This is a genomic window from Spirillospora sp. NPDC048823 (assembly GCF_043198445.1).
Taxonomy (GTDB): domain Bacteria; phylum Actinomycetota; class Actinomycetes; order Streptosporangiales; family Streptosporangiaceae; genus Spirillospora.
Genome location: NZ_JBICUT010000016.1, coordinates 1 through 55,774 on the forward strand (window position 1 = coordinate 1; position 55,774 = coordinate 55,774).

Here is a 55,774-nt window from a genome sequence, read left to right on the forward strand (position 1 = left end):
GCGGTGTCGTAGGTCCAGGACGCTAGGAGGGGTCCGTCGGCCGCGCCTTCGCGGGTGGCGGTCTTGCGGCCCAGTCCGTCGTAGTCGGTGAAGACCTTCTTGCCGCGGGCGTCGGTGGTCGAGGTGAGGCGGTCCAGGTCGTCGTAGGTGAAGGTGATGGTGCCGGTGTCGGGGTCGGTGGTTGTGGTTTTGCGGCCGAGGAGGTCGTAGGTGCTGGTGAAGGTGTTGCCGGACGGGTCGGTGACCGTGGCGAGCAGCCCGGCGGGGCTGTAGGTGTAGTGGGTGGCGTCGTAGTCGCCGGTCGGGGTGGCGGCCTTGTACTGGCGGCGTTCGATCACCTGCCCTTGGGCGTTGGTGATCTGGGCGGTTGGGGTGGCGCCGGCGGGTGGGGTGACCGAGACGCGGTCGCCGCCGCCGTAGGTGTAGGTGGTGCGCCACAATTCCGCGTCGGGTTGGGAGCCGTTGCCGGTGGTGAGTTTCTCGAGGGTCTTGCGGCCCAGGCCGTCGTATTCGGTGCGGGTCTGGGTTTCGACCTGGCCGGGTGTGCCGACGCCGAACAGTTCGGTGCTGGGTGCTCCCTCGGCCGCGTAGGGGGCGTAGGTTTTGACGACTTGGCCGCGGTTGTCGTAGAAGGTGTCGCTGATCAACCGTCCTGTCTGGCCGGGCACCTGGGCTTGGCGGGGGCGTAGCCACCCGTCCAGCAGTTTGATCCCCGATAGCCGCTGTCCGCCGGTTGCGGTCAGCGTTGTGGTGGTGACGGCGACGATCTGGTTCTCGGTGACGCGGTATTCGTACTCGTAGTTGGGATTTTGGTCGTTGGCCTTGGACTGGTTGGGCAGCCATACCTTGGTCAGCCGGCCGAGCGGGTCGTAGGCGTAGTCCGTGCGCTGTCCCCAGTTGGACTGGTCGATGGTGGTGATCGGGACGCCCCATGCGGGGTCGAGGTGCTGCACCGCGGTCAGTGCGGTTGAGGAGTCGCCGGGTTTGGCGGGCGGGCTGGTGGTGGTGATTTGGGTGTTCAGGCCCTGGGTGTCGACGTAGGCGGTGGTGGCGGATTGACCGGCGGCGTCGATGACCTTGGTCGTCCTGCCGTAGTCGTCGTAGACCGTCGCGGTCTGTGCGACGTATCGAGGGGCGCCGCCGTCGTATTCGGCGAGCTTCTCGACCTTGGTGACACGGCCCTTGGACGGGCCGGCGCCGAAGGCACCGTTGTCGTAGTAGGTGCGCACGTCGGAGAGGATCTGAGCAGGCCGGTCGGGGGTGACGGTGCAGGCCACCGAGACGGTCTCCAGCCGGGAGGGGAACTTCGCCATCCAGGCGCCGGTGTTGTCGGCGTAGCTGGTGCGGGTGCATTTGTCATCGCTGGGCGTGCTGGTGTCGCCCAGGTCGTTGACCGCGATGGCTCTGCCGACGCCGGGGCCGGAGTCTTCGAAGGTGTTGTCGGTCTTGGTCTCGGTCCAGCCGCCGCCGTCCTTGACGGTCCAGGTCCGGGAGGTGTCGGTCGCGGTAACGTTCGCCGTCGTGGTTCCCCAGGAGCGGGTGCGTGACGCGGTCTGGATTCGCCACGGGGTGTTGACCGTCTTGGAATGGATGCTGCCGCCCGGCCCGGTGTACTGGACGGTCTTGAGGGTGAACCCGGCATGGGCGCTGTGGTCGGTGTGGGTGCCGCCCTCGCCGTCGGAGACGGTCACCGATTTGGTCCCACCGGCCTTGGTCTTACGGTCGCCGTCCATACCCCGCAAGTAGTAGGTGTCGGCCTGGGTGGAAGGGGTGTTATAGGAGCCTGTGAGGGTGCGGACGTGGCCGTAGCCGCGCCACTGCGACCATGTCTTGTTCTTCTCCTTGGTCAGCCCGTCATCGTCGTCGAAATGCCAGGCCGCGCCACCCAGGTACTCGTACTTGGTGGCCATGTCCGGGGACAGTCCGGTGCGGTCAGTCTGGATCACCGAGTTGACCACGTATTTGTGGAACCAGTCGGTGATCGGGTCCTCCCGACCCGGGGGTGTCCAGATCACCGGCATGCACCGGGTGGTGTTGGTCTCCGGCGTCGGGAGGTTGCTCAGCGAACAGTCAGGATCGGAGTAATCTATGTCGATCTGTCCACCGGACTCATCAGAGATCGTGCCGACCCGGTACCGGACGTAGGGCAGGATGTCGTCGCCGGTCTTGTCCAGCCGGTTGGCGAGTTGGACTTGTTGGAACTTCACCTTCGGCAGCATGGTCGTGGTGCCATCGGCAGCGTGGCCGGTGTGTTGGATTTCGTCCAGCAGCAGGTCACGTTCGACGTCAGCCAGCCCCCAGGAGTGGTTCATCGACCACGAATCCACGGGCCGGTACCCCGAACCGTCGCTCTTAATGATCTGGGTAGTGACCTGGGTGAGCCGTTTGCGGGACCAGAACGTTGGCGCTAGAGCGCCGTGGGTTTCCTTGCATTCCTGCCCGGCGTCGCAGTGCAGGTCCCAAGGAACGTCCCACCACTTGTCCGGGTTCGTTCCGATCTTGGACGGGTCGCAGTCGAAGGTCGCGTTGGGGATGCAGCGTTCGGAGGTGGTGAAGGTGACCTGTGCGGGTGCCTTGGCGAACAGGGCGTCCTTGCGCAGCCCGTAGGAGATCGTCTTCAAGTACCCGCCGCGCACGTACGGGGTCTCGTCGGCGGCCTTGAGGTTGCGGCCGTAGTGGTTGATCTCCTGGCCGTAGGTGTAGTTGATCGCGTTCCCGCCCGGGTCCACGACATAGTCCAAGTTCCAGCGGTAAGCCTGCTGACACCAGGACGCGGCAAACGACGACCCGTGACACGGTTCGCCGGAGTCGTCACCGAACACCGGGACGGTCCACGTCGATTTAGTCTCCGGTTTTCCGCTCACCCAGCCCGGAAGTCGGTTGAGGCCGAAGAAGTACTGGATCCCGTCGGTGGTGGTGACCTTCCAGTACTCCCCATTGTCGTCACCATTGCTGTTCGAGGAGCTGGTCAGCCTCTCGAATTTGGTGCCGTCGTCATTCTTCATCCGCCAGGTGCCGTCAGAAGCCTTGATCAGCTCCCCGCCCTTGCCGGCCCAGGTGACGGTGGCGTTGTCATAGCCCCAACACTGGTCCGCGGGATCGTTGCCCCATTCATCTGTGGGGGCCCCGTCTTCCTTACACGACTTGTAGCGCCGCTCGATATATCCCGGCCACAGATCGAATCCCTCACCTAGCCAGGACGGCTGCCCGTTGGAGTTGGCGGTCCGACCATCCACACTGCCCGAGGAGTAGGAGACTGCGACCTGGGGTGTCAGCTCGCCAGGCACAGGTGGCACCCGCATCGGATACGACCAGGTGAAATCCCCGCTGTTCCCGCCAGCCTGCCAGGTCGCCGACGCCTCCAGCGACGTCGCCCCGTAATCACCCTGCGAACTGTCAGATCCGGCTGCCGCGACCAGCAGTGTGGCGTTCTGCCCCGTGGCGGTCACCGCCGCCGATCCCGAGGGGGCGGCCGGGGCGGCCTCGACCTCGGCGGTCAAGGTTTTGGCCGCGCCGTCGTTGGTAGCCGTCACCGGCTTCGGGGTGCGGCACTGGGGCTTGTTCGGCGTCGTCAACGCGCACGCGGGCAATTCCATCAGCCGCAACCGGGCGCCGTACGCGCCACCGAACGCCTGCACGAACTCCGAGTAATCCAGCCGAAGCTTCACTCGCCCCGGCGCGGCGGCATCGGTGCGGGCCACCGTGAACGCCAGCCCGTCCACACCTGCTCCGCGGGCCGTTCGCCGGTCCAGGACCTGCACCTGTACCCGCTGCGCCGGCGGCACTGACCTGGCAGCACGCTTCCGCCCGCCAGGCGCCAGAATCTCGATCGGGAGCTCGCCCACTTCGCCTTCGTCGCCATCAGAGCCCCTGCTGCTGCGGGCCTGGCCCGAGGCGGACGGCACGTCCACCTCGGCCGCAGCGGGCTTGGGCCACGCCGCCCTGGCCGCCGGGCCAGGCTTGGCCGGGGCGGCTTTCCGTGGCCGCGCTTTCAGGGACCGGCCGTCTACCACCCGCTCGTGGTCTTCGACCTTGGGTCGCTCAGAGTTCGGCGGGTCGGCCAGCGCCGGCGGGACCGACACCAGCCCGGCCGCCAGCGCCACCGCCGTCACGATCGCGACGGCACGGGCCGACCGCCGCGGTTCGAGTACCAGCGTCCGACGACGGAACGTAACGCGGCCTGCCTTCACGACATCCTCCACAGAGCGGGTCCCTCAACGGGCACACTCGGCATGCATCAAGTCCAAGATGGGTTCGCCCGAAGGGCCGCCACCCGGAAATATGTGGCGGCCGGGTGCGGTCAGGGTCCGGTTTTGGTGGGGAGTTCCGTGTCGACGGCGAGACCGGCGACCTGCTGTGGGGTCAGCGCGGCCTGGTAGGCCCACACGTCGTCGACTGCATCCGGCCAGAACTCGGTGCCGTCAGGCGCACCGAACTTGTTGCGGCCTACCTGCAGGCCGCCGTTGTTCTGCGCTTTGAAGGGGAACACCTGGTCCTCCTGCGATACCCCGCCGGATGTTTCTTCGAGTTGCCCGTTGACATAAAGACTGACCCGATGCCGCAGCGCGTCATACACCACCGCGACATGAACCCAATTCCCCATGAGGAACCGGGAGTGAGAAGCGACCAGCGTAGTGGCGGCCGCATCATCGGAATTGCGCATCACGACCTGCCATCCGCCTTGCTCGACCGGATCCTCTCCAGGCACGTACCGCAACGCGAACACATTCGCCTGGGAACCGGGCTGGGAGAACACCGTGGCCGGCTGCTGCGGGCGCCCCATGTTGCGCACCCACCCTGCGATCGTGAAACTCTCGTCCGTCCAGACCGGCGGCGCCGGGGTCTCGGCGAACGCCTGGCCGGCGCCCAGCATCAGACCCGCCGGCGAGGTCCCCCACCCGAAGCCCGCATCCGGCGCAAGGACCGCACCGTTGTGGAACTGCAGGTCGGGGGCATCTTCAGGAAACGGGTCCGCCTGGCCGTTGGTGTTCAGCATCCACCGAGCCTTGAGCACGGGATGCTCGGCCACCATGTCCTCGGCTTCCTTGGCGCCCAGGATGCGGTCATAGACGTGCACGTCGTCGATCTTTCCGGGCCAGTAGTCGACCGGAACACCGGCGTACTTGGCCCGTCCGATCTGCAAACCGCCGGTGGCGTTCCAGGTCAATGTCACTTCAGGACTATCGATCCCCTTCTCGCCGTTCACATAGATGCGCAGCCGCTTGGCCACCGCGTCCCACACCCCGACCAGGTGCGTCCAGGCCCCGGCATGCGCCGGCCGCGCCGACGTGGCCTGGTACCAGCCGGACTGATTGGTGTCGTACGCGGTCTTGGCGAACACCCACTTCTGCGTACTCTTCACATACTTCAGATAGAACCCGCTGAAGTAGTTTCCCTCCGCGGACAGCACCGTGAAGTCGTTGTCCGGATCGGATGCGTCCACCCAGACCCACGCCGACACCGAGAAACTCTCGCTCGTATCCATGACCGGGCTGTCAGTAGCGGCGTATCCGGTGGAACCGTCCAATTGGACCGCCTGATCGACGTGGCCGACGGTGCCCGCCGTCACGCCCCCGTGTACGGCCGCCGAAACGGCCGGTTCACCAGACCGGGTCACCGCCTGCAACGTGGTCGCACCGGCCGGTTCGTCCAGCTTGAAACTGGCCAGCGGAGCCGAACCGGCGTTCGCACGGAACTCATAGGACACGGACGGACCCACCTGGCTGGAAGGCGCCAGCGCCTGCACCGTCAAGATGTTGGGGCCCAGGCGGGTCGGCGCGATCTGCACCTGCCGCGCCGCACCGGCGGTGGTGGTCACCGTCGTCAACGGCTCGCTGTTCAGGGTGATCTGGAAGCGGTCGGCGGCACCTTCAGGGTCGGAGATGGTGAACGTCCCGGCCTGGCCCACACCACCGTGCGCAGCGCCGTCCTGGGGGTAGTCGGCCGAGGAGATGGTCGGCTCCCCGGGCTTCGCGGGGTCGTAGTAGAAGTAGCAGCCGGTTTGGGCGCCGGCGTAGCTCCACGGGCCCCACTGCTCACCGTCCCAGGCCCGCACGCCCCAGCCGATCTTCGTGCCCTGCGGAATCGTCGAGGGCACCTCGACATCGAACTTGCTGTTCGTGGCCTTTGGCCCCGTCAACGCCGACGTCCATTTTTCGCCCCAGTCCGACCCGTCGGGGTTGTTCGCCCAGTGCAACGTGAACTGCCCCTGCACCTTGTTTTCGTCCTCGTCGTCAGGATCCCTCAGATAGGCGTACAGGGTGGAGAAGTCGTTGACCGTCTTGGCCTCGCCGCTGGGCAGGCACTTGGTGCCCGGGTCGGCGTACATCGTGTCGGTGTCGGGCTGCAAAGGCGGGTTGTTGTACTGCACCTTCAGATACGCGTCATCAGCGAACCGTTTCCACCACGCCATGCCCGACTCGCTATAGGCTTTCAACCCGAGCGTGATCGTGCTGTGACCTTTGTTGACCGCGTCCTGTACATGCGCGCGCAGCTTCGACCCGCCGAACTCCACCGGCGTCTTGGAGCAGTACGCCACATCCTGCGAGGTCAGATGCTCATCCCACACCGAGGAGCTGTTGGTGTTGTTCCACGTCGCATACGACTGCAACGTGTTCGTCCGCCACAACTGCACCGAAGTCGGATTGCTGCAGTTGTAGGCGTAGGTCTCGAACGCGGTGAACTCCACGTTCTGGATGTAGCGGCCCTTGATCGCCGGCAGCGACATTCGGAAGAACAGCCGCTTGGTCTGGTTCTTCACACAGTTGGGGTCATCGGCCACCTCGCAGCGGCCCATCCCCTCGGTCGACTTTCCGGCGAATTTGTAGTACGACTGGTCCGGCCAGCCCGAGGACACCATCCCCCAACTGGACGCCTTGTACGTCGCCCACACGGGATCGATGTACACCGGGAACCTGGTGTCCGGCGCCGTCAGCAGCCCCTGATCCGGAGTCAAAGTGAGATTGCCGTTCCCGACGGCCACATCGATCGGCGCGATCTTGGCACCCTCCGCCGGTTCCTCGGTCGGCTCTGCCTCCGCCTGGACGCGGGACTGCGACGTCGCCCCTGCCTGGGAGGAGTCCCACATCTTCGGGGACGGCGCCTCGAACACAGCTGCACCCGAACCCGGGTCGGTGGCCTTCAACACCCCGCTGCCCGGCTCCTCACTCACCGCAAGGCGGGTGGTCGACATCGCCATCACCAACTCGGCCACCATCGGATTCGTGGCCGCCGCGGCGGTCTTGACCACCAGCACATGCGCGAACCCGTCCGCCCGCGCCCGCAACCGCAAATCCACATCCGGGCCCGCCACACCCTCATAAACGGCGGTGTCACCGTCCAGGGTCGGCTCGGGCAATGCCTGCGACCACGACAGCGCCAACGTACGACCCGCCCGGGTCAACTGCACCATCGGGCCGTTCCCTCCACCGGAGAACTTCAGCCCGACCGTCGTCGCACCCGGAACCACCACGTCCCCCGAACGACGCAAAGTGGTATCAATATCGACCCATTCACCGCCTTGACGTGCACGAATAGGCTGCACACGCTGTTCGATCTCGATACGGCCGTTCGGCAGGGCCCGTACAGTCCGGGTCTCGCCACGCCGGGAGGCGATCTCCACCGCTTCACCGGTCTGTTTGGCCGTGGCAAGAGCCTCCTTCTCGCTCGCCTCGACTCTCGGCTCATCAGCGTGAGCTGCGGGCTCCCGCATCACTAACCCGGCCGGAACCTGCAGGAATCCGGCGACCAACACCAATGCCAGAACACGGGCCAACCAGGCGGGGCGCCGCCACAACAACGAACGAGAAACCGATGTAGACCGGCATGCCACACCGCGACCCATGTGAATCCCAAGGCGTGAAGGGTTGTTAACCGCTTAAAGGTAACTCGCCGGCCGGCTGCCGAGAAGACCAGCTGATGATCTACCTTTTGTGATCTACCTCACGGTTTTCGAAGGGATATACCAAAGCGCTTGATCGCCTGCCCTGGGCTCTTGATACCTCCGCTCAACACTCAGTGACCTTGCGCACGCGGAGCAGAATTGCGGTCCTGTATTTCGGAGGATACTGGGCATCCGGAAAGGGCGATCAGAGGTCGGACCACATAGGTTTTCCGCCGTCAACCGCAGAAGACGCCACGATTGACTGAGGGCATCTCATCGAAACCGATCCGGACAAGGAAGCTTTCCATGTCACAAACAAGCCTCTGAGTGCGTAAAGGCGATCAGGATGCTGACCTGTTTATGAGAGGCGGTGCTGGTGCTACGGCGGTTCAGGACCGGACCGACACGGCTCTGCTCGGCGGTGACGACCGGGTATCGAGGCAACCGCCCACCGCTGTTTCGTCGAGGCGATCGAGGTGCTCGCCGCCCAGACCGCTGGCATGCACGCCGCACTGCAGCCGGCCCCGACGTCGGGTGCCACACCTTGCCGCCGAGACGGCGGCCTACGCCGCTGTCCGCCGCCGTCCACAAGCCGGTCGGCTGACACCGCAACCTCGGGCGAGGCCCGCAGGATGAGTGCCGCAGCCAACCCGTCCTCACTTCGGGATCACTGAGCGGGTGAGTGGGCCGTTCTTGTCGGCGACCAGGCAGACGGCATACTTCTCCCCGCTCCCCCACTCCCGCAGGTTGGGCCCACCGATGCGCAGCAGCAGATGCGCCGGCGGGTTCCGACCGAAGATACGCCGTGCCCGCTCGGCACAACGGGCGTAGACCTTCACCTGGTCGGGAGCCTTCTTGCCCTTCAGTGTGAGCCTCGCGAAAACCTGGACCTCGTGCTTCTTCGTGCACTCGACGACGTCCACCACACCCGTATCCCTCCAAGTTCCAACACACTGGCCCGTGACCAGCAAGGACAGGGAATGCCAAACCCCCTGGAGCCGGAAGTTCTTCGGCCCTCCGGTGTAGCGCAGGAGACACGTCACGGCCCGCTCGCCGCTGTCCCACGCCTTCTTGTCCGGACGGGCGACGACCAAGGTGAACTCGTCGTCACGGCCGGCCGCGTACAGCGACGACGCCTGAACCCGGCACGCCTTCTCCCCCTCTGCGGCCAGCCGCCCATCACCGGGGTAGTCAAGGATGGGCAGGTCCGGCTTGGCGACGACCTCTCCCTGGTGAGAACTCGTGCACGGCACGGCTCGCGCGAAGAACTTCGTTCCCGCCTGCCGGAAGTCGGTGAAGCAGTCCTCGTCCGCCAGGGCCGAAGCCCGTGGCCCCTCCACTTCTCGAGCAGAGGCCTCCTCGTCGTCGTCTCCGCCGGCGGCGATCAGTAGAAACGTCGCCGCGACAAGCCAGACGCCGGACACCGCCAGGGCGGCGACGGCGAGCCCCCGCCCCTTCTCACCACGCCGGCCCGCTTGGACGAGCGCGGCGACGGCGAAGCCGACTGCGAACGCCACCAGGCCGGCGGCACCGGTGACCAGCGCGATGATCGCCAACCGGTTCGTCCGGGTGAGCTCGGTGGGCGGGGCGGGAATCGCGGGTTCAGAAACGTCGTCAGTGTCAGGTGGCATCGTCACACGGGGAGCTTATGACGGCAAGATCACAAACCGGGCGCGAACACGCGCCATAGAGCCTGGCGCACCAGCGGCTACACGCCCGACGCCGAGGCAACTGCGGCGTAGCAGCCCCGCCCAGACGTCAGGAGCTCCGCAGGTGGGGCATGGGCGCCGCCGTCCGGCGATCGTCGGATCCATGTGCGAGAGTGCCCCCGTGTCCGCCGGTCCAGTCGGATGGGCGGGGCGAGCGCATCGACTGGAACGACCCATTGGAGCACCTCTTGCCCGACAAGTCCGAGGGTTCACCGGCCGGATCCGGCGGACGCAGCACAGAACCCGGCACCGCGGAGAACGCGAGAAGTACGGCAGGCACGTTGCCCCTGGCACTTCGGGAGAAGCTGGACCGCTTCCGCAGCGCGGCGCTCGAATCCGGGATTCCGTCCGAGGACGTGGAGCGGTGGCTGGAATTGGCCCGCCGGCGCGTCAATCTGACGACAAAGGCGGAAGGGCCGCCTGTGGGCCGCCTCGGAGGTCCGGTGATGCTTCCGCCCGATCTCCGCGTTGCCGCGTTGGACGGGGACCTCCCCGAGCACCTCATCGCGACCATCGATCTCGCGGCCCTGCCCGAGGAGGCGACGAACCTCCCATTGCCCCGCGACGGCCACCTTCTGCTGTTCGCATTTCCCGACCTGGACGGTTGCGATGGGTCGGCGGTGTACATCCCCGCCGGTACAACCGTCCAGGTGCGCCATGTGCCCGACCACCACTTATATACATCGAATCACCCGCCCCCCCACGGACGGCACCGACCGCGTAGCCATCCGACACGGCCATCGTCCCCGCGCCGAAGTCATCCTCTACACCCGCGCCGAATGGGAAGCCTTCCTCGCCGGCGTCCGCAACGACGAGTTCGGCTTCTTCACCTGGGCGACTACCCCGGAACCACGCCGTGAATGCCCGAACAGTCCCGGCGCCGCGGGGACCAGGTCATGCGGCGGAGGTGCGGCCGTGTCTGGACGACGCTCCGGGGCCAGACTCTTGGTGGGGCGTGAAAACGAAGGTGGAGTCGCCGTTGTCGAGCCGGATGGTCAAGGAAGCGTCGAGTGCGCCGGCGAGTCGAGTGAGCAAGGCCAGGGTCGGTACGGAATCACCGCCTTCGATATTCGAGATCTGGGGCTGGGTCATGTGCGCGCGGTGAGCCAGGTCGGTCTGGGAGAGGCCGAGTGCGACGCGGCGGTCGTGGACGGCCTGGCCGAGCGCCAAGGCGTGTCCCGCCTCGACGTAGGCAGAGGATTCTTCGACCTCCTCGCCCAGGAGCCTCTTGGTCTGGCGGGTCTTCCACTGCGAGTGATTCACGACGCTTCCTCCTTGCTCCTGTCGTAGGTGTGCTCGGCAGGGTCGTGCTCGGTTTCACACACCTTCTGCGCATGTCGGGCCCGTTCGATCTCCGTTCCTTCGCGTTGCCGGGTCTTGCGGAACACCGTAAGCAACACGATTCGTTGCTGCGGGCCGAGCCAGTAGGTGATGCGGACACAGTCGCCGTCCAGGACGAAGCGTAACTCCCGCACCTTGCCGCCGAGGTGCCGCGAGTACGGCTCGCCGAGTGTGGTCGGCTGTGATGCGAGCATGTCGGCCGCCCGTTCAGCCTTGTCGTAGTGCCGGTCACTGAGGAGTTCCAACCACTGCCGAACCTCTGGTTCGATCTCGATACGCCATGGCATGCTCACGCTCTGATTATACAAAAATCTATATAAGCTGGCTGGTGGACAGCAGTGTTCAGGCTTCTCCTTCCGTGTGCTTCGGACAGGAGACACCGCCGGACGCAGAGGCCGGTCGCCCACGCCACGGGGCTACAGCGCCGGACCCTCCCGGGCGGGTCATGGACCAATGCCTCGACACAAACGTGGCAGCTGCGGTGGGACGACCTGCCCAGCGAGCACCCCGGCGAGTTCACCCAGGCGGCAGAACAATGCGTTTGAACAAAGGTCTTCTAGGGGGACTGGGCCTCAAGGGGTGCGGCCGATGAACGCCGGCGATCGTCCCTGTCGATGCGGTAGATGACGTGGGCGGGGTCGTCGATGGGGTTGTCCGGGGTGAGGTCGCCTTCGGCCACGCGTCGCAGTCCGGCCTTCTCCAGGGCCCGCCAGGACGCGCGGTTGGCCGCCACGACCGGCACGATCACGCAGGTCGCGTCCGGGTAGTCGTGCCAGGTCCGCTCGATCATCGCCCGGATCATCCGCGTCCCGTGGCCGCGTCCGACGAGGTCCGGTTCGCCGATCAGGTAGTCGATGCTCGCCGCTCCCTCCGGGACGGTCACCACCGGAGCCAGTTCGTCCAGGTATTCGGGGTAGTCGGCCAGGCGGCAGCGTTGGACCAGGCCGAACGGGCGTCCGTCCACAAGTGCCAGCCAGTCTTCGGAGGGTTCCTCTCCCCGGGCCGAGGCGCCGAAGTCGCGTGCGACGCCTTCGGGTGAGGTGTCGTGGTTCCACCAGCGCGCCACGTACGGTTGCCGCAGCCAGCGGCCGAGCAGCGGGAAGTCGTCCTCGGTGACGCGCCGCCATGTGATCACCAGTCGATGGTAATCCGCGGCGCGTGTCGGTGGCGGGGTCCGCGGGCGCCCGCTCAGTCGCGGGCGTTCGCTCAGTCGCGGGCGGGCGGGGTGTAGGTGAGACCGAGCGACGGGACTATCTCGGCGAGCATCAGCTCGAACATGGGCTCGGCGTCGTCGAGGGCGAACTCCAGGTGGCCGAAGACGTCGAGGCTGACGCCGCCCTGCAACCTGATCCAGCACTTGAGGAACTGCTGGATCACCCCGAGCGGCAGGTCGACGCCGGCGACCTCGTCGCGGTAGCGGGCGAGTTGCGGGCGCAGGGCGGGGTCGATCTCGTCGTCGGACGCGATGGGGAACGGCTTCTTGTTCCACAGCTCCAGGAACAGGGCCATGAACGTCCAGCCGAATCTGCGGGCGCACTCCTCGGCGAAGTCGCTCTCCTCCCGGTGGCCGGCGCCGCGCACGGGGGCGCCGAACAGCAGCGCGTACTCGCGGGGGTGCGCCAGCGCCCAGCGGCGGAACCTGCGTGACACCTCCAGGAGCTTGCGGCTCAGGTCGCCGGGCGGGACGGCCTCCATCGAGGCGTGCAGTTCGCCCGTCAGCTCGGTGAAGAGGTCGCCGACGAGGTGCCGCAGCAGCTCGCCGTGGCTGCCGAAGTAGCGGTAGAGCGCCGGCGCGGTCATCCCCATGTCCCGGGCGATCGCCCGGAGCGTCACCGCCTCGGGGCCCTCCTTGACGAGGATCCGCCGGGCGGTCTCGGAGATCTCCTTGACCGTCGCAGCGCGCAGCCGATCACGCCGTGTTCCCACTACGCCGCCCTCTTTCTGGTCCCTGCCGGCCTCGTCGGCCCGCGTCCGGCCGTCCCCGCATGATTCCCCAGAAACGGCCTTGACTAAAGCGAACATCGTATGCAATGTTAACGCCGTTCGCAGTAAACGGCATTCACTGAAGCTCACGGATGTCACTGGACAGGGGAGAGCACGATGTTCGATCGATGGGGCCGATGGGTCCACAGGCGCCGCCGGTGGGTCCTCGCGGTGGCGGGCGCGGCACTGGTCTTCGCCGGCGTGTGGGGGACGGGCGTCTTCGGCGCGCTGACCTCGTCCGGCGGATTCGACACACCGGGCAGTGAGAGCGCGAAGGCGGCACAGATCGCCGAACGCGACCTCGGACGGGACGCGGCGGACGTCGTGATCCTCTACCAGGGCGGGACGACCGTGGACGACCCGGCGTTCCGGGCTTCGGTCGAGCAGGCGCTGGCCGGGTTGCCGGCGGACAAGGTCGCCGCCACCGCCACGTACTGGACGACCGGGTCGCCGCAGTTCGTCAGCCGCGACCACACCGCCACCTACGCCGTCCTGGAACTCGCCGGCGCCGACCAGGAGGCGAGGGACGGCGCCTACGAGTCGATCCGGGACGACCTCACCGAGGTCGGCGGCGGCCTCACCGCCAAGGCCGGCGGGGACGTCGCCACCGAGACCGCGATCAACGAGCGCGTCTCGTCCGACATCGGGCGCGCCGAGGCCATGGCCATCCCCGTGCTGCTGGTGCTGCTCGTGCTGATCTTCGGCGGGCTGGTGTCGGCGAGCCTGCCGCTGCTGGTCGGCGGCCTCGCCATCCTCGGCTCGTTCACCGCGCTGCACGTCCTCACCTACGTCACCGACGTGTCGATCTTCGCGGTGAACATCACCACGTTCCTCGGGCTCGGCCTCGCCATCGACTACGGGCTGTTCATGGTGAGCCGGTTCCGGGAGGAGATCCGGCGCGACGGCCACACGGCCGAGGACGCCCTCGCCGCGACGATGGCCACCGCCGGACGCACCGTCGCGGTCTCCGGCGTGACCGTCGCGGTGTCGCTGTCCGGGCTGCTGCTGTTCGACCAGAAGTTCCTCGTGTCGATGGGCTACGGCGGGATCGCGACCGTGGTCGTCTGCATGGTCGGGGCGCTGACCGTGCTGCCCGCGCTGCTGGCCGCGCTCGGCCCGAAGGTGAACGCGCTGTCGGTCCGGCGGCGCGGAAAGAACGGCGGGGAGAGGACTTCCGAGAGCCGCGTCGACGGCTGGTGGGGGCGGGTGGCGCACAGCGTCATGCGCCGGCCGCTGATCTACATCGTCGCGACCGTGGCGCTTCTCCTCTCGCTCGGCGGCCCGTTCCTGCGCATCGACTGGGGCGGCGTGGACGCGAGGGTCATGCCGGACGGCGCCGACGCCCGCGTCGTCGCCGAGACGCTGGAGACGCGGTTCCCGCGCAACGCCACGAGCCCGATCGAGGCCGTGGTGACGGGGACGTCCGACCGGGCCGCGGTCCAGGCGTACGGGGACCGCCTGGCCGCGCTGCCCGGGGTCACGGACGCGACGGTGACCGGCGCCGAGGGCACCACGACGCGGATCGCGCTGCGCTACGACGCCGACCCCAACTCCGGCGCCGCCCGCGACCTCGTCCAGGACGTCAGGGACGTCCCGGCACCACCCGGTGCGCAGTCGCACGTCGGCGGCGCCACCGCCGGAGTCGTCGACCAGCTCGACAGCATCGGCTCGACGCTGCCCTGGCTCGCCGTGCTCGTCGGCGGCGCGACGTTCGCCCTGCTGTTCCTGGCGTTCGGATCGCTCCTGCTGCCGCTGAAGGCGATCGTGATGAACGTCCTGTCGCTGTCGGCCACGTTCGGCGCGGTCGTGCTGATCTTCCAGGACGGGCATCTGTCCGGGCTGCTGAACTTCACCGCGACCGGCACGATCTCCCCGGCGATGCCGATCCTGATGCTGGCCATGCTGTTCGGCATCTCGATGGACTACGAGGTGTTCCTGCTGTCGCGGGTCCGCGAGCAGTACGACTTGACCGGCGACAACACCGCGGCGGTCGCCGCCGGCGTCCAGCGCACCGGCGCCATCATCACCAGCGCCGCCGTGCTGTTCATCGTCGTGATCGGCGCTTTCGCGACCTCGGGCATCACGTTCATCAAGATGACCGGCGTCGGGATGGCCATCGCGATCCTGCTGGACGCGACGATCGTCCGGGCGCTGCTGGTGCCCGCGACGATGCGGCTGCTGGGCCGCGCGAACTGGTGGGCGCCGGGCCCGCTCGCCAGGCTCTACCGCCGGTACGGCATCCGCGAGGGCGATTCGCCCGCGCCGCCGTCCCGGCCGGAGCTGGAGCCCGTGGGCTGACCCCCGCCCCCCTTCCGGCGGCCGGCGCGTGCGACGCGCCGGCCGCCAATGCGCGCAAACCGCTTGTGGTCTTCCTCACCCACCGGAAGACTGAACGTCATTCGACCGGCGGCACAGCGTCGTCCCACCGGCGGCACCCTCGCGTGACACGCCCCACGGCACGGCCCCCGGCGACCCCCATCGCGTTAACGGGACGTTCCCTTGGAGGCAGCATGTCCACGCAAGTGATCAGCGACGCCGAGACGGCACTCGGGCACCTGGAGCGCCTGACCGACGAACTGCGCTCCCGCGGCTGGGCCGTCGAGGTCGCCGCCCCCGCCGACCGGTGGCCCTCCGCGATCGTCGCCGACCCGCGGACGCGGGCGATGAACGAGAACGTCATCGCCGCCCGGGAGCGGTCGGACGACAGCTGGTCGTACTTCTACGGCTGGGGCGAGCGCATCGCGCCGGTCGCCGACCCGTCCGCCGCCGCCACCGCGCTCGCCCGCGTCCTCACCGCCCGCCGCGACAACTAGGTCGCGAGCCCGCCGGCCGTGGAAGGTCGCCGGGCGGCGGGCCGGTTCGTGCTCCGGTGCGGGCAGGGTGGTCAGGCCGACTTGCGGCTGCGGCTCTTCGCCGGCTCCTTCTTCTGGCCCGACTTCGGCGACTTGCGCGCGGCGGGCTTCTTCTCCGCCTCCCCCTTGCCGGACGCGGCCTTGCCGTCCTTGTCGCCGCGGCTCTTCTTCGCCGCCTCGACGCTCGCGCGCAGCGCGCTGAGCAGGTCGGCGGCGGGCTCCTCCTCGGCCCCCTCGGCGGGCCGCGCAACCTCGCGGCCCTCGACCTTGGCGTCGATCACCGACTGGAGGGCCTCCCGGTAGGCGTCCTTGTACTCCGACGGGTCGAACTCCCCCTCCATCGACTCGATCAGCGAGGTCGCCATCGACAGTTCCTGCTTGCGGATCTCGATGTCCTCGTCCAGGAACGGGAAGTCGGCCGCGCGGACCTCGTCCGGCCAGAGCATCGTCTCCAGCACGAACACGCCCTGCCGGACCCGCAGCGTCGCCAGCGACTCCCGCTGCCGGATCGCGATCTTGACGATGGCGACCTGGCCCGAGTTCTCCAGCGCGTCCCGCAGCAGCACGTACGGCTTGGCGCCCTGCGCGTCGGGCTCCAGGTAGTACGACTTCGCGAAGTAGATCGGGTCGACCTCCTCCGCCTCCACGAACTGCAGGACGTCGATCCGGCGGCTGGACGTCAGCGGCAGGTCGGCGAAGTCCTCGTCGGTGAGGATCACCATCTCGCCGCTCGGCAGTTCGTACCCCTTGGCGATGTCGGAGTACGGCACCTCCTCGCCGTCGGCGGTGCACACCCGCTTGTACTTGATGCGCGCCCCGTCCTCCCGGTGAACCTGATGGAAGCTGACGTCCCTCTGCTCGGTCGCCGAATACAGCTTCACCGGGATCGTCACCAGCCCGAACGAGATGGCGCCCTTCCAGATACTGCGCATGACCTGCCCCTACCCGCGACGTTCCGACAACCCACCACGTTCCGACAACCCACCACGTTCCGGCCCGGCATGTTTCCCGCTCATAGCGTCGCAACCTCGTTCGATTTGCGCCAGAACGGACCCTTGATCCTTTTCTGCGGGGCCGGACCGGGTAAGACGGCGGTATGACCATGCCGTGGCCCGTTGACCCGATGATGGCCGCCACCGGGACCCTTCCCCCCGACGGCGAGCAGTGGGGACTGGAGCTGAAATGGGACGGCGTCCGCGTCCTGTCGCACGTCTCCGCCGACGGCGTCCAGGCCGCGGGGCGGCGCGGCAACGATGTCACGAGCCGCTACCCGGAGCTGTCCGCCCTCGCCGACCTCCTCCCCCACCATGACGTCGTCCTCGACGGTGAGGTCGTCGCCTTCGAGGAGGGACGGCCCAGCTTCGAACGCCTCCAGCGCCGCATGCACGTGACCCACCCCGACCCCAGGCTGATCCGGGAGGTCCCCGTCAGGTACGTGGTCTTCGACCTGCTGTTCCTGGACGGGCACGTCCTGTACGACATGCCGTACGCCGACCGCCGCACACTGCTGGACGAACTGGACCTGGCCGGAACCGGCCCGGTGGAGGTCCCCCCGTACCTGCACGGCGGCGACACCGCGCAGGTGAACGAGTTACTCGACTTCACCCGGGAGCAGCACCTTGAGGGGCTGCTCGCCAAACGCCTCGACTCCCCGTACCGCCCAGGCCGGCGCGTCGACTTCTGGCTCAAAGTCAAGAACTTCATGACGCGCGAGGTCATCGTCTGCGGCTGGAAACCCGGCAAGGGGCGGCGTGAAGGCGGCGTCGGCTCGCTGCTCCTCGGCGAGTACGACGTCAAAGGGCTGCTGGGCTTCGTCGGGCACGTCGGCACCGGCTTCACCGACCGGGCCCTGGACGAGCTGTACGAGACGCTGTGGCCCCTGCGACGCCCCACCAGCCCCTACGACGAGCCCGTCCCGCGTGAGTTCGCCCGTGACGCCCAATGGGTTGAGCCACAACTCGTCGGGGAGGTCGCCTACAGCGCGCGCACCCGGGACGGCCGCCTGCGCTTCCCCTCCTGGCGCGGCCTCCGCGACGACAAGGACCCCCTGGAGGTCACCAGTGAGCAGTAGCGCCTGGAGGACCCGTGGCCGGTAAGAGGACGACCGTGGAGGTCGACGGGCGGCAGCTCTCGCTGTCCAACCTCGACAAGGACCTCTACCCCGAGTTCACCAAGGGCGAGGTCATCGACTACTACGCCCGCATAGCCCCGGTGATGCTGCCGCATCTGAAGGACCGTGCCGCGACCCGGATCCGGTTTCCGGACGGGGTGGACGGCGGGAAGTTCTTCGAGAAGAACGCGCCGTCCCACACCCCTGACTGGGTGCGGACCGCGACGATCCCCACTCCCGGCAGCTCCACGGGACGCGACACACTCGACTTCGTCGTCGTCGACGACCTGCCCACGCTCGTGTGGTGCGCCAACCTCGCCGCGCTGGAACTGCACGTCCCTCAGTGGAAGGTCGGGCCGCGCGGCAAGGTGCACACCCCCGATCTGGTCGTCTTCGACCTGGACCCGGGTCCGCCCGCCACCATCGTGGAGGCGTGCGAGGTGGCGGCGCTGCTCCGCGACGTGCTCGCCGAGGACGGCCTGGAGTCGTACCCGAAGACGAGCGGCAAGAAGGGGCTGCACCTGTACGTCCCGGTCGAGGCGCCCAACGAGGCGGAGCGGACGTCGGAGTACGCCAAGGCCGCCGCGCAGCGGCTCGCCGAGGAGCGTCCCCGGCTGGTCGTCGCGAAGATGGAGAAACGGCTGCGCAAGGGCAAGATCTTCGTCGACTGGAGCCAGAACAACCCCGCGAAGACGACCGTCGCCCCCTACTCGCTGCGCGCCGCGAGCCGCCCGTCCGTCTCGACCCCCATCACCTGGGACGAGCTGGAGTCCTGCGAGGACGCCGCAGACCTGGTGTTCACCCCCGGCGACGTCCTCGGCCGCGTCGACAAGCACGGCGACCTCCTGGAGCCGCTGCTGACGGAACACCGGCCGCTCCCCTGACCCGCCCGGCCCTGGCTCACCCGCTGCCACATCCGCGTGCTCTATGTGTTCGAATAGGCACTCTCCGGCGCCGGCTTCCGTCACCATGGGTCGCGGGGACACGGGCCGGAAGGATGAACAGTTGGCGGACAACCACCACTACGACGCCGTCGTGCTGGGCGGGGGGACGGCCGGGGAACTGGTGGCGTCCGGTCTCGCCCGCGCGGGCAGAGACGTCGCGCTCGTCGAAAAACGCCTGGTCGGCGGGGAGTCGCCGTACTTCGCGTGCGTGCCGTCCAAGTCGCTGCTGCTGTCGGCGCGGCGCGGTGAGACGTGGGAGATGGCCCTGGCCCGGCGCGACGCGCTGGCCGGGCACCGCGGCGACGACTCCGCCGTCGCGCGGATGGCCGAGGCCGGGGTGACCGTCCTGCGCGGCCGGGGTCACGTCGCCGAACCGGGCCTGATCGAGGTGGACGGGGCCGGGCACGGCTTCGACGACCTCGTCGTCTGCACCGGCAGCGAGCCGGTGGTCCCGCCCGTCGACGGCCTCGCCGACGTCCCGCTGTGGACGAGCGACGAGGCGCTGTCGGTGCCCGACCTGCCGCGCCGGCTGGTGATCCTCGGCGGCGGCCCGGTCGGCTGCGAGATGGCGCAGGTGTACGCGTCGTTCGGGTCGCAGGTGTCGGTCGTCGAGGCGTCCGGGCGGCTGCTGGCCGCGGAGGCTCCGTTCGCCGGGGAGGTGCTCGCCGACGCGCTGCGCCGGATGGGCGTCGACCTGCGGCTCGGCGCCGGCGCCGGTCATGCCGGACGCAAGGACACCGGGCTGCGGGTGTGGCTGTCGGACGGCGGGACGCTCGACGCCGACCGCGTCCTCGTCGCCGCCGGCCGCCGTCCCCGCGTCGAGGGGATCGGGCTGGAGAACCTCGGCGTCGCCCTCGCGCCGGGGCACGGGATACCGGTGGACGAGACGTGCCGGGTGCCGTCCGGCTCGGGCCGGGTCTGGGCGGCGGGGGACGTCACCGGGGTCGCCCGCACCACCCACGCCGCGCGCTACCAGGCGCAGGTGGCGCTGTCCAACCTCCTCGGGCGGCGCCGCGAGGCCGACTACCGCGCCGTCCCCCGCGTCGTCTACACCACGCCCACCGTCTACTCCGTGGGGATCTCGCCCAGGCAGGCCGCCGAACTCGGCATAGACCTCCACACCGCCGGGTACGACCTCGCCGCGACGGCCCGGGCGGCGGTCGAGGCCGACGAACGCGGCCGGGTGGAACTGTACGCCGACCGGTCCCGCGGGCTGCTGGTCGGCGCCGCCGCGGCCGGACTCTACGCCGAGGAGTGGATGAGCGAGATCGCGCTGGCCATCCGTGCGGAGACGCCGCTGAGCCTGCTCACCGACGTCGTCCACGCGTTCCCGACCTATGGCGAATCCGTCGAGGCGCCGCTTCGGGAACTGGCCGCGAACCTGTGAGGCAGCCGTTCGTGAAAAGGACGCATGAGGAGGACGCGTGATGAGCGAGACCGACGACCTGGAACAGCCCGCACCCGACGGCGCGAGCGAGGCCGACGAGGCCGATGCCGCCGAGCAGCGGGCCGCGCTCGACGAAGAGGAGGAGCGGCCCCGCGAGTGGTACGCGCAGATGCCGGACGACGTCAACGAGGCGGACGTGGTCGAGCAGCGGTTCGAGGTGCCGCTCGACGAGGACGACTACCGGTGACACCGGCCGGGCCCCGCACCGCCGGTCCCGCTGGTCTCCGTGACGGTCGGCAAGGTTTCCGGAAGGCGCCGCGGTGGATGCCCGGGGTCTTCACCGGAAATACACTGACCCGAGTGAGGAACGTCGAGGTGCTTCGGCCGTGACCGGCGGAGTTACTCGCACGTAGGATGATGAGGTTGTTCCTGAGCGGCGGACACCCCGACCGCCGCAACGATCGTTGATCGGAGAGTGTGGTGACCGCGACCCCGGACGCACGCCCCCGCGGCACGAGGCTGCCGCGACTGGCGCGCCGCAGGCAACTGCTCGGCGCGGCCCAAGAGGTGTTCGTCGCGCAGGGGTACCACGCGGCGGCGATGGACGAGATCGCCGAGCGCGCAGGCGTCAGCAAACCCGTGCTCTACCAGCATTTCCCGGGCAAGCTGGAGCTGTACCTGGCCCTGCTGGACGAGCACGCCGAGGCCCTGGTGAAGATCGTCCGCGACGCCCTCGATTCCACCTCGGACAACAAACTGCGCGTCCAGGCGAGCATGCGGGCCTTCTACGACTTCGTGGCCGGCGACGGCGAGGCGTACCGCCTCGTCTTCGAGTCCGACCTGCGCAACGTCGCGCCCGTGCGGGCGCGCGTCGACCGCGCGAACCAGCAGTGCGCCGAGATGATCGCCCAGGTCATCGCCGAGGACACCAACGCCCCGGCCGAGGAGGCGCACCTGCTCGGCATGGGCCTGGTGGGCATGGCCGAGGTCAGCGCCCGCTTCTGGCTGTCGCAGCACCGGGCGATCCCGAAGGACACCGCCGAGAAGATCATCGCGCGGCTGGCCTGGCGCGGCATCTCCGGCTTCCCCCTCTCCACCGAGTCCACCTGACGGGGCCGGGCCTCGGCGGCGTGGGGCGCCTCCGAGCCGGGGTTTCACCCTCGGCCGAACGCCGTTGACGGCGCGTCGGACGATCTCCGTGCGACCATCGGGAGAAGAGCCCGCCGGTGGTCGGCGGGACGTCGATGGACGACGGGAGCATCGCGTGCAGGTTCGCATCGGTGTGCAGAACGTTCCCAAGGAACTCGTGGTAGACACCGGGCAGTCGGCCGACGAGGTCCAGGAGGCGCTGGCTGACGCGCTGTCCGAGCCGCGCGGGGTTTTCGTGCTCCAGGACCGCCGCGCCGGCCGGATCGTCGTCCCGGCCGAACGGGTCGGCTACCTGGAGATCTCCGAGGACGAGCAGCGCAACGTGGGTTTCGGCTCCCAGTACGCGTGAGCACGGGTTTACCCCGTTCCACCGGGCCTTGACCGGCTTTTTGTTTCATTCCGGCACAGCGGGCATATCGATCTCCGACCACGGGCCCCCGGGCCCCACGGAAAGGAATGGATGATCGACATGCTCACGACGATCCTCTGGTTCATCGTCGTCGGTGCCGTCATCGGAGCCCTGGCACGGCTAGTCGTCCCCGGACGCAACCCGATCGGTGTCCTGCTCACGATCCTCGTCGGGATCGCCGGCGCCGTCGTCGGCGGAGTCATCGCCGACGCACTCGGCGCCGGCACGCTGATCGCCGTCGTGTTCGCCGTGGTGATCGCAGCGCTCGGGGTGGCGGCGCTCACCTCGCTGAACACCCGCGGCGACGGCCGCCGAGGCCGGCGCCACGGCTGGCGCCCCGGCCGCCGCGGCACCTTCTGACCGCCGGACAGCACCGCCGGACGGCACCGCCGGACCGCACCGACCGCGACCAAGCGCGGGCCCCACCGGGCCGGAAGCCCCCGCCACCTGCAGGCGGGGGCTTCCCCCGTTCCCGGGCACCGATGTCCGGATGTGGCCGTCCTGACAGGCCCCTCGACGGGCCGTCCGACGGGTTCCGCCGACGGCGGATACTCCCTGGCGAGCAGGGCATGGAATAGATGAAAACGTGGGAAACGTTGAGTCCTGTGATCGGCTATTGGTGTATGTAATCAACGGTCGGTACACTGCGTCGCGGAGTGTGACCGCACGCAGCCACAGCGAGTGACTGCTTTCAACCCCTGACTGCGGTCGCCGACGGATTTTGATCAACGGCTGGTCCCTCCCGCGCGAGCGCGCGGCCAAAGGAAACGATCGGCGGGCGTGCCACACGGCCGCGCCCTCCGGCGAGCCGCGCCGCACCCGGGAGCGGAGACCCCGCATATTGGAGGCTGAAAGCCCTGACTACCTTTCGTGAACTCGGGGTCGTACCCGAGATAGCAGATGCCCTCGAAGCAGAGGGCATCGTCGAAGCGTTCCCCATCCAGGAGCTCGCCCTGCCGATCGCGCTGGGCGGACACGACATCATCGGCCAGGCCCGCACGGGCACCGGCAAGACCCTCGCGTTCGGGGCCGCGCTGCTGCAGCGCATCGAGCACGGCGGCCGTGCGCCGCAGGCGCTCGTCGTGGCGCCGACCCGCGAGCTGGCCCTCCAGGTGACGGACGATCTGCTGGTCGCCGGCGGCAAGCTCGGCAGCCGCGTCCTGTCGGTCTACGGCGGCCGCGCGTACGAGCCGCAGATCGAGGCGCTCCGCGAGGGCGTCGACGTCGTCGTCGGCACCCCGGGCCGTCTGCTCGACCTCGTCAAGCAGAAGCACCTCGACCTGTCGCAGGTCGGGATCCTGGTGCTGGACGAGGCCGACCGGATGCTCGACCTCGGCTTCCTGCCGGACATCGAGCGGATCATCGACCGGATCCCGGCGAAGCGGCAGACGATGATGTTCTCGGCGACCATGCCGGGCGAGATCGTCGCACTGTCGCGCCGCTACCTGACCCGTCCCACCAATGTGCGGGCCGAGTCGCACACCGAGTCGGACGCGACGCCGCAGGTCGTCCAGCACGTCTTCCAGGCCCACCAGATGGACAAGCCGGAGATGATCGCGCGTCTCCTGCAGGCCGAGAGCCGCGGGCTGACCATGATCTTCTGCCAGACCAAGCGGGCCTGCGACCGGGTCGCCGCCGATCTGGCGCAGCGGGGCTTCGACGCCGCCGCCGTCCACGGGGATCTCGGTCAGAGCCAGCGCGAGCGGGCGCTCCGCGCCTTCCGCAACGGCAAGATCGGCGTGCTGGTCGCCACCGACGTCGCGGCCCGCGGACTCGACGTCGACGACGTCACCCATGTCGTCAACTACGAGTGCCCCGACAGCGCCGACACCTACGTGCACCGCATCGGCCGGACGGGCCGCGCGGGCAAGGAGGGCGTCGCCGTCACGTTCGTCGACTGGTCCGACCTCACCCGGTGGAAGCTGATCAACAGCACGCTCGACCTGCCGTTCGCCACACCGGAGGAGACCTACTCCACGTCCCCGCACTTCTTCTCGGTCCTCGGCATCCCCGAGGGCACGAAGGGCAAGCTGCCGAAGGACAAGCGGCACGGCCGCGCCGGGCTGGACGCGGAGGAGCTCGAGGACATCGGCGAGACGGGCAAGACCCGCAGCCATGACCGCGGCCGGGACCACGACCGGGACCGGGAGCGGGAGCGACCGCGGCCGCGGCGCCGCAAGGGCAACCGGACCCGCACCCGCGCGGGCAAGCCCGTGGAGGCCACCGCGACGGAGGCCGACGCCGGGGGCCGTGGGGGGCCGGCCCCGCACAAGGAGGCCACCGCGGACGACAACGTCGTCGATGCGGTCGCCACGGAACGCAAGCGCAGCAGGAGCCGCCGCCGCACCCGCGCCGGCAAGCCGACGACCGGAACCACCGAGGCGTCCCAGAGCGCCTAGGTTCCGCGCAGCATCAACCGCGAGGCCACCGCTCGGTCTCGCGGTTGAGTCGTCTCGCGGTTGAGTCGCGGTCTCAGGGCTGCGCTTCCCGCACTTTCAAGGCGATGTCGACATGGTCGGTGACGAGCACGGCGACGCGCGGGTCGCCGAGGAACCGACGCATCACCGGCTCGGCGTTGACCGTCCAGACCATCGCGGGGATCCCCGCGCGGCCGCACTGGCGCAGCACCCCGACGCGGGCCAGCCGGTGGTTGACGGCGACCATGTCGGCGCCCGCCTTGCGGATCAGCCGCAGCGGAGCGAAGTCGTGCGCGACGCCCTTCTCCCACAGGTTGCGTCCCACCGACAGGGCCGTCCGCACCCCCGGGAAGGCGCTCTTGATCTGCACGAGCGACAGAACCTCGCGGGTGGTGACGACGAAGCCGTCCCGCCCGAACGCCTCGATCGCCAGCTCCACGGTCTCGTGCTCGCAGCCGCGTTCCTTGAGGTCCAGATGCCCCCGCGCCCGGCCGGCGATGATCTGCATGGCCTCGCCGACCAGCGGGACGGGACGCGGCGACAGTTCCTGAACCCGTTCGTAGGCGAGCCGTTTCAGCGGCAGACCGGCGATCTCCGGGTCGTGGTGGACGACGAGCCGCCCGTCCCCCGTCCGCCGGATGTCGATCTCCACGTACTCGGCCCCGGACTCGGCGGCCGCGCTGAGGCCGGTCAGGCCCGCTTCGTCGCGGCGATGCGCGGAGATGGCAGGCTTCGGACGCACGCTGCCGACGCTACCACCGAAACTTTTTCACGGGTGTTCGTTGCCGCCCATTGACTAGTGTGGTTCCCCGTGAGTACGCCCCGGTTCCTGACCCTGCCCCCCGGCGTCCGCCGGACGAACATCGAGACCTCCCGCGGCACGTTCGCCGCCCTGGAGGCCCTTCCGGGATCCGGTGTGCCCGAACGCCGCCCCGCCCTCCTCGTCCCCGGCCTCACCGGCAGCAAGGAGGACTTCCTCGCCGTCCTGCAGACCCTCGCCGCGTCCGGCCGCCGGGTCGTGTCGATCGACATGCGCGGCCAGTACGAGTCCATCGGGCCGGACGACGCGTCCGCCTACACCCGGGCCGCGCTCGGCGAGGACATCAGCGCCCTGCTGGAGGCCCTCGGCCCGGACCCGGCGCACCTCGTCGCCCACTCGTTCGGCGGTCTGGTCTGCCGCGAGGCGGTGCTCGCCGACCGGGTCCGCCCCGCGTCGTTCACCCTGATGAGCTCGGGCCCCGCGGCCCTCACCGGCCCGACCGCGGACAAGGCCAAGGCCCTGCGCGACGCCATCCCCGAACTCGGCATGGAGACGATCTGGTCGATCGCCCTCGAACCCGACTACACCGGGCGCGGGCTCCAGGAGGAGGTCATCGCGTTCATCAAGGCCCGCACGCTCGGCAACTCCGAGCGGGGCCTGATCTGCATGTCCAACGAGATCCTCACCGCCCCCGACCTCGTCGACGAACTCGCCAAGCACTGCGCCGGCACGGGCCTGCGCACCCTCGTCCTCTACGGCGAGGACGACGACGCCTGGGAGCCCGCCGCGCAGGCCGTGATGGCCGAGCGCCTGAACGCGTCCAAGGTCGTCATCCCCGGCGCCGCCCACTCCCCCGCCTGGGACGCCCCCGAGACCACGGCCGCCGCGCTCCTGGCCTTCTGGAACCAGTCCGAGCAGAACCTTCGCTGAGACCGCTTCCGGTCGCATCCGCCCCTGGGAGGAGGCGAACCGACCAGACTTTCCGGATGACTCTGCGGAGCTATCGAACGCTGGCTCTCATGGCCTGCTCCGACCGGCGGTACTCGCCGGGCGGGACGCCGGAATGGCGGCGGAACGCCAGGTGGAAGCCCACCGACGAGCGGTACCCGACCAATTCGGGGATCGCCGCCAGGGGCGTCGCCGTCTCGGCGAGCAGCCGGGCCGCCTCCCGCATCCGCCGTCCGGCCAGATGGCGGGCGGGCGCCTCGCCGACCAGCCGGGTGAACGCCGCCGCGAACGCCGACCGCGACATCCGCGCCTCCCGGGCGAGCGACTCCAGCGTCCACGGCTCGGCGTACCGGGTCTGGATCGCCAGCAGCGCCCGGCCCACCGCCGGGTCGCGCAGTGCCGGCGGCATGCCGCCGACGCGCTCCAGCGCCACCCTCAGCGCCAGCACGAACACCAGCTCGAACGCGCGCAGCGCGGCCAGTCCCCCGTACCGCTCGGTCAGCCCCTCCAGCGTCCCGGACAGCAGCGGCTCGCCGGCCAGCACCTCGCGGTCGAGCACGATGATCTCCGGCAGCGACCGGTAGAGCGGCGACATCGCGGCCTCGTCGTAGTGGAGGCCGCCGCACAGCAGATCGGTCACGCCGCCGGGCCCGTCCACCCGCACCTCTGTCGTGCTCCCCGCCGGACGCCCGGGGAGCATCAGGTCCAGCGGGGTCGTGGCGCGTCCCGGCCGGTCGGCCAGCTCGTGCGCCGTCCCGTACGGGAAGACCGCCAGCTCGCCGGGCCCCAGCATGACCGGCTCGGACGACCCGGGCATCGTGATCGCGCACTCGCCCGACCGCACGTAGTGCAGGATCGCGTTGCGCTCCTGGTCACCCCGGAACCCCCACGGCGCCCGCGCCTCCCAGCGGCTGACGAACACGCCCTCCAGCCGCAGCGGAGCGAGCAGCTCATCAAGAAGATCGGCTGGACGATCGTTAATCAGACCAGGATTCACACTTATAGAAGGTACTCCCCGCCTCCGGCACGCTGAGCCTCATGACTGAGACATACCTGGTGATCGGCGCGACCGGCGCGCAAGGCGGCGCCGTCGCGAAACATCTCGAACGGGACGGGCACAGCATCCGCGGCTTCAGCCGCAAGCACGGCGACCTCGCCGACCCGGCGGCCGTGCGGGACGCCTTCGGGGGTGTGTCCCGCGCGTCGGTGACGCTGCCCATGGTGTTCGACCGGGACCTCGTGGCACGGTACGTGGACAACATCATCGCCGCGGCCCGCCACTGCGAACGGCTCGTCCTCAACACCGGCAACCGGCTGCCCGCGACCCGCACGTCCGTCGCCGCCTTCGAGACCAGGCGCGATGCGGCCGACGCCCTGCTCGACTCCGGCATCCCCACCGTCGTGCTGTGTCCGCCCGTCTACCTGGAGAACCTCCACCCGGCCGACGGTGTCCTGCCGTACCCGATCCCGCCCGGCCACCGGGTGGCCTGGCTCGCCCACGACGACCTGGGCGCCCTCACCGCCGCCGCCTTCGACCGCGACGACCTCGTCGGAACCTCGGTCGACATCGGCGGCAAGGACGTCGTCACCGGCCCGGAACTCGCGTCCGCCCTCGGCGTTGGCTACGTCCCGCTGGAGCCCGACGCGTTCCAGGCGTTCATGACCCCGATGATCGGCGAGGCCGCCGCGACGGGCGTCGCGGACACCTACCGCTGGCTGTCCGCCCCCGAGAACGCGAACTTCTACGGTGGCGACCCGGACAAGGTGGAGGCGCTCTTCGGCGTCGAACTCACCCCGCTCCGCACGTGGGCCGCCCGATGAACGCCATCGAGGAGGTCATCGAGCACCACCGCTTCATCGAGTCCTGGCTGAGCGGGACGGCGACCGGCCTGGGCGGCTTCTTCGATATGCACACACCGGACTTCACCTGGTACGACCCGGACGGCGCGATGCTCACGCTCGGGGATCTGCGCACCGTCATGGACGAGGCCCACGGCACCGCACCGGGCCTGCGCATCCGGATCCTCGAACCACGCGTGCTCCTGGACCGCGACGACCTGACCGTCGTCACGTACGAGGAGCACCACCCCGACACCGCCCGGCGCGCCGTCGCGATCATGGTTCCGGCCCCGGCCGCCCGCAACGGCCTCCTCTGGCGCAGCCTCCACGAATCCTGGACACACTGAGCAGCGGTCGTGTGAAAGCGAGGGAATCCGGGGCGACGGAATGCGTGGTCGCGTCAGGTGAGTTCGAGGCCGCCGTCGATGGTCAGGGTCTGGCCGGTCAGCCAGGTGGTATGCGGGTCGGCCAGGCGGAGGATCCAGGCCGCGACCTCTTCGGGGTCGCCTCTCCGGCCGAGGGGGATGCGGGACGCCTCCTCCTGCTTGATCTGGTCGACCACTGGCTGCGGAAGGCCGGCCGCGGTCAGGGCCTCGCTTTCGGTCGGGCCGGGGGCGAGGGCGTTCACGCGGATGCCGTCGGGGGCCAGCTCGAGCGCCCAGCTTCGGGTGAGGTGTTCGAGCGCGGCCTTGGACGCGGCGTAGTGGGCGGCGCCGGGGAGCGGACGATGGCCGTAGGTGCTGGAGACGTTGACGATCGTGCCCTCGGCGTCGCGCAGGTGTGGCAGGGCGGCGCCGGCGAGCAGGCTCGGTGCGGTGACGTTGAGGTCGAAGAGGCCCGCGATGCCTTCGGCCGTGGTCTCCGTCAGCGGCATCATCTTGGTCGCTCCGGCATTGTTGACCAGGACGTCCAGGCGTCCCCATCGCGCGATGGCCGCGTCGATGACTCCTTGCGCGGTTTCCGGGGTGCGCAGGTCGGCGGGGTGGACGGCGATTCGGGGGTGGTCGGCGGCGGTCGCTTCGAGGGCGTCCTCGCGCCGTCCGACGCCCAGCACGTGGGCGCCGGCGCCGGCGAAGAGGCGGGCGGCGGCGCGTCCGATGCCCGACCCGGCGCCGGTGACGATGACTGCGGTGTCGGTGAAGTCCACGACTCTTCCTTGTTCGATGTTCGGCGAACATCGAACAAGTTAGCATGGGGTCATGAAGCAGGCGCACCACCCCGATCTGGATGAGATCGGACTTGTGGGGGTGATGGGTGCCCTGAGCGACCCCATCAGGATGGGGCTCGTACGGATACTCGCCGATGGCCGTGAGCGCGGGTGGGGTGAGTTGCGGGCGCCGGTGGCGAAGTCGACCTTGAGCCATCATCTGCGCGTCCTGCGCGATGCCGGGGTGACGCGAACACGCCAGGAGGGGACGCGCTGTTTCGTGGAGTTGCGGCGGGACGATCTGGAGACCCGCTTCCCGGGCCTGGTGGACGCCGTGCTCCGGGCGGCACGCGACGATGACGTGGGGGCTCACGTCGGGCTGGCGTCCGATCGGGACGCCGGCTGAAGGCGGCGGACGAAGCAGTAATGCCGGCTCGGGACGCGAAGTAGCCCATCATGCCGCAAGTGAATGGAGCGGGGACGACCGTCCTGGTGCATCACCGCCCTCTTGCTGGACCGTTCAGTAGGGGCCATCCGCACGGAATGCGTCGACAATCTCCATCGCCCTCTCTTCACTGACCTCCTCAAGCTCCCGAGCAAAGTTGCCTCGCTTCCACTCAGCGATGACGCCGGTTCGATGCCATTCGAGATCCCTTTCGAGAGCCTCGTCCAGGATGCCGCCATCCGCTGGTCTGCGACGCCGCACGATGCCACGTGGGTCGTCAACGGTATTTCCGCCGCCCGTAATGGCATAGTAGGTAACATATTCTTCGGACATTCGCCTCAGTACCCCTCTCTACGGTAATTCGATATATTGAGGACGCCTTCCGGCACCGGAATCCCGGACGATACTTCTTGCTGGAAGTTATCAAGTCTTTCAACCTCGCGCGGATCAGCATTCGGATCCCTGATGCGCCCATAGGCACCATGAGTCAACTGTTTAGCCTCAAAGCTCTCAGGAGTATGGAATTGAACTTCAAATAACTGGCCATCTGGTGCCCGCCAGCGAGAATTGATGCCCTTATATTCTGACTCGCCCCAAAAGTTTCGACTCTGCACCATCTCAAAGCCACTTCGTTCAAGGCGATCCCTGACCTCGCCATATCCACGCACATAGTCCTCACTGGAGAACTGATAGGTGTAGCGCAATGCATCTGGAATTGATTCGGCGACCCCGCGAGGATCTTCGCGGAGATCGGCAGCAAGTTGTTCCGCGACCTTCTCCTTGAACCTTTCTTCCCCTTTGAGGCGATACTCAAGCCCAACCAGCTTCGCCCCATCCACCTCAGCTTCCTTGACTTGGAGCCCTTCGGTGATGCCTGTTTCACGCCCGCTCATGCGGTCGAAAGCCCCATCAACCGAATAGTTCTCCTCATAGTTCAGATAACGACCGCTATCCGCGCGCCATGAGCCGGGTTCGTCTCCGGAGAGACCCCCGTCGCTCGCGCCTTCTCGCTGGAGTCCGTCGCCTTGGTCGTCTTTTTCCGGCGCGCGGTCAGGGACCTGCTCCGATTGGAGGTCGGCCCACTTGGCTCTCATGGCGTCGACATGTTCGCGCCACGCGGCGTCTTGACCTGTTGTCTCGGGCTCGGCGGACTCATCGGTGTCGGCGGCACCGGTTCCCGGATCGCCCTTTTCGCCCGCCTTCGCCTTGGCGTCGGCGGGGGTACCTGGCCCAAGGTTCTCAGCACCGGGTCGGCCCGTACCCGTGTCGGTCGCGTTCTTCGGTTCTTCGGGCGAAGCCTGGTCTGGGACCGACGGCCCATCCTGCGACTCGGCTTCGCGGGCCTGTCGCGCTTCCCGGGACGCCCGGCGAGCCGCGAACTCTTCGCCCCAGGTACGGAACCCGAACTGACGGCCGTCCAATTCATAGGTCGCCGGCTTGCTCGCGAACTCCTCCCACACGTCCCGCCCCGAGGGCTTCTCCGGCTGGCCTTCGGGCTCCGGTTGAGTATCCGATGCGGGGGCATCGCCGGGCTCGTCCTCGGCGTCCGCCTCCGCGACTCGCTCCGGCCGCTCCGAGCCTGGCCGGTCATCTGTTGTGGGAGCGTCGGCCTCGCCCTTGTCTTCAACTGCCTGCGTGGTCGGGCGGTCTTGCTCCGTCTGCCGTCCCATGTCCTCACCCGGCGCTTCGGCCGGGGGCCGGTCGTCGCGTGACCGGTCGCCGGACTCGGGTTCGGCGTCGCGGGTCTCGCGGTCCGCAGTGTCCGTCTCCGCTCGGCCGGGCTTCTCCTGAGTTGCGGCGCCGGGCTTCTCCCCGGCAGGCGGGGGCTGCTTGTCGTCGCGTTCGTCCCGCTGCTCGGTCGCGGCTTCACGGGCGGCTGCGGCTGCCTTGTGGCTTTCGAGGCGGGACGGTTGTCCGGGCGAGCCCGGCCGGTCAGGCGCAGGTCGCCATGCCTTGTCCTTGGCGGGCGGCTTCTCGACATTCTCGGCACCGTCATCAATGCCGTTGTCCGTCTGGTCGACACCCACGCTTGGTCAGCCCTTTCGACTGCCGGGCGAAAGCGGCACCGATGCCGAACGGTGTCCAGTCGCATGCGGGGTGTCGGTGCCCACTTACCTGGTGAGAGACTGAACTAATCCGACATGCCCCGTCAAGTTCTCTGTGTCCGATATGTCGGAGGAGGCCGACTGCGGCCAGGGCCCGGCTTCGGCCGGGGTGCACGCGGGCATGCGGAAGGCAATGTGTTCGTGGCCGAGGCTTGACGGGGACGAGGCCCGAGCGGCCTTCCCATCGAACTGGGCATATGCCACGCTCGGTGATGAGAGTGACTATTTCGGGCAGTTGTGACGGTCGGCGCCATGGGAGGTCTCTTCGTTCGTTCCGACGGCGCAGCCGCCCACTCGGGGGGAGGAACGATGCGGAAGGTAGTCGACTGCCGGGACTTGCCGAGTGAGTCCGGGTGCACGCTCACCATCGCCGGCGAGGAGGACGAGGTCGTCCGCGCCGCCGCCGAGCATGCGGCCTCGGTGCACGGGCACACAGACAGCTCTGAGCTGCGAGACGAGATCCGCAGCGGGCTCAAGAACGAGGAACTGAGCGTCCGGTAGGGGGCGGCACATGACTTTCATGCAGATCATCGAGTACGAGACCAACCGCCCGGACGAACTGGACATGCTGTTCGACGAGTGGGCGACCGCGACCGAGGGCAAGCGGACCGCGTCGCACGAAACCCACACCCAAGACCGTGAGAATCCGGCCCACTTCGTGGACATCGTCGAGTTCCCGTCGTACGAGGCGGCGATGCGCAACAGCGATCTGGAAGAGACACGGCACATCGCCGCGGAGATCCAGGCCCGGTGCACCAACGGCCCACGGTTCATGAACCTGGACGTCATGCGCGACGAATCACTCTGACCGGCACAGGCGGGGGCGTGTCCATGTTGTCCGTGCCCCTGCCTGATCTCTGGACAAACGCGTAACACGATGGTTACATGTTCGCCGTGGACGTCTTCGATGCCGTGGCCGACCCGGTGCGCCGCCGCATCGTGGTCCTGCTCGGTGACGGGCCGCGGACCGCCGGGGCACTGGCGGCCGCGTTTCCGGAGATCAGCCGTCCTGCCGTGAGCCGGCACCTGCGGGTGCTGCGCGAGGCGGGGCTGATCACCGCCGAGATGGTGGGCCGTGAGCGGCACTACCAGGTCGACCACCGGCCTCTGCGGGAGATCGAACGGTGGCTGTCCACCGTCCGCGGTCAGGTGTGGGAGCAGCGCCTCGACGCGCTGGAGACGGAAGTCCACCGGACGCGGCGCGCACGTGCGGCCGAGGAGGAACCACCCATGGATTCGAGGAGCGCAGGATGACACCCACCCCCACCGGCCGCCTGATCGCCACGGCCACCGGAAACGATCTGCAGATGACGCGCGAGTTCAAGGCCCCGATCGAGGACGTCTGGGCGAGCATCACCGAGCCGGACCGGACGGCCCGGTGGTTCGCGCACTGGAGCGGCGAAGGCAGGCCCGGCGCCGCGGTGCGGCTCACGCTGGTGCACGAGGAGGGCCGGCCGGAGAGCGATATGACGATCATCGCCTGCGAACCGCCGCGGCGGCTGGAGGTCGAGGCCGTCGACGAGTACGGGCGGTGGCATCTGGAGGCGCGTCTCGAGGAGGCCGGTGGCGTGACGACGCTGACCTTCGTGCACCATCTCGACCCCGAAGCGGAGGTGGCTTCGACCGGACCCGGGTGGGAGTACTACCTCGACCGGCTCTCCGCCTCGGTCGCGGGCACCCCGCACCCGGACTTCGACGACTACTACCCCGCGCAGCGCGCGCACTACGAGGGCCTCGCCGCCGGGTGAATTCTGGCCGGGCGATGAGTTTCTCCCGGTTCGCGAGTCCACCCACGGAACGACTCTCATCCTGGAGGACCCATGACGACTGTTTCAGCCATCACCGGAACGCTTCGGGTGGACGACGCGCGGCTGCACTACGAGGTGCGAGGGAGCGGGCCGCTGGTGGCGTTCGTCGGCGCGCCGATGGACGCCCAGGCGTTCGAGCCGCTGGCCGACCTGCTCGCGACGGACCACACCGTCCTCACCACCGACCCCCGGGGCATCCACCGGAGCCCGCTGGACGACCCCCGGCAGGACTCCACGCCGCCGCTGCGCGCCGGCGACCTGGCCCGGCTCATCGCGCACGTGGACGCGGGCCCGGCCGTGGCGCTGGGGTCCAGCGGCGGGGCGTGCACCGTTCTGGCACTGGCGCAGGCCCATCCCGAACGGGCCCGCGCGGTCATCGCCCACGAGCCGCCGCTCGCCGAGCTGCTGGACGACCGTGAGGAACTCCGCAAGGGGACGGACGACATGATCGCCACCTACCTGGACGGCGACGTCATCGGGGCCTGGGGAAAGTTCATGGCCCAGGCCGACATCAATCTGCCCGAGGGTGCGCTGGAGCAGATGTTCGGCGGCGAACGCGACCCGCAGCAGGTCACCGACGAACGCCGCTGGTTCGAGCACGAGCTGCTCGAAACCACGTTCTGGCGGCCGGACATCGCCGCCCTGCGCGCCGGCGGAACCCACGTCGTCGCCGCCATCGGCGAAGACTCGGCCGGGGAAATCTGCGACCGCGCGACCCGGGCGCTCGCCGGCGCCCTCGGCATCGAGCCGACGCTGTTCCCCGGCGGCCACATCGGCTTCGCCGACGACCCCGCCGGATTCGCCGTCCGCCTCCGGGAGGTCCTTGCCGAGGTTCCCTGACCCCGGCGCCGCGGCCGTGTCCCGGGGGGCCGGTGTCCTGTGACGACAAGGGTAATGACACACTTACATGAGTTTGTCTCATGGAGGTGTGAAAGAAACATGCCCGCGACCATCCAGCCCCCCGAGAGCGTCACTTGGCGCGTCCACCTCGACCGGTCCATGTGGGTCGGCGGGGTGCGCAGCCTGATGCTCCAGGCACTGCACCCGATGGCCATGTGGGGCGTCTGGCAGAACTCCAACTTCCGTGAGGACCCCTTCGGGCGGCTGCAGCGGACCTCGGACTTCGTCGGCCTGGGGACGTTCGGCAGCCCGGAGGAGGTCGAGGAGGCCGCCTACCGGGTCCGGGAGATCCACCGGAGCCTGCGCATCCTCAACCACGACACCGGTAAGAAGGAGCGGCTCGACCAGCCCGAACTGCTGCTGTGGGTGCACTGCGCCGAGGTCTACTCCTACCTGGAGGTGGCGCGCCGGGGCGGGCTCCTGCTGACCGACGCCATGGCCGACCGGTACCTGGACGAGCAGCGCAGATCGGCGACCCTGGTCGGGCTGCACGCGGAGGACGTCCCCGGCAGCGTCGCCGAGATGGAGGCGTTCTTCGCCGAGATGCGGCCGCGGCTGCGGGTCACCGAGGAGGCGGCGGAGACCGTCCGGTTCCTGATGTGGCCGACGATGCCGGAGAACCTGAGGTTCCTCGCGCCCGGCAAGCCCGGCTACTTCCCGTTCGGCGCGCTCTGCTACTACACGCTGCCCGGCTGGGCCCGCGACCTGTACGGGGCGCTGCCCGAGGTGCCGCAGCCGGCGGTGACGGCGGCGCTCAAGTCGTTCCGCCTGGCGATGAACTCGGTACCGGAACGGCTGCACGACTACGCGTTCGCCAAGCCCACCCGCGACATGCTCGAACGCACCCGGCAGAGGCTGGCCGCGGAGGGATACGACGTGAGCAGGGGCCTGTTCGGCCTCCGGGACCCGAGACGCTGGCCCGCCCCCACGTCCCTCACCCCGGCCTAGCGGTCGGCCTGCGGCGTGTTGCCCGTATGAGCTCCTCATAAGGGCGCCCCGCCGCAAGTGAACGAGCGTTCAGGGGGTTTCCACGGGGAGGGCCGCCCACGGGTCCTTGCGCGGGGCGGCCTCCTGGCCCTCCGGGCAGTGGCGGGCGAAGTCGCACCACGAGCACAGATTGCCCGGACGGGGCGGGAACCGCTCGTCGTGCGGAGTGTGGTCGACGACGGCCGGACGGGCGTCGGCCGGGCGAGGCTCGGGGACGCGGGTGCGCTTCCCTGCGGGGCGACGGTTCCCGGCACCCGCGCGGTACGCCTCGTCCGCTTCGGCTGCCTCACCGGCGATCTGCTCGGCGCGGCGGATGTGCCGCGCCAGCGACTCGTCGGTGTGCTCCCATTCCGCGACCTCACCGGACGGCAGGTGGTGCAGCTCGACGCGGTGGCAGGGGCGGCGCAGCACGCGGGACGCGGCGACGGCGTAGATCGCCAGGGCGAGGGAGCCCCGCGCGTCGTCGGAGGTGAGGGGACGGCGTCCCGTCTTGTAGTCGACGACGACGAGCTCGGGGCCGCGGGCGTCCAGGCGGTCGATGCGGCCGGACACGGCGATGCGGTCGGTGCGGGTCGCGACGGTGCGTTCGACACCGACCGGCTCGTCGGACGGGTCGAGGCCCGCCGCGTAGCGTTCGGTCATCTCGCGCGCCCGGTCGCGCCACTCGGCGGACTGGGCGTCGTCGCGGAACCCGTCCGTCAGCCAGCCGCGGGTCAGGAGGCTCCCGGCGGCTTCGGGGGTGCGTTCACGGACGGGCAGCCGCCACCAGCCGGCGAGGGCGTTGTGGACGCTCGCGCCGACGCTGTTGTGCGCCCACGGCGGGCCCTTCGGCGGCATCGGACGATCAAGGTAGGTCATCCGGTACCGGCGCGGGCAGTCGAGCCACGTGTTCAGCCTCGACGGCGTGCACGTGTACAGGCGCCGGGGCATCCCCTCGAAGCCCAGCTGCTCGGCATCCAACGTCGTCAGGCTCCGGGTCGGCGTTCGGTCAGTCGTCGTCCTGCGCCAGCGCGCCCCACGTCTCCCAGCGGGAGTCCTCCTCGCCGACCGTGGTCTCCTCGCCCTGCGCGGGCAGGACCTTCAGGTCCTTCGGCAGCGGGGTCAGCAGCGCGCCGATCGAGTTCAGCTGCGTGCGCAGGTCCTCGTGGACGCCGCCGATGGAGCCGGGACGGCCGCGGTGCAGGGTGTCGCCGGAGAACAGGGCGCCGAGCTGCTCGCTGATCACGCAGACGCTGCCGGGAGTGTGCCCGGGGGTGTGCACGACCTCCAGCTGGGCGTCGCCGATCTCGAAGACGCCGCCGTCCTCCAGCCAGATGTCGGGTTCGAGGGACCGCAGCGCCTTGGCGTCGTCCTCGTCGTCCTCCTCCTTGGCGAGGCGGCCGAAGAAATCGCGCCACAGCAGCCGGTCGGCGCGGTGCAGCGCGATCGGGGCCCAGTTCTCCTCGTCCTCCTCGCCCGCGGCGGCGACCTCGAGGACCACGTTGAGGTGGTGCTCGTTGCCGTCGGTGAGCAGGACGGCCATGACCTCGCGGTCACCGACCTCCTTGAGGATGGCCTCGGCGTCGTACGCCGGGTCGACCACGATGACCTCGTCGTCGTCGCCGATGAGGTAGGTGTTGTTCTCGACGTCGTGGTCGGTGTCGTCGAGGGTGAGCTGCCCCGACGTCACCACCTGTTCGATGCGCGCGTCCACCCTTGGCACCCTACCGTGATTCGGGTCCCCGGTCGGGCAGACGGAGATCATCGCCGGACGCACCGGCGAGGAGTTTCTCGTACGCGTCCGGCGCGGTGGTCTCGGCGCCGAGGCGGTCGCCGGTCGGCGCACCGTGATCGTCGCTGGAACCCGTGGCGGCCAGCCCCAGGGCGGCGGCCAGATCGCGCAGGTGGGCGCGGTCCTCCGGGACGTGGTCGGGGTGGTCCACCTCGATCCCGGCGAGGCCGGCGGCGGCGAGTCTCTCGATCACCGCGTCCGTGAAGACGTATCCGCGCCGCCGCGCCCTCGGATGCGCCAGGACGCACACTCCCCCCGCCGCGCGGACGAGCCCGATCGCCCGCTCCGGGTCGAGCGCGTACCGGTCGACGTAGGCGCGGCCGCCCTGCGCGATCCAGCGCGCGGAGAACGCCTCGTCGGCCGTCTCCACCGCACCCGCCTCGACCATGGCCCGCGCGATGTGCGGACGCCCGACCGCCTCGCCCTTGGCCAGCGCGCGGACCATGCCCCAGGTGACGTCCACGCCGAGTTCGCGGAGCCGGTCCACCATGCCCTGCGCCCGGATCACCCGGTCGTCGCAGATCCGGGCGAGTTCGGCGGCCAGCACCGGCTCCTCCGGGTCGAACAGGTAGCCGAGCATGTGCAGGCTGCGGCCGTCCTCCCGGCACGACAGCTCGACACCGGGGACGAGGGTCAGGCCCGCGGGCAGCGAACCGGCGGCCTCGTCCCAGCCGGCGACGGTGTCGTGGTCGGTGAGCGCCAGGACGTCCAGTCCCTTCGCCCGCGCCAGCCGGACGACCTCCGCGGGCGGCCGGGTGCCGTCGGACACGTGGCTGTGGCTGTGCAGATCGATCCGCATGCCGCCGTTCATATCAGGGCGTCACTCGTCGAGCCGCGGGCTGTACGCGCCGTAGGGGAGGTCCATCTCCATCCCCGGCTCGCGCAGATCGATCAGGTTCTGGCGCTCCAGCATGAGGAGACCGGCGTCGGCGGGCCACAGCACCGTCCACAGCCAGTCGCCCATCGCCTCGCCCACGTACACGGCCCGGTCGGGCTTGCCGCCGACCGCCCACATCGGCACCGAATGGCCGCAGGTGGCCGCGGGGCCGCTCACGTCGAGCTTCACGTGCGGCGGGCTGCCGTCGAACACCTCACCCGGGTCGGCGCCGTCCAGCCCCGCGTAGTGGGCGCCCAGGCCGACGCCCGGCTGCTCGGCGATCAGCACCATGTCGGCGGGGCCGCTGAGCAGCCCCGGCCCGGACACTGCGACGGCCGTCGCCCGCGCCCCGCTGCGGTCGTCCCCGACCGTGGCGAACCCCGTGACGAGCCAGCCCATCGGAAGGGGCCAGGGCGTCCAGACGGGGACTCTCGCGTCGCGCAGCACGGCGGCCAGCCCGTCCGGGCCGGGTCGTTTGGACGGCTGCCTCGGCAGGACGGCGCCGTGCACGCCGCAGGTCCAGTCGCTCGACCAGAGACTCGGCGCTAGAACGGGACCCGCGCAGCGCGGGCATGTGGGCTCCGCCCTCATGATTACCCACCCTGCGCGGCGACGTCCCGACTCGTCAAGGTCGCGCGGGTCGCCACCTGGGAAAGGGGGAACAAAATGGGGTCATGCGAATACGGTGCGTCGGCGGGATCGTGCGGGACGGGCAGGGGCGGCTGCTCATGGTGCGGCGGGGGCGTCCGCCGGGTGAAGGACTGTGGTCCATCCCGGGTGGGCGGGTCGAACCCGGCGAGGACGACCCGGCCGCGGTCGCACGGGAACTGAAGGAGGAGACCGGGCTGGACGTCGTCGTCGGTGCGCCGGCCGGAACGGTGGAACGTCCGGGGCCCGGCGGCGTCACCTACGACATCCACGACTACGTGGCGACGGTCGCGGGCGGGACGCTCCGTGCCGGGGACGACGCGTCCGACGTGCGCTGGGTCTCCCCCGACGGGCTCCGCGGACTCCCCGTCACGCCCGGCCTTCTCGACGCCCTTGCCCTGTGGGGCCTCCTATGAGGCGTGCGCCGGATGGCTGTCCGCCGTCACCGGGACGTCGTCGCCGGGGTCGCCGGGGTCGTCGGAGGTGACGGTCTGGACGCGCATCCGCCGCGCCAGCCAGACGGCGGCCGCCGCGAACAGCACCATCGGGACGATGTCGGCCACGACGACCTGCCACGGAACCCCGCCCTGCTCGATGTCCAGCTGGCCGATCGCGGCCGAACCGAGGAACGCCAGCAGGTTGTTGAACACGTGCAGGGCGATGCTCGCCTCCAGCCCCCCGGTCCGCACCGCCACCCAGGCCGCGACCGCACCGAAGACGAAGATGTCGAGGATGCCCCAGCCGGTGTAGCCGTGCCCGGCCGTGAACAGCGCCGACCCGACCACGATGCCGGGCCACGGCGTCCGGAACACGACGCTGAAAGCCTGCCCGATGCGTCCCCTGGCGTTCTCCAGCGTGCAGGCGCCGACGGCTTGCAGCACCCAGCCGCGGAAGACGTACTCCTCCGCCGCCGCCTGGAACGGCACCAGCAGGATGATGACGACGGCCGGAACGAGGAACTTGTCCCACCCGACCCAGTGCTCGTCCCCGCCTGACTGGTCGTCCAGGCTGAGGGCCGCCAGGAACGACGTCCCGTACGCCACGATGCAGAACAGGATCGCCAGGCCGCAGCAGGCCAGCATCCACTTCCAGCGCAGCCGTCCCGCCACCGACGAGAGCGTGCCGGGTCTGCGGCGCTGAATCCCCCAGGCCGCGAACAGCGCCACCGGCAGGAACACCGCGAGCGCGGCGAGGTTGAACGCCAGGTCGGCCGTGTCGTCACCGAAGATCGTGTTCGGGTCCGTGCCGGTCGTCTCGGACAGCTCACCGGTGACCACCACCCGGATGATCATCCCGATGAGCATGAGCCCGACCGTCAGACTCAGGCCGATGCCCGCGATCGTCAGGGTCCCCACCAGCGGGCGCCACCACCGATGCCTACCGGTGCGCGCCAGCCTGTGGAAGGGGCTCCCGGCCGGCGCCGCGACCGTCCAGGGCGTCTTCACGGGCTGTGCCCCGTACCCCGGATACGCCTGCCCGTAAGGGGCGGCCCCGTACTCCCGGTCCCACCCGGGGGGCTGCGCCGGTGAACCCGGCCAGTACGGCATCCCCGCCGCGTAGGGCTGCTGCGCCTGCTCGGGCGGCGCACCGTAGGGCTGCGTGCCGTAGGGCTGCGTGCCGTAGGGCTGCGGGTCCTGCTGAGGACCCTGCTGAGGGTGCGGCTCCTGAGGATGCGGCTCCGCGGGCCGGCCGCCGGAAAGGTCGGGGTCCAGCGGGGCCCAGCCGTCGGCATCCCCTGGCTCTGACACGTTGGACCCTCCCGAAAGCCTTCGCGTACGTAGGGACGAATCGTACGGGGCCTCAGTTCCCCGGTGGGTCGAACCGCTCGGTGCGTGTCATGCCCGCCGCCCGGCCCTTGGCGGCGACGACGAGCGCCATCTTCCGGGACGCCTCGTCGATCATCTCGTCGCCGAGGGTGGCGGCGCCACGCCCCTCGACGGTGACGAAGTGGTCGTAGGCGTCGAGGATCAGCTCGGCGTGGTCGTAGTCGTCCTGGGACGGGGAGAACACCGCGTTCCCGGCCTCGATCTGCGACGGGTGCAGCACCCACTTGCCGTCGAACCCCAGCGCCGCGGAGCGCCGCGCGACCCGCGTGAACGCCTCCACGTCCCGGACGTTGAAGTACGGCCCGTCGATGGCCTGCAGGTCGTTGGCGCGGGCGGCCATCAGGATCCGCATCAGGATGTAGTGGTAGGCGTCGCCCTCGGTGTAGCCGGGCGGCTGCTCGCCGACGACGAGGGTCTTCATGTTGATCGACGCCATGAGGTCGCCGGGGCCGAGGACGAGCGACTCCAGCCGCGGCGAGGACGCGGCGATCGCGTCGATGCCGACCATTCCGCGCGCGTCCTCGATCTGGGCCTCGATGCCGATGCCGCCGTCGGGCAGGCCCATGGCCCGCTCGATCTGGGTGAGCAGCCGGTCGAGCCACTGGACGTGGCCGGCGTCCCGCACCTTCGGCAGCATGACGGCGTCGAGGTTCGCGCCGGCGCCCTCCACGACCTCGATCACGTCCCGGTAGGCCCAGTGGGTGTCCAGGTCGTTGACGCGCACCACCCGGGTCTTGCCGGCCCACTCCCCCTCGTTGAGCGCGGCGACGACGGTCCTGCGGGCCTCCTCCTTCGCGGACGGCGCGACGGCGTCCTCCAGGTCGAGGAAGATCTCGTCCGCGGGGAGCCCCTGCGCCTTCTCGATGAAGCGGGCGTTGCTGCCGGGGACCGCGAGCGTGGTACGTCGAGAGCGCATGGCCCGGATGCTATCCAGCGGTGTGAGACCCTTCAGGGCATGGGTGAGCTGAACCTGGCGCTGGTGGAGGAGGCGGCCAAGAAGTCGGGGCTGCTGTGGCTGGACCTGCCCGGCCTGCCGCAGCCGAGGGCCGCCTGGCACGTGTGGCACGACGGCTCCGCCTACGTCCTGACCGGCGGGGAGGGCGAGCAGCCGCTGCCGGGCCTGCCGGAGTCCACGCACGTGACGGTGATCCTGCGCAGCAAGGACAAGGGCGGCCGGCTCATCTCGTTCGCCGCCGACGCCGAGCCGGTCGAGCCGGGCTCCGAGCTGTGGGACGCCGTGACACCGCTGCTGGCCAAGGACCGCCTGAACGCCGCGTCCCACGAGGGCCAGGTGGAACGCTGGGCCACCGAGTCGTGGATCATCCGGCTCACCCCGGCCTTCGAGGCCCCCGGGTCCACCGGCGACTACGCCACCGTCCGTCCCGTCCCGACGCCCGCGACGACCGCGGGCCCGCCGCCGCGCATGTACGGCGGCAAACGCCGCCGCGTCGACCAGTAGAAGCGCCGGGGGGCGTCACATCGGCAGCCGGCGGCCCTCGGCGATGGCGTGGAGCTTGTCGGGGTTGGCGACCAGGTGGACGGCCAGGATCCGGCCCTCGTCGTCGATGTCGGCCGTGACGGTGCTGATCGGGCCGTCGGGGCCGTCCACGACCAGGGCGGGCTCGCCGTTGATGTGGACGCGCCGGACCCGCATGTCGGCGGGTTCGACGCCCGCGTACGGCTGGCCGGTGATCGCCGAGAGCCAGCGGCCCACCTTGGTCGCGCCGTGGATGACGCGCCGCGCCGCCCTGACCTTGCCGCCGCCGTCCGTCCACAGCGCGACGTCGGGGGCGAGGACCTCCATGAGCCGGTTGATGTCGCCGCCGAGGACGGCGTCGAAGAACCGCTCGGTGGCCTGCCGCCGCTCCGCGCCGCCCGTCTCGAAACGGGGACGCCGCGCCTCCACGTGCTTGCGGGCGCGGGTGCCGAGCTGCCGCACCGACGTCTCCGCGCGGTCCAGCGCCTTGGCGATCTCGGCGTACGGGTAGCCGAACACCTCCTTGAGGACGAACACGGCGCGTTCCAGAGGGCTCAGCGTTTCCAGGACGACGAGCATCGCCATCGACACCGACTCCGACATCTCCGCGTCCTCGGCGACGTCCGGGGAGGTCAGCATCGGCTCGGGCAGCCACGGCCCGACATAGGTCTCGCGCCGGGCCCGCGCCGACCGCAGCCGGTCCAGCGCGACGTTGGTGGTGATGCGGACGAGGTAGGCCTTGGGTTCGGCGACGTCCGAGCGGTCCGCCGCGGACCAGCGGAGCCACGCGTCCTGGACGGCGTCCTCCGCGTCGGCGGCCGTGCCCAGCATCCGGTACGCCACCGCGAAGAGCAGATTCCGATGCTCCTCGAACGGCCCCTCGAACGCCTCACTCATGGTCGTCAGCCTTTCATATCGTCCGCGCGCGGCTCCTGACCACGGGGACGGGACGGCGGCGCGGGATGTGACACGTCCCGCCCGGCGGCGTCCGGTATCACCTGCCCGGTCCCGGATCAGGCGGGAGATCATGGGTAGTGTCCTGGCCATGAGCGGAGCTCCGACACGGGTGTTCATCGCCCGGCTCGCCGGGGTCGCGGTGTTCGACCCCGCCGGTGACCAGGTCGGCAGGGTCCGCGATGTCGTCGTGGGCCTGCGGCTGGCGCCGCGGCCGCCGCGGGCGCTGGGGCTGGTGGTGGAGGTCGCGTCCCGCCACACCGTGTTCCTGCCGATCACGCGGGTGACGGTGATCGAGGCGGACGCGGTCGTCTTCGACGGGCGGCTGAACATGCGGCGGTTCCGCAAACGCGAATCCGAGACGCTGGTCATCGCCGAGATGCTGGACCGGACGGTCCGGCTCTCGGGCAGCGGGGACTCCGTCTCGGTCGTCGACGTGGCGATGGAGCCGACCCGGACCCGCGACTGGCTGATCGGCAAGGTCGCGGTGCGCCGCAAGGAAGGACGGGGGCTGCGCAAGCGCGGCGAGAGCTTCGTCGTGGACTGGGACGCCGTCGAGGGGTTCTCCGCCGTCGAGCAAGGGCAGGGCGCGGCCGGGCTGATCGCCGCGTTCGGGCAGCTGAAACCCGCCGACCTGGCCGGCATCGTGCACGAGCTGACGGCGAAGCGGCGCGCGGAGGTCGCCGCCGCGCTCGACGACGAGCGGCTCGCGGACGTCCTGGAAGAACTGCCGGAGGACGACCAGATCGAGATCCTCAGCAAGCTCGGCGTGGACCGGGCCGCGGACGTCCTGGAGGCCATGGGCCCCGACGACGCCGCCGACCTGCTCGGGGACCTGCCCACCGAGCAGCGCGAGCAGCTGCTGACGCTGATGGAGCCGCACGAGGCGGCGCCGCTGCGCAGGCTGCTGACCTACGAGGACTACTCGGCCGGCGGCCTGATGACCACCGACCCGGTGATCGTCGCGCCGGACGCGACGGTCGCCGAGGCGCTCGCGCTGATCCGGCGGCCCGACCTGAACCCCGCCCTGGCCGCGCAGGTGTACGTGTGCCGGCCGCCGACCGCGACGCCGACGGGCCGCTACCTCGGGACGGTCCATTTCCAGAAACTGCTGCGGGAGCCGCCGCCGACGCTCGTCGCCGGGATCCTGGACACCGAGCTGGACCCGCTGCGGCCCACCATGTCACTGGAGGCCGTCGCGATGTTCCTGGCCACCTACAACCTCGTCGCGGGCGCCGTCGTGGACGACAACGGCCACCTGCTGGGGTCGGTGACCATCGACGACGTCCTCGACCATCTGCTGCCCGTGGACTGGCGGGAGGCCCTGATGGACGCCGCCGCGGACGAGACCGCGGATCCCGAGGAAGAGGCTCTCCGGGGGAACACGTGATGACGACACGCCAGATGACCGCACGCCTGGACCAGCCGAGGGAGATCCGCCGGACGCTGGTGCCGCGGCCCCACTACGATCCTGAGTCGTTCGGGCGGCTGTCCGAGCGGATCGCGAGGTTCCTGGGGACGGCCCGCTTCCTCGTCTACCTGACCGTGTTCATCACCGTGTGGGTGGCGTGGAACCTTCTCGCGCCGTCGTTCCTGCGGTTCGACCCCTACCCGTTCATCTTCCTGACGCTGATCCTGTCGGTCCAGGCGTCCTACGCCGCGCCGCTGATCCTCCTCGCCCAGAACCGGCAGGACGACCGGGACCGCGTCCAGTACGAGCAGGACCGGGCGAGGAACGAACGCACCATCGCCGACACCGAGTACCTGACGCGGGAGATCGCCGGGCTGCGGGTGGCGGTGAGCGAGGTCGTCACCCGCGACTTCCTGCGCTCGGAGCTTCAGCAGATGATGCGGGAGCTGGACGCCAAGGACTCCGCGGCCTAGCCCCCGTCAGGCGCGGGCGGGGACCTGCTCGCCGGTGAGCTTGTCCAGGATGTGCTGGAAGGTGCGCAGGTCCGACGCGTCCAGCCTGCTGATCATGTGGTCCCGGACGCCCTGCCGGTAGGTGGGCGCTGCCTCCTCCAGCCGGGCCCGCCCGGCGGACGTCAGGACGGCGTACAGGCCGCGGGCGTCGCTCGCACAGGACTGCCGGGCGACCAGCCCCTCGCGCTCCAGCCGGTCGACGAGCCGGGTCAGCCCGCTGCGCGACAGCAGGACGCGGTCGGCGAGATCGTTCATCCGGAGCCGGCCGCCCGGGGCCTCGCCGAGATGCATGAGGACGTCGTAGGAGCCCAGCGCGAGGTCGTGGTGCGCCAGCAGGTCGGCCTGGAGCCGGCGGGAGATCTGCGCCTGGGCGCGGAGCATGCCGCGCCAGACGGTCAGCTCAGCGGCCGAGATCGTGCTGCTTGTCACGCACCGATGTTACGGCTGCGCCGCCTCCCGCGCGATGCCGACGCACACGGCGGTGTGAAGACGGCCACCCTGATTAGCAGGTTCTTGCATGGGGTTCATACCATGGGCGTATGGCCTCCCAGTTGACGACCGAGCAGGTGACCGCGGCGCTCGCCACCGTGAACGATCCTGAGATCCGCAAGCCCATCACCGAGCTCGACATGGTCAAGAGCATCGACATCGACGGCGGCACCGTCCGCGTCGGCGTCTTCCTGACCGTGGCCGGATGTCCCATGAAGGACACGATCACCAAGAACGTCACGGAGGCCGTCTCCAAACTCGACGGCGTGACCTCGGTGCGCGTCGACCTCGACGTGATGAGCGAGGAGCAGCGCAAGGACCTGCAGACCAAGCTGCGCGGCGGCGAGCCGGCCAAGGAGATCCCGTTCGCCAGGCCCGGCTCGCTGACCAAGGTGTACGCGGTCGCGAGCGGCAAGGGCGGCGTCGGCAAGTCGTCGGTGACCGTCAACCTCGCCGCCGCGCTCGCCGCGCAGGGCCGCAAGGTCGGGGTCGTCGACGCCGACATCTACGGCCACTCGGTGCCGCGCATGCTCGGCGTGGACGCCTCGCCCACCAAGGTCCAGGACATGATCATGCCGCCGACGGCGCATGACGTGAAGGTCATCTCGGTCGGCATGTTCACCGCCGGGAACCAGCCGGTCGTGTGGCGCGGCCCGATGCTGCACCGGGCGCTGCAGCAGTTCCTCTCGGACGTCTACTGGGGCGACCTCGACATCCTCCTGATGGACCTGCCGCCCGGCACCGGCGACATCGCGATCTCCGTCGCGCAACTGCTGCCGTCCGCGGAGATCCTCGTCGTCACCACCCCGCAGCAGGCGGCCGCCGAGGTCGCCGAACGGGCGGGCGCGATCTCCGCGCAGACGCACCAGCAGGTCGTCGGCGTGATCGAGAACATGTCGTACCTGACGTGCGCGCACTGCGGCGAGCGGCAGTACATCTTCGGTGAGGGCGGCGGCCAGACGGTCGCGGACGCGCTGACGAAGACGCTCGGGACCCGCGTCCCCCTGCTCGGCCAGGTGCAGATCGACCCGCGGCTCCGCGAGGGCGGCGACGAAGGCAAGCCGCTGGTGCTGTCCGACCCGGACTCCGGCGCCGCCAAGGAACTCCGCACCATCGCCGACGACCTCGCCGGCCGCAACCGCGGCCTCGCCGGAATGTCCCTGGGCATCTCCCCCAAGGGCCGCTGACCCGCCCGCTGAAACGCGAAAAGGCCCCGCCTGCCGGGCGGGGCCTTTGCTGTCTGACGGCCGTTCCTTCAGGTCGCTTCGGGGTCGAAGGGGGGGCGTTCGTCGTAGGCGAGGTGGCCGTTTCCGGATGCCGTCGCGTATGACGGTTCGTCGTCGAAGACGTTGCCCCTGTTCAGGGAGGGGTCCTCGTCCTCGAAGAGGTGCTTGCGGACGAAGGTCTTCGGGTTGAGGTCGTTGATGTCGAAGTCTTTGAACTCCGGTCCGAGGCCCTCCTGGAGGTCCGCCCTGGCGGAGTTGGCCATCTGGCGGAACTGCCGCAGCATCCGGCCCGCCTGCCCGGCGACCTGGGGCAGCTTGTCTCCGAAAATGACCAGGGCGAGGACGACGAGCACCGCCATCTCACCGAGTCCGACGTCGAACAACCTGTCCTCCACATGCGGCAGGGACCGGCCCTGCGGCGGACCGGTCCCCCCAGCGTATCCCGAGCCCGGATGAACCGGACCTGAACCCTCTGTGCATCCTCCGGGGACGGCTCATCGGGCCCGGCGGGACATTGATCAGTCGGAGCCGAGCGTCACCTCGACGGTGCTCTCCCGGCCGTCGCGCTGGTAGGTGATCGTGATCCGGTCGCCGGGTGCGCGGCTGCGGATCTGCGCGATCAGGTCGGTCGCGTCCTCGATCGGCTTGTCGTCGACACGGGTGATCACGTCGCCTGCCTTCAGGCCGGCCTTGTCCGCCGGGCCGCCCTTGGTCACCGGGTCCTGCCCGTTGACGGGCTCCGGAATGATCCGCGCGCCGCCGTCCTGGTAGCGGGGGTCGGGCAGCACGCCCAGCTTGGCCTGCCGGACGGTGCCGGTCCGGATGATCTCCTCGGCGACCCGGTTGGCCTGGTTGACCGGGATCGCGAAGCCGAGGCCGATGCTGCCGCCCGGTTCGCTGCCGAGGCCCTGGCCGCCGAGCGTCGCGATCGCGGTGTTGATGCCGATGACGCGGCCCTTGGCGTCCACCAGCGGACCGCCCGAGTTGCCCGGGTTGATCGCCGCGTCGGTCTGGATGGCGTTGAGGAACGACGCGTCGCCGCCCTCACCTCGCGTGGGCACGGCGCGGTTCAGCGAGCTGACGATGCCGGTGGTGACCGAGCCCTGCAGGCCGAGCGGCGAGCCGATCGCGATCACCGGGTCACCGACGGCGATCTTGCTGGAGTCGCCGAGTGTGAGCGCGGGCAGCGAATGCTGCCCCTCGGGCTTCAGGACGGCGACGTCCGAGCTCGGGTCGGCGCCCTTGACGGTGGCGGGCAGCGTCTTCTTGTCGTTGAAGACGATCTGGATGGCGCCGCCGTCGCCGCCGGCGACGACGTGGTTGTTGGTGATGACGTAGCCGCCGTTGACGATGAAGCCGGTGCCGCCGACCTCGCCCTGCGAGGACTGCACGCGGATCATCACGACGCTCGGCAGCACGCGCTGCGCCACGCCCGCGACCGAGTCCGGCGGACGGGCCTGTGCCTCGGTGCCGCTGCTGTCGCTGCCGCCGAGGCTGACCGAGCCGCCGCCGCCGTCGTTGGTCGCGACGACGCCGACCCCGGCGCCGACCGCGCCGGCCACCAGCGCGACGATCACCGTGATGACGGCGAGGAGCCCGAGGCCCGGACCGCCGCGCCCCGATGACGGCGGCGCGGGAACCGGCGCCCAGTTCGGGCCGCCCCCGGGCGGCATGCCGAACCCGGCCATCGGGCGGGGGCCACCGGGCGGCGGGCCCATCGGCGCGGGCGGCGGACCGCCCATCGGCGGCGGACCGCCCACGGGCGGCGGCCCCTGGTGGGGGTGCTGCGCCCAGCCGCCATATGGCTGGCCGTGCGCGGCACGCGGGTCATGGTTGTGCGGGACGAATCCGGGACGCCTGCGGTCCTCGGGGCCCTCCGCGAGGGGCTTGTCGAGCGGTACCGGCGGCGGCGGCTGCGGCATGTCGTTCGGCGACGCGTCCTGCAGCGGCACCTCCTGCGGCCCCATGTCGGCCTGCGGGGACCGGGACAGTACGTCCTCGCTGGTGTCCGGCGGCCCCCCGAACGACGAGTCCGGCGGCGCGAATCCTCCCGCCACGAGCCTGTCGCCGCCCTGAGCCGCATCCGGCTCGGGCTCCGGCTCCGGGTCGTCGGCCTCGGACCGAGCCTCCCCCTCGGACCACGGGTCCGGCTCGGGGTCGTCCACCGGCAGCTCCAGCGGAATCTCCTGGTCGGTCACCGTCTCGGGAGGAGCCGCCGCCTCCTGCCGTTCAGGCTCCCGGCCGGAGGCGACGTCGTCGTCCTCCGACGGTGCCCTGACCGGCCCGCGGTTGTCTTCCGTCATCCCCATCTCTCCTACCGAGCATGGTTCTCGTCATCCGTGCTCATCGTGCCCGGAAAGGCATGTGGCGAGCATAAGACCTTTTGTCGATACGCTCATCCTGGACGATCATCATCGGGATCGAGCATTCTTCGTCCTCAATGGCCTGCATTCGGACCCGGGTCCGGCGGCAGGGCCGGATGGAAGGTGTTCATTCGAACGGGTTCGCGGCCGAGGCCAGGCGCCGGGCGCCGCGCGACACGCGCGACCAGAAGGGGTCGGCGTCCCGGGGCAGGTGCGCCGCCACCGACTCGGCCGTGCTCTGCGGGGCGTCGGTCAGCACCGTGAAGACGTAACCGTCGCCCTCGGACACGGCCCAGCGCCGCAGCGACTCGCGCCGGAACACCGTCCGGCCGTGCTTGACGGTCTTCTGCCAGCCGTCCAGGGCGTGTTCGTCCAGCTTGCCGCGCTGCACGAACACCGAGACGGCGGCGAGGCCGTCGGAGTAGCTGAGGTGGACGGCGCCGCCGCCCGGCTCGCGGCGGGCGTCGTGGAGGGAGAGCCGCCCCGGCAGGTCCTGCGGGACGGGCCAGCCGCGATCGCGCAGCCCTTCGAGTTCGGCACGGTCCAGTTCGTCGTCCCAGCGGGCCGTTGCACCCCGGCCGCCGACGCCGTCAACGGGCTCGCCGGAGGTCGTGCCGGGGAACCGGGCGAGCCCGCCCCGGGCGCCGCCGGCCGCCACCGCCTCCGCGGGAGGCGCGGTGAAGCTGATCTCGCTGAAGCCGGTGGCGACCACCCGGTGGCCGGTGGCGTCGATCAGCTCGCGGTGCAGCATCAGCCCGGTCTCGGAGTCGATCCAGAAGCGTCCGGCGGCGCTCCCGTCGGCCCTGCGAGCCTCCACGACGCGGGTGTGCCTGCCGCAGACCGATGAGTCCGCGGCGCGGACCACCGAATAGTTGCTGGTCAGCAGGGACAGCGTCGCGGAGGTGAAGCCGGTCGTGTCCCCGGCGGCGGACTCGGGCCGGTAGCCCTTCCCGGCCGTCCCGGACCGGTAGCGGATGCCGTCGCCGGGCGTATGGGCGACCGTCACGCGGGAGGTGGTGGAGCGGTCGCGGCCCGCCGTCGTGAGGAACCGCCTGCCCTGGTACGGGACGCGCCCGGCGGCGTCGGCGGCTGCGCGCAGCAGCGCCACCGCGCCCGGGTCGCTGCGGACGCGCCGGACCGAAGCCGGGTCGCCGGCGAGCGCGGCGGCCAGGGCCAGGGCGCCCGCGAGCCCGCAGGCCAGGACGGAGCGGCGCCGTCCCCGGCCGATCACCGTCCTCGCGGTCACGGCCCAGGGGAGACCGTGACCCGGTTGAGCGGGTCGGTGAGCGGGTCGGTCATCGGCGCGTCGCCGGCGGTCAGCGCGTGCTCGACGGCGAAGCGGTCGAAGGCGGGCGTGACGTCCGGCGCCTCCTGGCGTCCGCCCGCGGCGTAGGACGCGGTCCCGAGGCCGATGAACAGGGTGGCGGCGCCCACGACCAGGTAGCGGCGCCGCGGCTGGATCTGCAGGACGCCGGCGTGCCCGGCGGGACGGTTGTCGCGCGAGCGCACGGCCGGGGGCGTCCTCGCGGCGCGGGTCGATGATCGCAGCGGTGGGCGGGAATGCCGGGCCGGGGTTCCGGCGGGGGTGCCGGGATGCGGCCCGGGCGGGATGCCGCCGGCGGGCGGGCCGGCGGACGCGGGCAGGGAGCGCAGCCGGGTCAGGAAGTCGTCGGACGGGAGGTCGTCCGCGGCGTCCACGGCCGGGATGTCCGACAGGCCGCGCAGCCGGCCCTTGATCAGGCGCAGCGAGGCGACCTCGTCCCTGCACTGGGCGCAGCCCGCGAGATGGGCCAGAGCGCGGTCGCGCTCTTCGTGCCCCAGCTCACCGTCGACCAGAGCGGTCAGACGCTCCCCCAGACAACTCACGCCGCCTCCGTCGCTTCCGTTCGATCCGGCGCGCGGTCCCGCACCGCGCGCGGTAGGCACAGCATTACTCTGCAGGTGACCCGGGTCGGCTACACGCCCTCCGGCTGCGGTTGGACACCGCCCGCCACGTGCAGCCCCCCGGCTTCGTCCTCCACGGCGTCCATGGCGTGGAGGGCCTGGTACTCGTTCCTGGTCCCCGGCCGGCGGCGGGTCGGCGCGCGGTGCTCCAGCGCGGAGCGCAACTGCGCCCGCCCCCGGTGGATGCGGCTGCGCACGGTCCCCAGCTTGACGCCGAGTGTCGCGGAGATCTCCTCGTAGGACAGTCCCTCGATGTCGCACAGCACGACGGCCGCGCGGTATTCGGGCGCGAGCGCGTCGAGCGCGTCCTGCACGTCCGCGTCGAAGTTGGTGTCGTCGAACGCCTGCGCCGGGGTCGGCTCGCGGCCCTGGAGTCGTTCGGCGGCGTCGTCGGCGAGCCCCTCGAAGCGGATGCGCTGGCGGCGCCGCGCCATGTCGAGGAACAGGTTGGTGGTGATCCGGTGCAGCCAGCCCTCGAACGTGCCGGGCGTGTAGTTCGACAGCGAACGGAACACGCGCACGAAGACCTCCTGCGTGAGGTCCTCCGCGTCGTGCTGGTTGCCGGTCAGCCTGTACGCGAGCCGGTAGACGCGCGCGGAATGCTCGCGGACGACCTCGTCCCAGGACGGCGGAGCCCATTCGGCCTCGGGGGCGTTCTCGCGAGTGCGCGTGCCACTGCCCACTCCCTGCCTGGGGCCCACCCCTACAGCGCTTCTGAAACTCAGTGCTGCCACTCCCATGGTGCCGGGCTGTTCCTCTCTCGTGAGCCAAGGTCTCGCCTTGGAACGGCACGGTCTCGCCTGGGCTGGGGCGCTTCTGGACCGACTTCGGTTCTCGCGGTTTTCACCCGCTCGTGAGCGGATTCCTTCCGTGGTTACAACGCGCTGAAACTCCAGTTGGTTCCCTGTCAGCGATATGGTCTTTCCAGCATGAGCCAGGCGGGGGTCCCGCGAGGAGGCAGCCATCGACGCCGTTCAGGCCACCCGGGCCTATGTGGAGGACTACCTCCCGGAAGACGAGCCGCTCCTGGACGCCAGGCGCCGCGGCGCGGAGGTCGGCGCGGCTCCGATCGGCGCGGCCGGCGGGGCGGCGCTGCGTTTCCTCGCGACGCTGATCGGCGCGCGGAACGTCGTGGAGGTCGGCTCCGGCTGCGGTGTGTCCGGAATCTGGCTGATGCGCGGCATGCCGAAGGACGCGGTGCTGACGAGCGTGGACATCGACCCCGAGCACCAGCGCATGGCGAAGCAGGCGTACGTGGAGGCGGGCCTCGGTTCCTTCCGGACCCGGATGATCAGCGGGCCGGCGCTGGAGGTGCTGCCGCGGCTCACCGACGGCGGATACGACCTGGTGTTCTGCGACGCGCAGAAACGCGAGTACCCCGAGTACCTGACGGACGCGCTGCGGCTGCTGCGGCCCGGCGGCGTCGTCGCGTTCGACAACGCGCTGTGGCACGACCGGGTCGCCGACCCGGGCCACCGCGACCCCGACACCGAGGCGATCCGCGAGGTGCTCCGGATGGTCCGCGACGACGAGCGGCTCGTCCCCCTGCTGGTCCCGGTGGGCGACGGCCTGCTGTGCGCGGTCAAGTGCGACTGACCGATGCCTGAGACGGAACGTACCAAGAGCGTCCCTGAGGGCGCCGAAAACGACACCGCCGCAGACGCCCAAGGCGACACCGCCGCAGGCGCCGGGGCCGCCGGCGCGGTGCAGGCGGCCGAGGTGTTCGCGGTGCGCGTCCGGGCGACGTGGCGCGGGATCTGGCAGCTGCTCGCGTCCCTGATCCTCTTCCTGGCGTCGGCGGGGTTCGTCGCGGGCGGTGTGACGGGCGGCGCCAGCGTGGGCGGCGTCCTGTTCACGGTCCTCGGCTTCGCCGGGCTCGCGCTGTTCGGGACGGGGCTGACCATGTCGGCCGGGGGGATGCTGGCACGCCGTCCCGTCCTGGAACTGGACGGGGACGGGGTGCGGCGGCCGCCGCGCTGGCCGCTGCCGCGCCGGGCGGGGCGGACGCTGCCCTGGGCGGACGTGGCGGCGATCACGGCGTTGCGGCGCGGCGTCGACGGCACCCGCAGGGGCGAGCAGGACTACGTCGTCTTCCTGCCGACGGCGGAGCTGGCCGAACTGGCCCGCACCTCGGGGCGGGCGCGGCTCGTGGCGCTGACGATGCGGGACGTGCCGTCCACGGCGGAGGCCGTCCGGTGGTGCTTCGCGGTGGAGCAGGGCTGGGACGCGACGCTCCCGCAGGTCGTCAAGGAGGCCAGGCGCCGCCGCCGCGTCCCGGTGATCGACCGCCGGACCAAATGACCCGGACCGAATGACCGGGCGGGCCGCCGGCCGGGGCGGCCGCGTCAGGCGGCCAGCCAGCCGAGCAGGAGCCGGGTGCCGAAGCCGGTCGCGCCGCGGGTGACCTCGGCGTCGTCGGACGTCGCCCGGCCCGGCCCGGCGATGTCGAGGTGCGCCCAGGTGCGGTCGCCGGCGAACTCGCGCAGGAACAGCGCGGCCGTGATCGAGCCGCCGCCGAAGCCGCCGCGGCCGATGTTGTTGATGTCGGCGACGTCGGAGTCGATCGCGGCGCGGTAGTCGTCGACCAGCGGGAGCCGCCACACGGGGTCGCCCGCGGCCGTCCCGGCCCGGGTGAGAGCGGCGGCGAGGTCGTCGTCGTTGGAGAACAGCGCCGCGTGGCGCAGGCCCAGCGCGACCTTGGCCGCGCCGGTCAGCGTCGCCACGTCCACGACGACGTCGGGGTCGAGTTCCGCGTCCGCGTAGGCGAGGGCGTCGGCGAGGACGAGACGTCCCTCGGCGTCGGTGTTCAGCACCTCCGACGTCTTCCCGCCGTAGTGGGCGATCACGTCGCCGGGGCGCATGGACGACCCGGACGGCATGTTCTCCGCGGCGGCGACCAGCCCCGTGACGCGGGCGCGGACGCCGAGACCGCGCAGCGCGCCCATCACGGCGATGACCGCCGCGCCGCCCGCCATGTCGGTCTTCATCGTCTTCATGCCCTCGTTGGGCTTCAATGACAGGCCGCCGCTGTCGAACGTGATGCCCTTGCCGACGAGGACGACATGCCGGTCCGGCGTCCCCTCGGGGAGGTACGAGAGCTCGATCAGCCGAGGCGGACGCGACGATCCGGCGCCGACGGCCACCAGGCCCCCGAACCCCCCGTCCACCAGTTCCTTCTCGTCGCGTACGCGCACGGAGAGGCCGGCGTCGGCGGCGACCTGCTCGGCCTGCCCCGCAAGCCACGACGGGTCCTTCTCGCGGGCGGGGGTGTTGGCGAGGTCGCGGGCCAGCGCGGTGGCCCGGGCGCGGGCGGTGCCCAGCTCGATCGCCGGGGCGTCCGCCTCGGGCCCGGCCTCGGTCAGCACGGCCAGCGTGCCGAGCGCCTTCTTCGCCGGCGGCGCACCGATCTTGAACGTGTAGGAGGCGAGCAGCGCCCCCTCGGTGAACGCGGCGAGGTCGCCGGCCGGCACGCCCGCGACCAGCGCCGCCCGGCCCTTGCCGCGCCGGGCCAGTGCGGCGCCGGCCTTGCGCAGGTCGGCCGGGGCCGCGTCGCCCACTCCGTACAGCAGCAGTTCCCGCACCCGGTCGCCGACGCGGACCTGGGCGGACGTGATCTCGCCCGGCTCGCCCTTGGCCTTGTGCAGGGCCAGCAGTTCCTCCAGCGTGAACGGCAGTGACGCGGCCACCTCGGCCGCCGGTGCGACCGGCCCCTTCCGCACGGGTACCGCCACCACCTCGGCCCCGAGGTCGACCGCCGTCTGCGACACGGTGCCCCCGGCGCCGTGGATGCGGGTCTCGATGGGCATGGTGGCGGTTCCCCCCTGTGGTGCTGACGCTGTGGTGCTGACGCTGTGGTGCTGACGCTGTGGTGCTGACGCTGTGATGCTGATGCTGTGGTGCTGACGCTGGTGCTGAAGCTCGTGGTGATGACGCAGTGATGTGAAGGCTGTGGCCGGTGAAGGCTCGGGTCATGCCACGTGTACGGGAATGGCAAGGGCCCCGGCGATGCCGCCGGGACCGTCACCAGCAAGCCGGGATCGGTGGAGCCGTCAGCCCACGACTTCCTTGAGGGCCTCGCCGAGTTCCTTGGCCTCGTCGGCGGAGAGCTCGACCACGAGACGGCCGCCGCCTTCGAGAGGGACCCGCATGACGATTCCGCGCCCCTCCTTGGTCACTTCGAGCGGACCGTCTCCCGTCCGCGGCTTCATCGCCGCCATGCGTGAATCCCCTTCCTGCCTAGGGCCGCGGCCTCGCACACCCTTGGCCGCGTGGCCGCGTGTCGCATCCGCGTCATCAGTAGTGGTCCATTATCTCGTCTTCCGGGCGCGAAGTGGTAACGATCAGCCTCCAGATCGGAGGACCGAAACGACGGGACCGGGCCGTGCGGCCCCTCCGTGCCGGGGTGGGACGGCCCTTGCCCCCCGTTTCCGGTTCGTCGAAAGTGGCCTGGGAAGATCTACTGAGGACCCCGGGAGGACGACGATGTCTGAGACCGTGCTGTACGACGTGACCGACGGTGTGGGAACAATCACACTCAACCGGCCGGACGGGATGAACTCGCTGACGGCCGAGATGAAGGAGCTGCTGCGCGCGACCGTCGTGCGCGCCGCCGCCGACCCGGCCGCCCGCGCGGTGATCCTCACCGGTGCGGGGCGGGCCTTCTGCGCCGGTCAGGATCTGCGTGAGCACGGTGACAACCTCGCCGCCGGCAGGGGGCTGGACGACACCGTCCGCAAGCACTACAACCCGATCGTGCTGGCGATCGCGGGGATGCGCAAGCCGGTGGTGGCGGCGGTGAACGGCGTGGCCGCGGGCGCGGGCGCGTCGCTGGCGTTCGCGTGCGACCTGGTCGTCGCGTCCGACAAGGCCCGTTTCGCGACCGCGTTCACCGGGATCGGCCTCGCCCCCGACAGCGGCATGTCGTGGACGCTGCAGCGTCTCGTCGGCCGTGCCAAGGCCGCCGAGCTTCTGCTGCTGGGCGAGCCGGTCAAGGCGCAGGAGGCGATGGAGATGGGGCTGGTCAACCGGGTCGTCCCGGCGGACGAGCTGGCCCCGGCGTCGGTGGAGCTGGCCCGCCGCCTCGCCGCCGGCCCGACGGTCTCCTACGGCGCCGTCAAGGCGGCACTCGACCACGCGGCGACGCATGATCTGGCG

General features: G+C 70.3%; 56 protein-coding genes (1 of these 56 cut by a window edge). 28 read left to right on the plus strand and 28 right to left on the minus strand.

The genetic code is table 11. From position 1 onward, the window contains the following. From ACGFK0_RS29645 to ACGFK0_RS29675, 7 genes are all read right to left on the minus strand, one after another. Nucleotides 1-4,202 (minus strand): RHS repeat domain-containing protein (locus ACGFK0_RS29645; RefSeq protein ID WP_392910701.1); only part of this gene is annotated, 4,202 nt, incomplete at its 3' end. A gap of 98 nt (nt 4,203-4,300) precedes the next feature. Further along, the gene (locus ACGFK0_RS29650) at nt 4,301-7,753 is read right to left on the minus strand and encodes a LamG-like jellyroll fold domain-containing protein (RefSeq protein WP_392910703.1); all 3,453 of its coding nucleotides are present in this window, start codon (nt 7,751-7,753) and stop codon (nt 4,301-4,303) included. Between the two features lie 785 nt (nt 7,754-8,538). Further along, complete coding sequence (locus ACGFK0_RS29655) at nt 8,539-9,438, minus strand: septum formation family protein (protein WP_392910706.1); 900 nt, start codon at nt 9,436-9,438, stop codon at nt 8,539-8,541. Between the two features lie 1,047 nt (nt 9,439-10,485). Then, nucleotides 10,486-10,854 (minus strand): helix-turn-helix domain-containing protein, encoded by a 369-nt coding sequence (locus ACGFK0_RS29660; protein ID WP_392910708.1) that lies wholly within the window; start codon nt 10,852-10,854, stop codon nt 10,486-10,488. After that, on the minus strand, nt 10,851-11,219 hold the full coding sequence (locus tag ACGFK0_RS29665; RefSeq protein WP_392911054.1) for a type II toxin-antitoxin system RelE/ParE family toxin: 369 nt from the start codon (nt 11,217-11,219) through the stop codon (nt 10,851-10,853). Before ACGFK0_RS29665 ends, ACGFK0_RS29660 begins: the two co-directional genes overlap by 4 nt. A gap of 269 nt (nt 11,220-11,488) precedes the next feature. Then, nucleotides 11,489-12,067 (minus strand): GNAT family N-acetyltransferase, encoded by a 579-nt coding sequence (locus tag ACGFK0_RS29670; protein WP_392910711.1) that lies wholly within the window; start codon nt 12,065-12,067, stop codon nt 11,489-11,491. A 71-nt stretch (nt 12,068-12,138) separates the two neighbouring features. Continuing rightward, the gene (locus tag ACGFK0_RS29675) at nt 12,139-12,858 is read right to left on the minus strand and encodes a TetR/AcrR family transcriptional regulator (RefSeq protein ID WP_392910714.1); all 720 of its coding nucleotides are present in this window, start codon (nt 12,856-12,858) and stop codon (nt 12,139-12,141) included. A gap of 174 nt (nt 12,859-13,032) precedes the next feature. Between ACGFK0_RS29675 and ACGFK0_RS29680 the strand changes: the two genes are divergently transcribed. Together ACGFK0_RS29680 and ACGFK0_RS29685 are read left to right on the plus strand one after the other, a co-directional pair. Continuing rightward, nucleotides 13,033-15,213: an MMPL family transporter gene (locus ACGFK0_RS29680; protein WP_392910716.1), complete on the plus strand. Its 2,181-nt coding sequence runs from the start codon at nt 13,033-13,035 to the stop codon at nt 15,211-15,213. Between the two features lie 212 nt (nt 15,214-15,425). After that, nucleotides 15,426-15,728: a hypothetical protein gene (locus ACGFK0_RS29685; protein WP_392910718.1), complete on the plus strand. Its 303-nt coding sequence runs from the start codon at nt 15,426-15,428 to the stop codon at nt 15,726-15,728. Between the two features lie 71 nt (nt 15,729-15,799). Here the strand turns inward: ACGFK0_RS29685 and ACGFK0_RS29690 are convergent, their stop codons facing one another. Continuing rightward, complete coding sequence (locus tag ACGFK0_RS29690) at nt 15,800-16,699, minus strand: Ku protein (RefSeq protein ID WP_392910720.1); 900 nt, start codon at nt 16,697-16,699, stop codon at nt 15,800-15,802. A gap of 164 nt (nt 16,700-16,863) precedes the next feature. On the opposite strand from ACGFK0_RS29690, the gene ligD (ACGFK0_RS29695) reads away from it, so the two are divergent. The 8 genes from ligD (ACGFK0_RS29695) to ACGFK0_RS29730 all read left to right on the plus strand — a co-directional run bounded on the left by ligD (ACGFK0_RS29695) (nt 16,864) and on the right by ACGFK0_RS29730 (nt 24,165). Further along, entirely contained in the window at nt 16,864-17,838 is a 975-nt protein-coding gene (ligD, locus tag ACGFK0_RS29695; protein WP_392910723.1) for a non-homologous end-joining DNA ligase, read from the plus strand. A gap of 14 nt (nt 17,839-17,852) precedes the next feature. Next, a complete protein-coding gene (gene ligD, locus ACGFK0_RS29700; RefSeq protein ID WP_392910725.1) occupies nt 17,853-18,761 on the plus strand; it encodes a non-homologous end-joining DNA ligase in 909 nt (302 codons plus the stop codon). A 121-nt stretch (nt 18,762-18,882) separates the two neighbouring features. Continuing rightward, entirely contained in the window at nt 18,883-20,208 is a 1,326-nt protein-coding gene (locus tag ACGFK0_RS29705) for a dihydrolipoyl dehydrogenase family protein (protein WP_392910728.1), read from the plus strand. 40 nt (nt 20,209-20,248) lie between these two features. Further along, nucleotides 20,249-20,455 (plus strand): hypothetical protein, encoded by a 207-nt coding sequence (locus ACGFK0_RS29710; protein WP_392910731.1) that lies wholly within the window; start codon nt 20,249-20,251, stop codon nt 20,453-20,455. Nucleotides 20,456-20,688: 233 nt separating this feature from the next. Beyond that, the gene (locus ACGFK0_RS29715) at nt 20,689-21,318 is read left to right on the plus strand and encodes a TetR/AcrR family transcriptional regulator (protein ID WP_392910733.1); all 630 of its coding nucleotides are present in this window, start codon (nt 20,689-20,691) and stop codon (nt 21,316-21,318) included. Nucleotides 21,319-21,472: 154 nt separating this feature from the next. Further along, the gene (locus ACGFK0_RS29720) at nt 21,473-21,706 is read left to right on the plus strand and encodes a DUF3107 domain-containing protein (RefSeq protein ID WP_392910735.1); all 234 of its coding nucleotides are present in this window, start codon (nt 21,473-21,475) and stop codon (nt 21,704-21,706) included. Between the two features lie 111 nt (nt 21,707-21,817). Next, on the plus strand, nt 21,818-22,126 hold the full coding sequence (locus ACGFK0_RS29725; RefSeq protein WP_392910737.1) for a GlsB/YeaQ/YmgE family stress response membrane protein: 309 nt from the start codon (nt 21,818-21,820) through the stop codon (nt 22,124-22,126). 533 nt (nt 22,127-22,659) lie between these two features. Beyond that, nucleotides 22,660-24,165, plus strand: coding sequence for a DEAD/DEAH box helicase (locus ACGFK0_RS29730; protein ID WP_392911056.1), 1,506 nt, complete (start codon nt 22,660-22,662; stop codon nt 24,163-24,165). 73 nt (nt 24,166-24,238) lie between these two features. On the opposite strand, the gene ACGFK0_RS29735 is transcribed toward ACGFK0_RS29730, so the two are convergent. Continuing rightward, entirely contained in the window at nt 24,239-24,925 is a 687-nt protein-coding gene (locus tag ACGFK0_RS29735) for a glycerophosphodiester phosphodiesterase (protein WP_392910739.1), read from the minus strand. A gap of 69 nt (nt 24,926-24,994) precedes the next feature. On the opposite strand from ACGFK0_RS29735, the gene ACGFK0_RS29740 reads away from it, so the two are divergent. Then, a complete protein-coding gene (locus tag ACGFK0_RS29740; RefSeq protein WP_392910741.1) occupies nt 24,995-25,873 on the plus strand; it encodes an alpha/beta fold hydrolase in 879 nt (292 codons plus the stop codon). 70 nt (nt 25,874-25,943) lie between these two features. Here ACGFK0_RS29740 and ACGFK0_RS29745 read toward each other — a convergent pair whose 3' ends face one another. Continuing rightward, nucleotides 25,944-26,888 (minus strand): AraC family transcriptional regulator, encoded by a 945-nt coding sequence (locus ACGFK0_RS29745; RefSeq protein ID WP_392910743.1) that lies wholly within the window; start codon nt 26,886-26,888, stop codon nt 25,944-25,946. Between the two features lie 41 nt (nt 26,889-26,929). Here ACGFK0_RS29745 and ACGFK0_RS29750 point away from each other — a divergent pair, with 41 nt between their 5' ends. Then, on the plus strand, nt 26,930-27,712 hold the full coding sequence (locus tag ACGFK0_RS29750) for an SDR family oxidoreductase (RefSeq protein ID WP_392910745.1): 783 nt from the start codon (nt 26,930-26,932) through the stop codon (nt 27,710-27,712). After that, complete coding sequence (locus tag ACGFK0_RS29755) at nt 27,709-28,077, plus strand: DUF4440 domain-containing protein (protein ID WP_392910746.1); 369 nt, start codon at nt 27,709-27,711, stop codon at nt 28,075-28,077. Before ACGFK0_RS29750 ends, ACGFK0_RS29755 begins: the two co-directional genes overlap by 4 nt. 53 nt (nt 28,078-28,130) lie before the next feature. Here ACGFK0_RS29755 and ACGFK0_RS29760 read toward each other — a convergent pair whose 3' ends face one another. Beyond that, nucleotides 28,131-28,877, minus strand: coding sequence for an SDR family NAD(P)-dependent oxidoreductase (locus ACGFK0_RS29760; RefSeq protein WP_392910747.1), 747 nt, complete (start codon nt 28,875-28,877; stop codon nt 28,131-28,133). A 52-nt stretch (nt 28,878-28,929) separates the two neighbouring features. Here ACGFK0_RS29760 and ACGFK0_RS29765 point away from each other — a divergent pair, with 52 nt between their 5' ends. Continuing rightward, nucleotides 28,930-29,283: an ArsR/SmtB family transcription factor gene (locus tag ACGFK0_RS29765; RefSeq protein ID WP_392910750.1), complete on the plus strand. Its 354-nt coding sequence runs from the start codon at nt 28,930-28,932 to the stop codon at nt 29,281-29,283. A 114-nt stretch (nt 29,284-29,397) separates the two neighbouring features. Here ACGFK0_RS29765 and ACGFK0_RS29770 read toward each other — a convergent pair whose 3' ends face one another. Together ACGFK0_RS29770 and ACGFK0_RS29775 are read right to left on the minus strand one after the other, a co-directional pair. Beyond that, nucleotides 29,398-29,655: a hypothetical protein gene (locus ACGFK0_RS29770; protein ID WP_392910752.1), complete on the minus strand. Its 258-nt coding sequence runs from the start codon at nt 29,653-29,655 to the stop codon at nt 29,398-29,400. A gap of 5 nt (nt 29,656-29,660) precedes the next feature. Beyond that, the gene (locus tag ACGFK0_RS29775) at nt 29,661-31,349 is read right to left on the minus strand and encodes a hypothetical protein (RefSeq protein ID WP_392910754.1); all 1,689 of its coding nucleotides are present in this window, start codon (nt 31,347-31,349) and stop codon (nt 29,661-29,663) included. 387 nt (nt 31,350-31,736) lie between these two features. Here ACGFK0_RS29775 and ACGFK0_RS29780 point away from each other — a divergent pair, with 387 nt between their 5' ends. From ACGFK0_RS29780 to ACGFK0_RS29805, 6 genes are all read left to right on the plus strand, one after another. After that, nucleotides 31,737-31,928, plus strand: coding sequence for a DUF1059 domain-containing protein (locus tag ACGFK0_RS29780; protein WP_392910756.1), 192 nt, complete (start codon nt 31,737-31,739; stop codon nt 31,926-31,928). A 10-nt stretch (nt 31,929-31,938) separates the two neighbouring features. After that, complete coding sequence (locus ACGFK0_RS29785) at nt 31,939-32,235, plus strand: hypothetical protein (RefSeq protein ID WP_392910758.1); 297 nt, start codon at nt 31,939-31,941, stop codon at nt 32,233-32,235. 77 nt (nt 32,236-32,312) lie between these two features. Beyond that, nucleotides 32,313-32,681: an ArsR/SmtB family transcription factor gene (locus tag ACGFK0_RS29790; RefSeq protein ID WP_392910761.1), complete on the plus strand. Its 369-nt coding sequence runs from the start codon at nt 32,313-32,315 to the stop codon at nt 32,679-32,681. After that, on the plus strand, nt 32,678-33,175 hold the full coding sequence (locus ACGFK0_RS29795) for an SRPBCC family protein (protein WP_392910763.1): 498 nt from the start codon (nt 32,678-32,680) through the stop codon (nt 33,173-33,175). Before ACGFK0_RS29790 ends, ACGFK0_RS29795 begins: the two co-directional genes overlap by 4 nt. A 72-nt stretch (nt 33,176-33,247) precedes the next feature. Then, entirely contained in the window at nt 33,248-34,075 is an 828-nt protein-coding gene (locus tag ACGFK0_RS29800) for an alpha/beta fold hydrolase (protein WP_392910765.1), read from the plus strand. Nucleotides 34,076-34,174: 99 nt separating this feature from the next. After that, nucleotides 34,175-35,083: an oxygenase MpaB family protein gene (locus ACGFK0_RS29805; protein WP_392910767.1), complete on the plus strand. Its 909-nt coding sequence runs from the start codon at nt 34,175-34,177 to the stop codon at nt 35,081-35,083. A gap of 69 nt (nt 35,084-35,152) precedes the next feature. On the opposite strand, the gene ACGFK0_RS29810 is transcribed toward ACGFK0_RS29805, so the two are convergent. Genes ACGFK0_RS29810 through ACGFK0_RS29825 form a run of 4 tightly spaced genes read right to left on the minus strand, consistent with a single transcriptional unit; the run spans nt 35,153 to nt 38,361 of the window. Beyond that, a complete protein-coding gene (locus ACGFK0_RS29810) occupies nt 35,153-36,082 on the minus strand; it encodes a RecB family exonuclease (protein ID WP_392910769.1) in 930 nt (309 codons plus the stop codon). 28 nt (nt 36,083-36,110) lie between these two features. Continuing rightward, a complete protein-coding gene (locus tag ACGFK0_RS29815) occupies nt 36,111-36,815 on the minus strand; it encodes an MBL fold metallo-hydrolase (protein ID WP_392910771.1) in 705 nt (234 codons plus the stop codon). A 10-nt stretch (nt 36,816-36,825) separates the two neighbouring features. Continuing rightward, nucleotides 36,826-37,692, minus strand: coding sequence for a PHP domain-containing protein (locus tag ACGFK0_RS29820; RefSeq protein WP_392910773.1), 867 nt, complete (start codon nt 37,690-37,692; stop codon nt 36,826-36,828). Nucleotides 37,693-37,713: 21 nt separating this feature from the next. Then, nucleotides 37,714-38,361 carry a DUF6758 family protein gene (locus ACGFK0_RS29825; protein WP_392910775.1) on the minus strand — a complete coding sequence of 216 codons (648 nt, stop codon included), beginning with the start codon at nt 38,359-38,361 and terminating at the stop codon, nt 37,714-37,716. A gap of 83 nt (nt 38,362-38,444) precedes the next feature. Here ACGFK0_RS29825 and ACGFK0_RS29830 point away from each other — a divergent pair, with 83 nt between their 5' ends. Then, on the plus strand, nt 38,445-38,834 hold the full coding sequence (locus ACGFK0_RS29830) for an NUDIX hydrolase (RefSeq protein WP_392910777.1): 390 nt from the start codon (nt 38,445-38,447) through the stop codon (nt 38,832-38,834). On the opposite strand, the gene ACGFK0_RS29835 is transcribed toward ACGFK0_RS29830, so the two are convergent. Then, nucleotides 38,829-40,166, minus strand: a complete 1,338-nt coding sequence (locus tag ACGFK0_RS29835; RefSeq protein WP_392910779.1) for a type II CAAX prenyl endopeptidase Rce1 family protein — start codon at nt 40,164-40,166, stop codon at nt 38,829-38,831. The genes ACGFK0_RS29830 and ACGFK0_RS29835 overlap by 6 nt on opposite strands. A 52-nt stretch (nt 40,167-40,218) precedes the next feature. Next, nucleotides 40,219-41,160 carry an HpcH/HpaI aldolase/citrate lyase family protein gene (locus ACGFK0_RS29840; RefSeq protein WP_392910781.1) on the minus strand — a complete coding sequence of 314 codons (942 nt, stop codon included), beginning with the start codon at nt 41,158-41,160 and terminating at the stop codon, nt 40,219-40,221. A gap of 39 nt (nt 41,161-41,199) precedes the next feature. Between ACGFK0_RS29840 and ACGFK0_RS29845 the strand changes: the two genes are divergently transcribed. After that, on the plus strand, nt 41,200-41,703 hold the full coding sequence (locus ACGFK0_RS29845; RefSeq protein WP_392910783.1) for a hypothetical protein: 504 nt from the start codon (nt 41,200-41,202) through the stop codon (nt 41,701-41,703). A 15-nt stretch (nt 41,704-41,718) separates the two neighbouring features. Here ACGFK0_RS29845 and ACGFK0_RS29850 read toward each other — a convergent pair whose 3' ends face one another. Further along, a complete protein-coding gene (locus ACGFK0_RS29850) occupies nt 41,719-42,618 on the minus strand; it encodes an RNA polymerase sigma-70 factor (RefSeq protein WP_392910785.1) in 900 nt (299 codons plus the stop codon). Between the two features lie 148 nt (nt 42,619-42,766). On the opposite strand from ACGFK0_RS29850, the gene ACGFK0_RS29855 reads away from it, so the two are divergent. Next, on the plus strand, nt 42,767-44,065 hold the full coding sequence (locus tag ACGFK0_RS29855) for a magnesium transporter MgtE N-terminal domain-containing protein (protein WP_392910787.1): 1,299 nt from the start codon (nt 42,767-42,769) through the stop codon (nt 44,063-44,065). Beyond that, nucleotides 44,065-44,559 carry a DUF1003 domain-containing protein gene (locus tag ACGFK0_RS29860; RefSeq protein WP_392910789.1) on the plus strand — a complete coding sequence of 165 codons (495 nt, stop codon included), beginning with the start codon at nt 44,065-44,067 and terminating at the stop codon, nt 44,557-44,559. The genes ACGFK0_RS29855 and ACGFK0_RS29860 overlap by 1 nt, the downstream gene beginning before the upstream one ends. Before the next feature lie 6 nt (nt 44,560-44,565). On the opposite strand, the gene ACGFK0_RS29865 is transcribed toward ACGFK0_RS29860, so the two are convergent. Further along, nucleotides 44,566-45,027: a MarR family winged helix-turn-helix transcriptional regulator gene (locus ACGFK0_RS29865; protein ID WP_392910791.1), complete on the minus strand. Its 462-nt coding sequence runs from the start codon at nt 45,025-45,027 to the stop codon at nt 44,566-44,568. 110 nt (nt 45,028-45,137) lie between these two features. Here ACGFK0_RS29865 and ACGFK0_RS29870 point away from each other — a divergent pair, with 110 nt between their 5' ends. Further along, nucleotides 45,138-46,274, plus strand: a complete 1,137-nt coding sequence (locus ACGFK0_RS29870) for an Mrp/NBP35 family ATP-binding protein (RefSeq protein WP_392910793.1) — start codon at nt 45,138-45,140, stop codon at nt 46,272-46,274. 68 nt (nt 46,275-46,342) lie between these two features. Here ACGFK0_RS29870 and ACGFK0_RS29875 read toward each other — a convergent pair whose 3' ends face one another. From ACGFK0_RS29875 to sigE, 5 genes are all read right to left on the minus strand, one after another. Further along, nucleotides 46,343-46,696 (minus strand): sec-independent translocase, encoded by a 354-nt coding sequence (locus ACGFK0_RS29875; RefSeq protein ID WP_392910796.1) that lies wholly within the window; start codon nt 46,694-46,696, stop codon nt 46,343-46,345. Nucleotides 46,697-46,831: 135 nt separating this feature from the next. Continuing rightward, nucleotides 46,832-48,616, minus strand: coding sequence for a S1C family serine protease (locus tag ACGFK0_RS29880; RefSeq protein WP_392910798.1), 1,785 nt, complete (start codon nt 48,614-48,616; stop codon nt 46,832-46,834). A gap of 187 nt (nt 48,617-48,803) precedes the next feature. Further along, nucleotides 48,804-49,922, minus strand: coding sequence for a sigma-E factor regulatory protein RseB domain-containing protein (locus tag ACGFK0_RS29885; RefSeq protein ID WP_392910802.1), 1,119 nt, complete (start codon nt 49,920-49,922; stop codon nt 48,804-48,806). Then, nucleotides 49,919-50,542 (minus strand): anti-sigma factor family protein, encoded by a 624-nt coding sequence (locus ACGFK0_RS29890; protein WP_392910804.1) that lies wholly within the window; start codon nt 50,540-50,542, stop codon nt 49,919-49,921. Before ACGFK0_RS29890 ends, ACGFK0_RS29885 begins: the two co-directional genes overlap by 4 nt. Before the next feature lie 89 nt (nt 50,543-50,631). Beyond that, entirely contained in the window at nt 50,632-51,360 is a 729-nt protein-coding gene (gene sigE / locus ACGFK0_RS29895; RefSeq protein ID WP_392910806.1) for an RNA polymerase sigma factor SigE, read from the minus strand. 253 nt (nt 51,361-51,613) lie between these two features. Between sigE and ACGFK0_RS29900 the strand changes: the two genes are divergently transcribed. Together ACGFK0_RS29900 and ACGFK0_RS29905 are read left to right on the plus strand one after the other, a co-directional pair. Then, a complete protein-coding gene (locus ACGFK0_RS29900; RefSeq protein WP_392910808.1) occupies nt 51,614-52,216 on the plus strand; it encodes an O-methyltransferase in 603 nt (200 codons plus the stop codon). A 3-nt stretch (nt 52,217-52,219) separates the two neighbouring features. Next, nucleotides 52,220-52,921 (plus strand): hypothetical protein, encoded by a 702-nt coding sequence (locus ACGFK0_RS29905; RefSeq protein WP_392910810.1) that lies wholly within the window; start codon nt 52,220-52,222, stop codon nt 52,919-52,921. A gap of 44 nt (nt 52,922-52,965) precedes the next feature. Here ACGFK0_RS29905 and ACGFK0_RS29910 read toward each other — a convergent pair whose 3' ends face one another. Next, complete coding sequence (locus ACGFK0_RS29910) at nt 52,966-54,426, minus strand: leucyl aminopeptidase (RefSeq protein WP_392910812.1); 1,461 nt, start codon at nt 54,424-54,426, stop codon at nt 52,966-52,968. Between the two features lie 243 nt (nt 54,427-54,669). Further along, on the minus strand, nt 54,670-54,837 hold the full coding sequence (locus ACGFK0_RS29915) for a DUF3117 domain-containing protein (RefSeq protein WP_075022250.1): 168 nt from the start codon (nt 54,835-54,837) through the stop codon (nt 54,670-54,672). A 265-nt stretch (nt 54,838-55,102) separates the two neighbouring features. Between ACGFK0_RS29915 and ACGFK0_RS29920 the strand changes: the two genes are divergently transcribed. Next, nucleotides 55,103-55,774, plus strand: the 5' portion of a protein-coding gene (locus ACGFK0_RS29920) for an enoyl-CoA hydratase-related protein (protein WP_392910815.1). It continues 114 nt past the right edge of the window; 672 of the gene's 786 nt are visible here — the first part of the coding sequence; the start codon lies at nt 55,103-55,105; its stop codon lies beyond the right edge, outside the window.

Coding starts and splice junctions, on each gene's coding strand:
- ACGFK0_RS29910 (WP_392910812.1), bottom strand. CDS start 54,426: ATGCCCATCGAGACCCGCATCCACGGCGCCGGGGGCACCGTGTCGCAG.
- ACGFK0_RS29820 (WP_392910773.1), bottom strand. CDS start 37,692: ATGCGGATCGATCTGCACAGCCACAGCCACGTGTCCGACGGCACCCGG.
- sigE (WP_392910806.1), bottom strand. CDS start 51,360: ATGGGAGTGGCAGCACTGAGTTTCAGAAGCGCTGTAGGGGTGGGCCCC.
- ACGFK0_RS29880 (WP_392910798.1), bottom strand. CDS start 48,616: ATGACGGAAGACAACCGCGGGCCGGTCAGGGCACCGTCGGAGGACGAC.
- ACGFK0_RS29805 (WP_392910767.1), top strand. CDS start 34,175: ATGCCCGCGACCATCCAGCCCCCCGAGAGCGTCACTTGGCGCGTCCAC.
- ACGFK0_RS29915 (WP_075022250.1), bottom strand. CDS start 54,837: ATGGCGGCGATGAAGCCGCGGACGGGAGACGGTCCGCTCGAAGTGACC.
- ACGFK0_RS29800 (WP_392910765.1), top strand. CDS start 33,248: ATGACGACTGTTTCAGCCATCACCGGAACGCTTCGGGTGGACGACGCG.
- ACGFK0_RS29765 (WP_392910750.1), top strand. CDS start 28,930: ATGAAGCAGGCGCACCACCCCGATCTGGATGAGATCGGACTTGTGGGG.
- ACGFK0_RS29680 (WP_392910716.1), top strand. CDS start 13,033: ATGTTCGATCGATGGGGCCGATGGGTCCACAGGCGCCGCCGGTGGGTC.
- ACGFK0_RS29710 (WP_392910731.1), top strand. CDS start 20,249: ATGAGCGAGACCGACGACCTGGAACAGCCCGCACCCGACGGCGCGAGC.
- ACGFK0_RS29785 (WP_392910758.1), top strand. CDS start 31,939: ATGACTTTCATGCAGATCATCGAGTACGAGACCAACCGCCCGGACGAA.
- ACGFK0_RS29770 (WP_392910752.1), bottom strand. CDS start 29,655: ATGTCCGAAGAATATGTTACCTACTATGCCATTACGGGCGGCGGAAAT.
- ACGFK0_RS29845 (WP_392910783.1), top strand. CDS start 41,200: ATGGGTGAGCTGAACCTGGCGCTGGTGGAGGAGGCGGCCAAGAAGTCG.
- ACGFK0_RS29855 (WP_392910787.1), top strand. CDS start 42,767: ATGAGCGGAGCTCCGACACGGGTGTTCATCGCCCGGCTCGCCGGGGTC.
- ACGFK0_RS29905 (WP_392910810.1), top strand. CDS start 52,220: ATGCCTGAGACGGAACGTACCAAGAGCGTCCCTGAGGGCGCCGAAAAC.
- ligD (WP_392910723.1), top strand. CDS start 16,864: ATGACCATGCCGTGGCCCGTTGACCCGATGATGGCCGCCACCGGGACC.
- ACGFK0_RS29795 (WP_392910763.1), top strand. CDS start 32,678: ATGACACCCACCCCCACCGGCCGCCTGATCGCCACGGCCACCGGAAAC.
- ACGFK0_RS29790 (WP_392910761.1), top strand. CDS start 32,313: ATGTTCGCCGTGGACGTCTTCGATGCCGTGGCCGACCCGGTGCGCCGC.
- ACGFK0_RS29825 (WP_392910775.1), bottom strand. CDS start 38,361: ATGAGGGCGGAGCCCACATGCCCGCGCTGCGCGGGTCCCGTTCTAGCG.
- ACGFK0_RS29665 (WP_392911054.1), bottom strand. CDS start 11,219: ATGCCATGGCGTATCGAGATCGAACCAGAGGTTCGGCAGTGGTTGGAA.
- ACGFK0_RS29860 (WP_392910789.1), top strand. CDS start 44,065: ATGACGACACGCCAGATGACCGCACGCCTGGACCAGCCGAGGGAGATC.
- ACGFK0_RS29870 (WP_392910793.1), top strand. CDS start 45,138: ATGGCCTCCCAGTTGACGACCGAGCAGGTGACCGCGGCGCTCGCCACC.
- ACGFK0_RS29685 (WP_392910718.1), top strand. CDS start 15,426: ATGTCCACGCAAGTGATCAGCGACGCCGAGACGGCACTCGGGCACCTG.
- ACGFK0_RS29850 (WP_392910785.1), bottom strand. CDS start 42,618: ATGAGTGAGGCGTTCGAGGGGCCGTTCGAGGAGCATCGGAATCTGCTC.
- ACGFK0_RS29840 (WP_392910781.1), bottom strand. CDS start 41,160: ATGCGCTCTCGACGTACCACGCTCGCGGTCCCCGGCAGCAACGCCCGC.
- ACGFK0_RS29830 (WP_392910777.1), top strand. CDS start 38,445: ATGCGAATACGGTGCGTCGGCGGGATCGTGCGGGACGGGCAGGGGCGG.
- ACGFK0_RS29750 (WP_392910745.1), top strand. CDS start 26,930: ATGACTGAGACATACCTGGTGATCGGCGCGACCGGCGCGCAAGGCGGC.
- ACGFK0_RS29725 (WP_392910737.1), top strand. CDS start 21,818: ATGATCGACATGCTCACGACGATCCTCTGGTTCATCGTCGTCGGTGCC.
- ACGFK0_RS29780 (WP_392910756.1), top strand. CDS start 31,737: ATGCGGAAGGTAGTCGACTGCCGGGACTTGCCGAGTGAGTCCGGGTGC.
- ACGFK0_RS29755 (WP_392910746.1), top strand. CDS start 27,709: ATGAACGCCATCGAGGAGGTCATCGAGCACCACCGCTTCATCGAGTCC.
- ACGFK0_RS29690 (WP_392910720.1), bottom strand. CDS start 16,699: ATGCGCAGTATCTGGAAGGGCGCCATCTCGTTCGGGCTGGTGACGATC.